The sequence below is a fragment of the Corynebacterium sp. CMW7794 genome (genome assembly GCF_001563605.1).
Taxonomy (GTDB): domain Bacteria; phylum Actinomycetota; class Actinomycetes; order Mycobacteriales; family Mycobacteriaceae; genus Corynebacterium; species Corynebacterium phoceense.
Map to the genome: position 1 here is coordinate 1 of NZ_KQ961711.1, position 54,906 is coordinate 54,906.

Below are 54,906 nucleotides of genomic sequence, written 5' to 3' on the forward strand. Positions count from 1 at the left end.
ACGGGCGCAAGGCCGATGGTGATTCGTATACCCGCGATGCCGAGGGCAACTACTGGTACGTCACCCCGTACGGCAAGCGCCTACTCTGCACCGTGGACTAACAGCCGAAAGGAAACCCCAGCCAAGGCTGGGGTCATTCGGCATGCCTTCGTGCGGGATGGAGGAAACGACCGAGGTTAATGAAATGGGTATTCATTTATGCAGGTCGGGGGTAAAAATGCGATCTTTGCAGTCTGGATGTGCTATGTCACTCATCGCGTAGGTTTCGTGTTAGGTCACAGTTTTGCGGAATTTGCAGCGGGGTAGGGGGGCTCGCGCACGCGGGCGAGATTTCTAGTCTGGGTGACGTCATCGACCCGTAGTAAAGGAGTACATAATGAGTGATACATTCACTGCCGCTGTCGTCGAAGAATTCGGACCTACCCTGAATATCCGCGAGGCGGATCTTCCGGAACCGGGTCGCAACCAAGCACTTGTGCGTAACCTTGCGTCGGGCATCTGCCACACGGACGTCCACGCCGCGGAAGGCGACTGGCCTGTGAAGCCGGAGCCACCGTTCATCCCGGGGCACGAGGGCGTGGGCGAAGTGGTCAAGCTGGGGCCGGGCGAGCACACCGTCGAGGTAGGCGACATTGTGGGCAACGTCTGGCTGTGGTCCGCGTGTGGTGTGTGCGAGAAGTGCCGCACCGGCTGGGAAACGCTGTGTGACGAGGCGGAGTATGGTGGCTACACTGTGGACGGCTCGTTCGGCGAGTACATGCTCGTGGACACCCGCTACTGCGCGCGCATCCCGGAAGGCTCGGACCCGATCGAGGTCGCGCCGATTCTTTGCGCTGGCGTCACGGTCTACAAGGGCCTCAAGGTCTCAGAGACACGCCCGGGCCAGTTCATGGTCATCTCCGGCATCGGTGGACTGGGGCACATCGCGGTGCAATACGCCGTCGCCATGGGCATGCGCGTCATCGCGGTGGATATCTCAGAAGAGAAGCTAGCGCTGGCGAAGAAGCACGGCGCCGAGTACACCGTCAACGCCAAGGAAGCGGACCCGGCCGAGGCCGTTACTGAGTACACCAAGGGCGGCGCCCACGGCGTGCTCGTCACGGCCGTTCACCCGCAGGCGTTCGGCCAGGCCATCGGCATGGCGCGCAAGGGCGGCACCATCGTCTTCAACGGCCTGCCGCCGGGAGAGTTCCCCGCGCCCATCTTCGACATTGTCTTCAAGGGCCTCACCATCCGCGGCTCGCTCGTGGGTACACGCCAGGATCTCGAGGAGGCGCTCGACTTCTACGCCCGTGGAATGATTAAGCCGACGGTCGAGGAGGTCAAGCTCGACGACGTCAACGAGGTCTTCGAGGGACTTATCAAGGGCGGCATCGAAGGCCGCCGCGTCATTCGCTATTAGGGCGGAGTCCGCGCCGCACGCACGCGGCGCGGACGCATCTAGGCCGTGGCCTCGAAGAGCCCGCGGCCCCACCAATCGTTGTCATCTGCAAGCCCCGGCGGGCAGGCGAAGATGGCAGACGACTCGTAGCGCACGTACTCATTCATCTTGTCCGACTTCGCGAGCTTCTTTTGAATGGGGATAAACCGCTCGGCAGGGGAGTTGACGATCGCGATGAAGAACAACCCCGCGTCCATATGCCCGAAGTCGTCGATGCCATCCGTGAAGTTATACGCACGCCGTAGCATGCGCGCCCCGCCATTTTCCTGGTGGCTCGCTAGCCGCGCATGCGCCGTAAGCGGAATGACCGGGCCCGACGTACCGACATACTCGTCGAGCGGCAGCTCGTCGAACTCGTTCTCACGGCCGAGCGGCGCGCCTGAGCTCTTGACGCGACCAAACGTCTCCTCCTGGTCGGAGAGCACCTGCCGGTCCCAATTCTCCAGCAGCATACGAATGCGTCGCGTGATGAGGAACGTGCCGCCGTCGAGCCACGAGTTCGTGCCGGAGACCCAGATATGTTCGTCCGCCAGGTCGGTGTCCTCGGCCTTGATATTGTTCGTGCCGTCTTTAAACCCGAAGAGGTTGCGCGGCGTTTGTTGCTCGCGAGTCGTCGTCGACGCATGCCCGAAGCCAAGCTGCGACCACTTGTACTCCACGACGCCGCGGCCAGCGCGCGCGAGGTTCCGGATGGCATGCACGGCGACCTGCGGGTTGTCCGAGCATGCCTGGATGGCAATATCGCCGCCGCAGAGCTTGCCGATGAGCTGGTCTCCCGCAAACTTTGGCAAATCCTCCAGCTCGGCCGGACGTGCGGAGGCAAAGCCAAAGCGCTCGTCAAAGAGCGAGGGGCCAAAGCCGATGGTGAGCGTGAGGTTCGCCGGCTCCAGGTCGTAGGCCTCGCCGGTATCCTGCGGGACAGAGTGCTGGCCGACCTCGGAGATATCCTCATCGACAGCGGTCTGGCCCCGCGTCATGCGCCGCGCCATGGCGGTCCACGTGCGCAGGAGCTCCTCGAGTTCCGCGCGGTCTTTTGATACGACGTTGAACGCCGCGAAGTGGAGACGGTCCTGCTGCGCCGTGACGATGCCGGCCTGGTGCGGGCCGTTGAACTTTACGATAGCTGCGGCGGCCGTGACTCCATCCCGGCCGGAACTATCGGAGCATGCTGTGACCGTCCCCGCGGCGAGTAGACCGGCCCCGCCGAAGAGCGCGCGACGGCTAAAAGAACGACTCATGGCTAGCTCGCTACGACTTCCTGGACGGTGGAGACTTTTTCGGTGAGGACATCGAGGGCATCGGAAAGCTTGCGGCGTTCGTCTTGAGAGACCTTGTCGTAGGAGACGAAGCCATCGCCCTCGCGGTACGTGTCGAGCAGCGTCTGGACGGCGTCGAAACGCTCGTTGATGTCGGTGAGCAGCTGTGGGTCGCGCTCGTTGAGCGCCTTCTCCAGCGACGCGATGGCCGCGCGGGAGCCGTCGAGGTTTGCCTGGAAGTCGTAAAGGTCGGTATGGGAGAAGATGTCTTCTTCGCCGGTGATCTTGGACGTGGCGATCTCGTCGAGCAGGCCCTGAGCGCCGGACGCGATCTGGACGGGCGCGAGCGTGTAGTCGTCCGCGGCCACGCCGTCGACGAGCTCCGCGATGTCCTGTTTGAGCTGGGCGGCGTCCGCCTTGGTCTCGTCCGTGATCTTCTTGTTTACCCAAAGATCCTTTTCGATCTTGTGGAAGCCGGACCAGGTGTCGCCCTCCTGGATGTCGGCCTCGCGCAGGTCGATGCGCGGGTCGAGGTCGTTCGGGAAGGACTCCGCCACGGGTTCGATGCGCTCGTATGGGGTGCGTGCGAGCGGGAAAAGTTCCTTCGCGGTGTCGATATCGTCGGACTCGATGGCGGCGACGAACTCGTCGACCTGCCCCTGCAGCGCGGTGGTCTGCGAGCGGACGTAGGAGATGTACCCGTCGACGGCCTGGGTGAGGACCTCGTCGGTGGAGGCTTCCACGGCCTCGCCGGTCACCTTCAGCGTTTGGGAGAAGCCGTCGCCGACCATTCCCGGCTTACACGTGAGTGTGTAGTCACCCGGGTCCGTTATTTGGACGACGAGCTTGCGGGTGGCGCCTGGGCCGATGTTTTCGACCTCGCCGACGACGCGGCCGCCGGAGGTGTAGACGTAGAACTCCGTGGTCTTCTCACCGTTATTGGTGACTTCGAAGGTCGAGGTGCCGGTGGTGGCCTCGGCGCCGGAGACGGTGCAGGCGTCGTCCGTGGCGGCGACCGTGAAGTTGGTGGATTGCGATTCGTCGACTTTGTCCGCGCAGGCGGTGAGCGATCCCAACGCGAGGCCGGCGACAAGTACAGAGACAGTGCGGTTCATGAGTAGTTAGGCTTTCTTAGTCGGTCGGAGAAACAGGTACAGAGCGATAACGAGGTAGACGGCCCAGCCCACCATGGACAGCGTGGTGGGAGCGGGGACGAGGTTGAAGATGCCCTCGATAAACGTCGCGAGCGCGGTGCCCGGGGCGATGATGTGCGAGACGTCGAAGGCGAGTGTGTGCAGGCCCGGCAGCAGGCCGGCCTCCTGGAGGTCCGTAAGGCCGTAGCGCAGGATGCCTGCGGCGACGATGACGAGCAGGATGCCTGTGACGCGGAAGAACGTGCGCAAGTTGATGCGGATCGCGCCGAAGTACATGGCCACGGCCACCGCGACGGCGATGGCGATGCCTAGCGAGAGGCCAAGCGCTGGCGTGGCCGAGGAACCGTAGGCAAAGGTGTCGAAGACGAGCAGCGCGGTTTCGATGCCCTCGCGGACGACGGCCATAAACGCCAGAACAAAGACAGAGCCGGGGCCGACGGCGATGGCGTGTTCGAGCTTGCCTTCGAGCTCAGCCTTCATATTCTTCGAGGCGCCGTGCATCCACAGCAGCATGTAGCTCACCAGGGCCACGGCGACGAGGCTGCCGATGCCCCCAATAATCTCCTGGCCCACCGTGGTCAGCGTCTTGGTGCCGTAGTAAATGATGGCGAAGACGGCGAGCGTCACGGCGATGGCAGCGGCGACGCCGGCCTAGACCCAGCGCATCTGCTTCGAGTGTCCGGACTTGGTGAGGTAGGCGGCGAGGATGGTGACGACCATGGCGGCCTCGAGGCCCTCGCGCAGGCCGATGAGGAGGTTGGCGAATAACATGGCGTCCTTCCTGAGCAGGTGGGGTGACGGCGGGTCGCGCCGCTTTTATTATCCGACTCAGGTTAGGCTTGACATAATAAAACGGGCGTGATGTGTGACGGCATGCAAAAGGGGCAGCTCACGTAAGGTGAGGCTACCCCAATTTGTGTTAAGCCGCGGTTGCGGCGTGAAGTGCGGAATGTGCTGGTTAGAGCGTGAGACTGCCGTTGACGAGGCCCCACACGGCGGCGATGGCGCCGACGAAGACGAGGGCGACGACGAACCACTCGAAGCCGTTGAAGACGCGCTCCTTCTTGGCTAGGCGCGTGCCGACGTAGGGGATGAGACCCGGGATGACGGCGAGCGCGCCGAGGAGGACGTAGACGAGGTCGGCGGCGTAGATGAGCCACAACGAGTAGATGAAGGCGACGAGGCCAATGGCGAGGTGGTGGCGGTTCTCGCGCGGGGAAACCTCGGGGCCTGAAAGGTCGAATTTGTCGCTGGGGCGCGTGAAACCGCGGCCGCGGGAGGCTAGCAGCACGAGGTAGAGCGCGGAGAAGATGTACGGCAGGAGGTACATGATGGTGGCGAGCTGGACCATCGCGTTATACGAGGTCTCGTTCAAGTAGAACACGACGACGAAGATTTGGATGGCGATGGTCGAGATGAGCTGCGCGACCCACGGGGCACCCGCGATGTTCACGGTGCCGATGCGGCGGGGGAGCAGGCCGTCGACGGCCATGAGCACGATGGGCTCGGCGCAGAGCATCTGCCAGGAGACGTAGGCGCCGAGGACGGACAAGCACAGGCCGAGCGAGATGAGCGCGCCGCCCCAGTGGCCGACGACGGCGGTGAGCACGGAGGCCATTGAATTATCCGGGAGCGCGGCGAGCTCGGCCTGGCTTAGCACGCCGAAGGAGAGCGTGGAGACGGAGACAAGGAGCGCGAGTACGGAGACAAAACCGATGACGGTGGCGCGGCCGACGTCGCGGCGGGTGCGTGCCTGCTTGGAGTAGACCGAAGCACCCTCGACGCCGATGAAGACCCAGACGGTGAACAACATGATGCCCTGGATCTGCTCGAAGAGCGGCGTGCCGGAGTCCTCGCCCCAGAAGTCGAAGGTGAACTTGTCCCAGCTAAAGCCGAGGAACGCGACGAGCACGACGAACGCCAGGATGGGTACGAGCTTGGCCACGGACGTCACCATATTCATAAATGCGGCCTGCTTGATGCCGCGGGCGAGCACCGCGAAGATCGTCCACGACAGCGCGGAGACCGCGATGGCCGAGGCTAAGCGGTGGTCCGCGTCGAAGAACGGCACGTAGTGCCCGATCGTGTTAAAGAACAATGTGGCGTAGCCGACCTGCGCCATGACCGAGCCTAGCCAGTAGCCCCAGCCCGAGGTAAAACCGATAAAGTCGCCCAAGCCCGCGCGCACGTAGGAATAGACGCCCGAGTCGAGCGCTGGCTTGCGCTGCGCCAGGATCTGGAAGACGAAAGCGACGGAGAGCATGCCCACGCCTGCGATGAGCCAGCCGATGAGCATGGCGCCCGGGCCTGCGACCGACGCGATGTTCTGTGGGAGAGAGAAGATGCCCGCGCCGACGGTGGAACCGATGATGAGCGCGACGAGAGTCCAGATGGTGACGGAGTGGGTGCGCGCGCCCGAGCCGTCTGCCGCGGCGGCGCCCGTAAGGGCTGCTGCACCTGTGGAAGGGTTGTTCATCTGTATAAAATTACAGACTTGACGCGGCGGGTGAAAACCGTTGTGAGAAACTAGGAGCTATGACTGTTCTGTTGCTCGATGAACGCTGGCCCGACCTTATCCCCATGGAGGCGCTCGCGCGGGTGACCCAGCCGGTGACGTATACCGGCGAGTTGCCCGTCAAGGTGCGCTGGAACTTCGGGGATCTCGTCACGAAAATCGACCCTACGGGCGTCGGCACCATCGTGACCACGAACGCCGCGGACCCCGCCGTCGCCGTCCGTATCAGCGCCGGCGAGGAGATTATCGAGGCCGCCTCGCGCCACGAGCCGGTCTACGAGGCTCAACGCATCATGTCCGCCGCGCGCTCGCGCGGCGAGTGGGAGATGGGCCAAACCCATCGCTCGCTCCTGCCGTACCTCGCCGAGGAGACGCGGGAGTTTGCTGCGGCGGTGGAGGAGGGGGCATCGGAAAGCGAGCTGTGCACAGAGCTCGGAGACGTGCTGCTGCAGGTGCTTTTCCATGCGGAAATCGCCGCGCGCCGCGGCGCCTTTGATTTTGGCGACGTTGCCACGAGCTTCGTGCGAAAAATGCGCAGCCGCGCGCCCTACTTGTTCGACGGCTCGACCGGCGTCGTGTCGGTCGAGCGCCAAGACGAGCTGTGGGCGCGCGGCAAGGCGAGCGAAGGTTAAGCCTTCGAGGACAGGCTCTCGACGAACGGGAGGACCGTCTCGAGCTGCGAGGACAGGCCGAAGCTGCCCGGTGCGTCAGCCTTGACGATGCCGCAGGCCTGCGCGCGCTGCGCGGTCTGGGTGGAGTACTTCACGGCCGCAAGCGCCAGCGCCGGGTTGGTCGTGCCCTCGACCTTGCCCAGGCCCTGCAGGCCCTTGGCGAGCTGGCTCTGCGTGGTGGTCTCCGTGAGGAGCTCGCCCTCGGTGGCGGAGTCGATGCCCTGGAGTACGGTCTTCAGCGTGCCGCAATCGACGGTGTTGATGACGCCGGACGCGATGGCGTCGGCGCCGAGCAGAGTGCCGAGGTCGAGCTGTGCGGCGGACGCGGACGGGGCGATGGTGAGGGACAGGGCGGCCGCAGCGGCGGCGACGGTGGCGCGAAGCTTCATGAAAATTCCTTAGAACGGTGAGGGAAGAACAACAACACGGTAGAGAACAAAGTTCCGCGCCCACCTTAGTCGTGAATGTGACAAAAGTAAACAGTTGAGACTTAATTGTCATAATCTAGGCGTCGGGCGGGGCAACGCGGCGCAGGTGCGGGGGAGCGCTAGGATTGTCCGTCATGACTGATTGGGTAAAGCGCGCGGGCGGCTGTGGATGTGCTGCGGTCCTCGCCGTCTTCCTTGTCGTCTCTCTCGTCGCGTGGCTCATGTCGTATTTCCATGTGCCGTCTCCCACGCGCACGCTTCAGCCTGTCGATGCCGTCGTCCCGCCGGCTGCGCCCGAGCCCGTCGCGCTCATCGACGTCCACGCGCCCGGCCGCACCGCGGACGAGCTGCGCGAGTGGTCCGCCCCGCTCGCCGCGTCCACGGACGTCTCGGGGCAGGCCCTGCGCGCCTACGGCAACGCGGAACTCATCGCCCGCGACGCCTGGCCCGAATGTCACCTGCAGTGGAACACCCTCGCAGGCCTTGGCTGGGTCGAAACCCGCCACGGCACCTACGGTGGCAGCTGGCTTAAGCCGTCGAACCTCGACGCCACCGGCCGCCCCGACCCGAAGATTGTGGGCATTCCGCTCGACGGCACGAATAACACGGTGCGCATCGAGGACACTGACGGCGGCCTCCTCGACGGCGACACGGAATTTGACCGCGCCGTGGGCCCTCTCCAGTTCATTCCCAGCACGTGGGAACACTTCGGCCTCGACGCGGACGGCGACGGCGTCGCCGACCCACAGCAGATTGATGACGCCGCGCTGAGCGCCGCCAATCTGCTCTGCGATAACGACCGCGATCTCGCCGTGGAAGAGGATTGGCTCGAGGCCATCTACGCCTATAACAACTCACGCGACTACGTCACCCGCGTTGCCAAGGCTGCGAACTCCTACGCCGTGCCGCAGCCGGCAAACTCCTAAAACAAACCTTGCCAACGCCCGCCCGGATGCCCGCGCGGTCTCTCGTCGGGCAAAGGTGGGAAATGCCACACTTTCGGGCGTAATCGGGCACTCTGGCATGGTTTGCCCAGCTGAATCGGGCTGTGGCGGCGCTGTGTGAGCCGCCCATGTCTACTGTTCGGACTGTGACCTTGCTGATTTTTCTGGCCAGCCCCGCCACAGATCGCAAAAATCTGGAACAATTATGGGCGGAATAAAAAACTTCCTCGTTTCAGGCTGGAGCGCATAGAACGTAACGCGCACTGCCGGGCTGATTCGAACCCTTTCAGACCACACACAATGTTTACAGGAGTGAGCACATAATGGCTGGCATCATGCACGTATTTGGCCGTGAAATTCTGGATTCCCGCGGCAACCCGACCGTTGAGGCTGAGGTTTTCCTTGAGGACGGTGCACACGGCGTCGCCGGCGTGCCGTCCGGTGCGTCCACCGGTGTCCACGAGGCCCACGAGCTGCGTGATGGTGGCGACCGCTACCTGGGCAAGGGCGTTCTCAACGCTGTCCACAACATCAACGAGGAAATCGTCGATGAAATCGCCGGTATGGAAGCTGATGATCAGCGCCTCGTCGACGCCAAGCTCATCGAGCTCGACGGCACGGAGAACAAGTCCCGCCTCGGCGCCAACGCCATCCTCGGCGTGTCCATCGCCGTTGCGAAGGCTGCCGCTGAGTCCGCTGGCCTGCCGCTCTACCGCTACATCGGTGGACCGAACGCCCACCTCTTGCCGGTTCCGATGATGAATATCGTTAACGGTGGCGCCCACGCCGACTCGGGCGTTGACGTCCAGGAGTTCATGATTGCCCCGATCGGTGCCGAGTCCTTCTCTGAGGCTCTGCGCATGGGCGCTGAGGTGTACCACTCTCTGAAGTCCGTTATTAAGTCCAAGGGCCTGTCCACCGGCCTCGGTGACGAGGGCGGCTTCGCCCCGGAGGCAGAGTCCACCAAGGCGGCTCTCGACCTTATCGTCGAGGCCATCAAGAAGGCTGGCCTGGAGCCGGGCAAGGACATCGCCCTGGCTCTTGACGTTGCCTCCTCCGAGTTCTACAAGGACGGCAAGTACCACTTCGAGGGCGGCGAGCACACCGCTGAGGAGATGGCCAAGGTCTACGAGGACCTCATCGCGAACTACCCGATCGTCTCCATTGAGGACCCGCTGCAGGAGGATGACTGGGAGGGCTACACCAAGCTCACCGCCGCCATCGGCGACAAGGTTCAGATCGTCGGCGACGACTTCTTCGTCACCAACCCGGCCCGCCTGGCCGAGGGCATCGAGAAGAAGGCCGCCAACGCCCTCCTCGTCAAGGTTAACCAGATCGGTACCCTCACCGAGACCTTCGACGCTGTCGAAATGGCTCACCGCGCCGGCTACCGCACCATGATGTCCCACCGTTCCGGTGAGACCGAGGACACCACCATCGCTGACCTCGCTGTCGCCCTCAACTGCGGCCAGATCAAGACCGGTGCCCCGGCTCGTTCCGAGCGCGTGGCCAAGTACAACCAGCTGCTGCGCATCGAGCAGGAGCTTGGCGATGCCGCCGTCTACGCCGGCCGCTCCGCCTTCCCGCGCTTCCAGGCTTAAAGCCTCGCGTCGCGCCCACCGCGTGGCATGCGCACAGCGCCTAGCGCGCTGACAACTATCCCGCCGTCTATTTCGGACGGCGGGATTTTTGCGTGCGGACTCGCGCCGCGCCCGGAGATCTGCACGGCGGCGGGCTAGGATGGGAAGTCCTATGGCACCCAGCTCGAAGAAGAAGTCGCGGACGACCGTCCCCGTTGCCTCTCGCGACGCGGACCGTCGTGCAGCTGCGCGCGCCGCCGTGAAAGACCGGGCGGAGGCGCGCACGCGCCTCGACATCCTGGGCTGGGGCATTCTGGTTCTCGCACTCATCATCGTGCTCGTCGCGGTGGCCATGCCGCTCAACAACTATTACCAGGGCCGCGCGGAGATTGCGCGCCTCAACGAGGCCATCGCTGCGAAGAGCGCGGAGAAGGAACGTCTCCTCACCGAGATCGACAAGTACCGCTCGGAGTCGTATATCGAGCAGGAAGCCCGCCGCCGCCTGGGCGTGGTGAAGCCAGGGGAGACCGCGTACCGCATCCTCGATCCTAAGATGACGCACGACTCCGCCGTGACGACGGATAAAACGCAGGTTGAGGACTCCCGCGACTGGTACACGGTCCTGTGGGACTCCTTCGCCGAGCCGCCCGTGGACAACGGCGCCGTCTCCGACAGCCCGAACGCCGCAGAAACCGGCGAGTCCGGCGAAATCTCCGAGGCCGTGTCCGAGGCCGTCTCGGAGCAGCAAGGTCCCGCCGACGCAGAAGGCGCGCACGCTCCCGCGGGCCCTGAAGGCGCGCAGGCCCCCGCCGAACCCGCCGCCCAGTAGTCGGAGCGACGCGGCCGCGGGGCGGTAGACGGCCGCGTTCTTCGCCTCCGCGCGCGGTGTGCGACAATATGGGGCATGACCGCGCAAGAAAACGACGCCGCCCAGCTGGCGGCCGATCTCGAGATCGTCAAGGAGCAGCTTGGCCGCTCGGCCCGCGGCGTGCTCGCCATCGCGTACCGTACTCCGGACGGCCAGCCCGCCGTTGTGAAGACCGCGCCGCGCCTGCCCGATGGCACGCCGTTTCCCACGCTGTATTACCTCACGGACCCGCGGCTCACGGCTGAGGCCTCGCGCCTCGAGGTCGCCCACGTCATGAAATGGATGGAATCCCGCCTCGCCGAGGACGAGGAGCTCGCTGCGGACTATCAGCGCGCCCACGAGCACTTCCTGGCTGAGCGCAACGCCATCGAGGACCTCGGCACGCAGTTCTCCGGCGGCGGCATGCCGGACCGCGTCAAGTGCCTCCACGTGCTCATTGCCTATGCGCTTGCCGAGGGCCCGCAACACTTCCGCCTGGGCACCGAGGCCGTCGCCATGGCCGCCGAGTACAAGGATCTGCGCGGCACCGCCATTCCGCAGGACTGGCCGACGGTCGAGGAACTGGGCATCGACATGGCCCAATTCGACGTGCCCAACGCCTAGAACACGGCACGATTACACACACACCGTATCTGCAAGGAGATTCCCATGACCCGTGTGGCAGCCGTCGACTGCGGCACAAATTCCATCCGTCTACTTATCTCGGACGTGCAGCCGGATGGCACCATTCGTGATATCACGCGTCTCATGGAGATCGTGCGCCTAGGCGAGGGCGTCGACGCCACAGGTGAGTTCGCCCCGGCCGCGCTAGAGCGCACCCGCGCGGCGCTCGAGAAGTACGTCAAGCAGATGAAGTTTGAGAAGGTCGAGCGCGTGCGCATGGTCGCCACCTCCGCCTCGCGCGATGCAAGCAACCGCGAGGAGTTCTTCTCCATGACTGCGGAGCTGCTTGGCGAGATTCAGCCCGGTGCACGCGCCGAGGTCATCTCCGGCGACGAGGAGGCGAAGCTCTCCTTTACCGGCGCGGTCGCGGACTTGGGCCGCGATGAGGCACCCTACTGCGTTATCGACGTGGGCGGCGGATCCACCGAGTTTGTGGTCGGCACCGCGGACGGCGAGCTGCTTGGCTCGCATTCGGCGCAAATGGGCTCGGTGCGTCTCACGGAGCGCATCATGCGTTCAGACCCGGCCACGGAGACGGAGCTGGAGATCGCCCGCGACTACGTCGCCGAGCGCATGGAGGATGTCCTCAAGATTGTGCCGCTCGACCAGGCGCGCACCTTCGTCGGCTGCGCTGGCACGTTCACCACGATGTCGGCGCTGGCTCAGGGCCTAGAACGCTACGACTCCGATGCCATTCATGGCTCCGTCCTGCGCTTCGATGCCCTGCGCGTGCTCATTGACCAGATTCTGATCGAGACCAGTGCCTCGCTCGTGCTCAACCCGGTCATTCACCCGGGCCGCGCGGACGTCATCGGCGGCGGCAGCATGGTCGTCCAGGGCATCATCGACGCCGTGGAGAAGGTCACCGAGGCCCGCTCCTTCGTCATCAGCGAGAAGGACATCCTGGACGGCATCATTGCAGGTCTCGCTGCCGAGCTTGCCGATGCCCCCACCTCCTAAAGGCCCGCACCTCCCACCGGGTGGCGCCTAAGGCCGCCCCAATTTTTAGTGCCCGTGGCGAGTGCAATAAGCTAAAGGCACCGAAGGCCCCCATAGCCCAATCGGCAGAGGCAGTTGACTTAAAATCAATTCAGTCAGGGTTCGAGTCCCTGTGGGGGCACCACACAGCACACAGCCAGGATTTTCCTGCGGCCCTGTGCGCATAATTCGGGGGAAATTCCATCAAGAGGCGATAGCTTTACTCGCATGAGTACTTCACCCATGTATGAGGGCGGGCCGCTGGCTCGCCCCAACGACGACGTCGAGGATCAGGGCCTGACCTTTGACATTCAGACCATCCTTACCCGGCGCCGTCTCCTGGGCGTGCTGGGTGTCGGCGCGGGCTCGGCCGCGTTGGCTGCCTGCGCGCCCGGCGGCCAGTCGGCTCCCAGCTCGACTGCGGCCGCGACGACGAGTGCGACGGCGAGCGAGGGGGGCATCGGAAAGCGTGGAGCTTAATACGGAGACGGCTGGGCCGTACCCAGGCGACGGCTCGAACGGTCCGGACGTGCTGGAGGAATCCGGCATTGAACGCCGCGACCTCACGTCTTCGATCGAGGGCGGCGGGAGTATCACGGGCACGCCCATGACGCTCACGATGAACCTCATCGACATCTCCAATAACAATGCGCCGCTCACTGGCACTGCAGTCCGCAGGGCGAGTACTCAATGTATTCGGACGGCGTGACAGGCGAGCCGTGGCTGCGTGGCGTGCAGGTCACCTTCGACTCGCTCGTGCCGGGCTGTTACACGGGGCGCTGGCCGCACATTCACTTTGAGGTCTTTACCTCCATCGGTGGCATTAAGGATGCGACGAATAACGTGTTCACCTCGCAAATCGTGGTGCCGGAAGACGTGGCGCGTGCTGTCTATGAACAGAGTGAGTACAACGGCTCGACGCGCAACCTCGACAGAATCACGCTGGAGACAGACAACGTGTTCTCCGATGGCTGGGACGCGCAGACGCCGACGGTGACGGGGTCTGTGGCCGACGGGTACGCGGTGAGCATCGACGTTCCCGTCGACCCCACCACGAAGGCCCAGGTCGCGGCGGTGCCCATGCCGGGCCAGGGCGGACCTGGGGGCGAGCCGCCGGAGGGCAGCCCGGGCGCGGCGCAGGCGAATGAGTCCGCGTAAGAAACCCCAACGCGCGGGCGGGAACTTCCGCGCGACTTCATGCGTTAAATAGAGGAGAAGAACAAAAACTCTGTGAAAGGACAGTGACTTCCGTGCGCTCTAGCAACCCGGTCATGAACTCTCTGACCAGCTCCAGCCAGGACAGCTACTCTGCAAACCCGTACGCTGGCAGCTCTTTTGACGGCAACCACTACGCACAGCAGGGCTCTGCTGAGCGTCCCATGACCGTTGATGACGTGGTGACGAAGACCGGCATTACCCTCGCCGTCATCATCGTCGGCGCCATTGTCAACTTCGGCATCGCGATCTTTGTGAGCCCAGGTCTGGCCTCGCTGCTCACGCTCGTGGGTGCGCTGGGTGGCTTTGTGACGGTCCTCGTGGCCACGTTCGGTAAGAAGTGGGGCTCTGCGGCCACCACGCTTATCTACGCCGTCTTTGAGGGCCTGTTCGTGGGCGGGTTCTCCTTCATGTTCACCAACGTGACGGTCGGCGGCGCGTCCGCTGCCTCGCTCATCGGCCAGGCGGTGCTCGGTACCGTGGGCGTGTTCATTGGCATGCTCTTCGTCTACAAGACGGGAGCGGTGCGCGTGACGCCGAAGTTCAACAAGATCATGCTGGGCGCGCTCGTGGGTGTGGCTGTGCTGGCGCTGGGCAACCTGTTGCTCGCGCTGTTTACCGGCTTCAGCCCGCTGCGTGACGGCGGCCCGTTGGCGATTATCTTCTCGCTCGTGTGCATCGTCCTCGGCGCGCTGTCCTTCCTCACGGACTTCGACCAAGCAGACCGTCTCATCCGCGCGCAGGCTCCGGCTCGCAACGCCTGGGGCGTGGCGCTGGGGCTCGCCGTGACGCTGGTCTGGCTCTACACGGAGATTCTCCGTCTGCTGAGCTACTTCCAGAATCGCTAAAAGCTTCTAAAACACAGTGCCCGCGGTGACTAGGTCACCGCGGGCACTGTCGTATTTCGTGGGTTTTGAACAGGCCCTATAGCAGCTTCATGGGTAGTACCTGTATGTTGGCTTAATTGCACTTTGGTTATTTGGGGTAGGCGGGGGTAGCCGCTTCAGGCGTTGTGGCGCGCGCGTCTACACGGTTGGCATTGTGGCTTCCAACGCATATCCTGCGGACTTTAATTGCTCTTTACTTTTGCGTTTAAAAGTCTTTATCCGGTTCGGTATTTCTTAATTCTGAGAATTAAGCCGTGAGGGGGAATTCGCCAAATATATTGGGCACAATTGTCCGTGGGGGACACGCTCAGGGCGGTGGTACCTGCGGGGGAGGTGCCACCGCCCGGCGCGGCGGGGGCACTGCTACTCGGGGGTGGTGCCACTGCCGCGTGGCCGTCCTGAGGGGAGGGCGGGCACGCGAAAGCCCGGCCGCACTACGGTGCGGCCGGGCTTTGAGCGTTAGCGTGCTTACTGAGCCGGCTGCTGAATGGTAGCGGCAGTGGCAGCGGCGCCCTCGACGCCTTCCTCAGCGGTGGCAGCAGAGCCCTCGACCGGGGTGGCCTCGCCCGCAATGGTGGCGGCCGGGGTTGTGACCGTGGTTGCGGTGTTGTCTGCAGACTTCTCTGCGGTGACGTTCGGTGCCTGGGTCACGGCGTTGGTGACCTTGACCTCAGAGTCCTTCTCGTGAGCCGGGTGGCATGCAGCAAGAGAGACAGCGGCGGCCACGAGAGCCACAGAAGCAGTGAATTTCTTCATGATGAACAATCCTTGGGTGATGAGAGAAATTAAGCCCCGCGCGGGGTAGCGGCCTTGGCAGAGTCGTACGGAGCGGCGGACTCGATGGTCACCGAGATGGTCTTGCCATTGGGGGCGGTGTATTCACGGGTCTCGCCCTCGTGCGCGCCGAGGATGGCGGCGCCCAACGGGGACTGCTCGGAGTAGGTCTCCAGGTCCTGGTTGTCCGAGGCGGCAGCGCGGGTACCGATGAGGAAGGTTTCCTTATCTTCTTCGTCACCGTTGTAGTAGACGTGGACAACGGTGCCGACGTTGGCGACGCCTTCCTCGATACCGGAACGCTCGGTGGTGGAGTTCGCGAGGACCTCGGAGATCTGCTTGATGCGGGCCTCTTCCTGGTCCTGCATCTCACGCGCGGCGTCGTAGCCGGCGTTCTCTTTGAGGTCGCCTTCCTCGCGGCGCTCGTTGATTTCCGCAGCAACGACCGGACGGTGGTCGATAAGAGCCTGCAGCTCCTCTTCGAGCTTGGCCTTGGTTTCCGGAGTGATGTATTGCTTCTGGTGCTCAGCCATGCGGCGACCTTCCCTTAAAGATGGATTGTGAGGTGTGCTGGTGCAACCAGCATAAGGGCCCAGCCGCAACGAGCGGCCAGACCATGTGTGACTCAAAATTTTAGCACAGCGATATGCCCACGTCGGCCATGGTGTGGTTAGCGGTTTGGAGAAAGTGCGTGCGCGGGGCGCGGTCTAGGACTCGACGTTGTACTGTGGGTTCTCCGTGTCGAGGTACGGCGGGACAAGGCTGGAGCAACCGTAGACGCCGCCAGCGACGGCGCGGGCGTTGGTGGGCACGTCGACGGAGACACGGATCGACTCCTTGCCGTCGGGAGCAAGGGCGATTTCGCGGCGGCCGACCTCGACCTTCTCGTAGTCGTAGGCGACGAGAATGCAGTAGGCGGCTTCCTCAGGACGCGAGCGCGTGATGTCAGCCCACACGCGCGTGGTGTCATCGCTGATGATCTGCTGGGTGACCATGGAGATTTCAGCGTTCGTCTGCTCGCGCGACTGGAAGTAACGGAAGCCGTAGAAGATCGTGGCAATGATGACGGCGACGAAGACCAGCGCGATGGCTTTGCTCGTGATGTTGAAGGAGTCTTCGCGGGATTCATGGTTGGTACGTTCCGCGTAGCGGGCGGAACGGCGCGACTGGCCGCCATCAGATGTGCTCATGGAGACCTAGTTTAGCCGGTGTTCGCGTGTGCCAGAAAGTGGCTTAAACTGTGTAGGGTTACAAGCTTGAAGCGATGAGAAACGATAGTAGGGATTACCGATGAGCGGATTGCGCCTCATGGCCATTCACGCGCACCCGGATGATGAGTCGTCCAAGGGTGCAGCGACGACCGCAAAGTATGCTGCAGAGGGCAACGACGTCCTTGTTCTTACCTGCACCGGCGGCGAGCGCGGCGACATTATCAATCCGGCGATGGACAAGCCGGGCATTGTGGAAAACATGGCTGAAGTGCGCCACGAAGAAATGGCACGCGCCGCCGCGGCCTTGGGCGTGCAGCACCAGTGGCTGGGCTACGTCGACTCCGGCTTGCCGGAGGGCACCCCGGAAGAAATTGAGAACCTGCTGCCCGAGGGCTGCTTTGCCAAGCTCGGCGATGACAACGCGGCGCAGGCGATGGTCAAGGCCATTCGTGACTTTCGCCCGCACGTCATCGTCACCTATGACGAAAACGGCGGCTACCCGCACCCGGACCACCTCATGGTTCACCGCGCGTCCATGATCGCGTGGGAGAAAGCCGGCGACGCGGACTACCACCCGGAGCTGGGCCAGCCGTGGGAGCCGCTCAAGCTCTACTACACGCACGGCTTCGTCTTCCAGCGCATGAAGCTCTTCCACGACGAGCTGCTGGCAGCGGGCAAGCCGAGTCCGTACGCGCCGATGATGGCCCGCTGGGACACGACGTTCGGCGACATCATGTCCCGTGTCACCACGCAGGTCGAGTGTGGTGATTACTTCGAGCAGCGCGAGGCGGCGCTGCGCGCCCACGCGACGCAGATCGATCCGGCCGGCGCGTTCCTTATTACGCCGGCGGCGGACCAGCGCCGCCTGTGGCCCACGGAGGAATTCGAACTCGCGCGCACCCGCGTAGCGACGGATCTTCCGGAGACCGATCTATTTGCGGGCATCCAAGAAAAAGAGGAAGCTTAAGCCATGACCATTGTTAGTACTCTCGCCGCTGCTACGTCCTCCATGCAGCCGACGCTGTACGTGCTCGCGCAGTCGACCGCGTCAGATGGCCCGATGGGCCCTGAGTTTGGCAAGGCCTCGCCCATTGGCCTGCTCGTCCTCGCGCTCATGGGTGTCGCCGTGCTGACCGCTGGCTGGTTCTTCCATCGCCGCTACTCGCGGTTCCGCCGCCGCCAGCTCTTCGCGCAAGATCACGGCATTGATCCTTTCGATCAGGAGGCTCTCGATGCCGCGATGAAGGACGCCGGCATTTACGACAACAGCAAGAAGTTCATCTTCTAGTCTCGTGCCTACACACCCGCGGGATGGCCTCGTGCCGCTCGCGGGTTTCTCATGTCGCGGGTGCGGTGTCCCGTCTCATGGGGGATAGGCTCACCCCCGTATGCTACGGTAAGCGGTATGTTCGTTCACCGATTTTATTTTGGCAAGGCTCCGGGTATGACCCGCGCGCTTGCCACGTTGTCGGCATAACGCACACCTTTTAAGCCCGGAGCCTTGAAGCAGCCCTCACGATGAGGAGCTGCTTTTTGTTTGCCGCTCCGAGGCTTGGAAGCTTGCGGGGCGGCGGCTCATCCCGAACCACAGAAAGTTTCCCGCGATGTCCGCACCCGTCTCCCTGTCCCACCCGGCCTCGACGTCCAACCGCCGTGTCCGCGCCTTCCATGAGCTGCCCACGCCGGCCGAGCTCCAAGCAGAACATCCGCTCACCCCGGAGCAAATGGCCGCCGTCGAGCGTGACCGCCAGGAGATCGCGGAGGTCTTCGACGGCGAAGATGACCGCCTCGTCGTGGTCGTTGGTCCCTGCTCTATCCATGACCCGGTAGCGGCGATGGACTACGCCAACCGTCTGGCGCCGCTCGCCCGCGCGCTGTCGGACGACCTCAAGGTGGTCATGCGCGTGTACTTCGAAAAACCGCGCACGACGGTGGGCTGGAAGGGCCTGATCAACGACCCGCACCTAGACCAGAGCTTCGACATTCCGGGTGGCCTGCGCCTGGCCCGCAAGATCCTCACCGACGTTGTCAACCTGGGGCTGCCCGCCGCATGCGAGTTCCTGGAGCCGAACTCCCCGCAGTACTACGCGGACGCCGTCGCCTGGGGCGCCATCGGCGCGCGTACGACGGAGTCCCAAGTTCACCGCCAGCTCGCCTCCGGCATGTCCATGCCCATTGGCTTCAAGAACGGCACAGACGGCAACGTCCAGGTCGCCATCGACGCGGTGGGCGCCGCCAGCAAGCCGCACTTCTTCTTCGGCACCTCGGATGACGGCGCCCCGTCCGTCGTGGAGACGGACGGCAACCGCCACTGCCACATCATCCTGCGCGGCGGGACGAGCGGACCGAACTTTGAGGCGGCATCGGTAAGCGCCGCGGTGGAGACGCTGGGGGAGGATGCGCGGCTGATGATTGATGCCTCGCACGCGAACTCCGGCAAGGATCACGTGCGCCAGGCTGAGGTCGCGCGCGACATCGCGGCGCAGGTCGCGGCCGGCAACGAGCACATCGCGGGCATTATGCTCGAGTCCTTCCTCGTGGACGGCGCGCAGAAGCTGGGCGATGACCCGAGCGAGCTCACCTACGGCCAGTCGATCACGGATAAGTGCATGGACTTCGACGTCACTGTGGATTTGCTGGCAGAACTGGCCTCGGCGGTTCGCGCGCGGCGTGCGGGGCGCTAGACTAGACACCGTGAAATTTGAGCCACGACTGCCCGCGCTGCCGAAGGTCCTCTACCCGTTGTACGAGGCCCGGCTTCTGCGTGATCTCAAGGGCGTTCCGCAGCCCAAGCACGTGGCGATTATGGCGGACGGCAACCGTCGCTGGGCGCGCGAGGCTGGCTTCGACGATGTGAGCCACGGCCACCGCGTGGGTGCTGCGAAGATCGGCGAGATGATCGGCTGGTGCGCCGACACCGAGGTCGAGGTCGTCACCATTTATCTGCTCTCCACGGAGAACCTCAAGCGCTCTGCGGAGGAAGTAGACCTGCTCTTCGACATTATTTCCGATGTCATCGAACACCTCTCCAGCATGGAGCTAGACTGCCAGGTCCGCCTCGTCGGCCACCTCGATCTGCTGCCCGAGGTGGTGTCCTCGCGTATGCAGGCGGCGGCGGGGCCGACGAAGGACAACCAGGGCATCATCGTCAACGTCGCCGTGGGCTACGGCGGACGCCAGGAGATCGTGGACGCCGTCCAGAACCTCATCCGCGCCGAGGCTGCCGCTGGCACCTCCGCGACGGAGATGGCCTCGCGCATTACTGCGGAGTCCATCACGTCGCACCTGTACACGAAGGGGCTGCCGGACCCGGACCTCGTGATCCGTACCTCTGGCGAACAACGCCTGTCCGGCTTCCTCCTGTGGCAGTCCGCGTATTCAGAAATCTGGTTCACGGATACGTACTGGCCGGCGTTCCGCAAGATCGACTTCCTGCGCGCGCTGCGCGACTATTCCCATCGTTCCCGGCGGTTTGGCAAGTGACGACGGTCTTTTACACCAGCGTCTACGGCGCGACCCGCGAGTATGCGATGGAGCTGGGGCGGCTTCTCGATGCCTCCGTGGTGGACTTCGCCGACGCCTCGCTTGCCCCGTCCGACGGACCCGTGATCGTGGCTTCTTACGTCCACGGACCTAGCATCCCGGCCGCGTCCTTTATCAAGGACCACGACTTTGGCACGCGTCCCGTCGCCGCGGTGGCCGTGGGCATGACGCTGCTCGAAGCCGCGCGCGAGAAGGACCAGCTCGCCGGCATGGTCCCAGACGTTGCGCGTTTTTACCTGCCTGGGCGCATGAACTACTCGGAGCTGTCCGCCGCGCACCGCACGGTGATGATGGGCGTTATCTCCGCGCTCAAGCTCAAGCCGCGCAAGTCGGACAATGAGCATGCGATGATCGACGCCTACGACCAAGACGTCGATCGCGTGGACTTTGCAGAGCTGGCGCCCATCGTGGAGTGGGCTCGCGCGCACGGCGCTTAAAGTTTGCGCATGCGTACGCGCTCGACGTGGTGATTCTCGCCCTTGCGCAGCACCAGTGAGGCGCGCACGCGCGTGGGCAAAATATTCTCCACCAAGTTGGGCAGGTTGATGGACTGCCAGATTTCACGCGCCTGCGTATACGCGCGTGTGTCATCCAAGTCGGCATAGTGGGAGAAGTGCGCGCCGGGCTGGCGGAAGGCGGTCTGGCGCAGCTTGAGGAAGCGCTCGATGTACCACTTCTCGACAATCGAGGTGCGGGCGTCGACGTAGACGGAGAAATCCACGAGGTCAGAGACCATGAGCGTGGGGCCAGTCTGAAGGACGTTGAGGCCCTCCAGGATGAGGATGTCGGGCTGCGCGATGATCTGCTTCTCACCCGGCACGATGTCGTAATTGATGTGGGAGTAGACGGGGGCTTCGACCTTCGGGCGGCCGGACTTTACCTCGGTGACAAAACGCATGAGCGCGCGGCGGTCATAGGACTCGGGGAAGCCCTTGCGGCTCATGAGCCCGCGTTCCTTCAGCGTGGCAGTGGGGTAGAGGAATCCATCCGTGGTGACGAGGTCGACTTTGGGGTGGGACTCCCAACGCTGCAGCAGTACCTGCAGTAGACGCGCCGTGGTGGACTTGCCCACAGCCACGGAGCCGGCGACGGCGATGACGAACGGGACGTGATTAGGTGGGTTGCCCAGGAAGTGGTCCGTGGCCGTCGTGAGCTTCTGGCGGGCGGAGACCTGCATGTGGATAAGGCGGGAGAGCGGCAGGTAGATGTCTGCGACTTCGTGAAGGTCAATGTTTTCGCCGATGCCGGAGAGCTCCTCGACCTCGGTGGCCGTGAGCACTTGCGGCATGGAGTTGCGCAGTGCCCGCCACGCTTCGCGGTCGAAGTCGAGGTACGGGCTGGGATCGGTAAAGCGCGCCATGGCGTCCATTGTCGCACCTGTCCGGCGTGGAGCGGCGAATGACCCCGGGTTGGGCTCAAACGATTTCCGCGAGGTTCGGGTGTTTCCCGGCTGTGAGCTGCTCTATGATGATAGGCAGCGTGCCCGGGTCAAGCCCCCGCGCCGCCCTGCAGGACTTTCAGACACGATACGTAAGGGACGTTAATGACTGCTAATAATGATGTGCGTTACCAGGAGATGCGCGAGCTCGACCCGGAGGTCTTCCAGGCCATCGGCGGCGAAATCTCCCGTCAGCGCGACACCCTTGAAATGATTGCCTCGGAGAACTTCGTGCCGCGCGCCGTGCTGCAGGCACAAGGCTCCGTGCTCACCAACAAGTACGCGGAGGGCTACCCGGGCCGCCGCTACTACGGTGGCTGCGAGAACGTCGACATCATCGAGGACCTGGCCATTGCCCGCGCCAAGGAGCTCTTCGGCGCCGAGTTCGCCAACGTCCAGCCGCACTCCGGTGCGCAGGCCAACGCAGCAGTGCTCTCCGCCTTGGCCGAGCCGGGTGACAAGATCATGGGCCTGTCCCTGGCCCACGGCGGTCACCTCACCCACGGCATGAAGCTCAACTTCTCCGGCAAGCTTTACGATGTCGCCGCGTACGAGGTCGACGCTGAGACCATGCGCATCGACATGGACAAGGTCCGCGAACAGGCCCTGGCTGAGAAGCCCAAGGTCATCATCGCCGGCTGGTCCGCCTACCCGCGCACCCTCGACTTCGCCGCGTTCCGTGAGATCGCGGACGAGGTCGGCGCCAAGCTGTGGGTCGACATGGCCCACTTTGCCGGCCTCGTTGCCGCTGGCCTGCACCCGTCCCCGGTTCCCTACGCTGACGTCGTGTCCACCACCGTTCACAAGACCCTGGGCGGCCCGCGCTCCGGCATGATTCTTGCCAAGGAAGAGCTTGGCAAGAAGATCAACTCCAACGTTTTCCCGGGCCAGCAGGGCGGCCCGCTCATGCACGTCATCGCTGCCAAGGCCATCGCGCTGAAGATCGCTGCGTCTGAGGACTTTAAGGACCGCCAAGCCCGCACCCTCGAGGGAGCGAAGCTTCTCGCCGAGCGCCTCACCGCCGAGGACACCAAGGCCGCTGGCGTCGACGTCCTCACGGGCGGAACCGACGTCCACCTCGTGCTTGCGGATCTGCGCAACTCGGAGCTCGACGGCCAGCAGGCCGAGGACCTCCTCCACGAGGTCGGCATCACCGTCAACCGCAACGCCGTCCCGAACGACCCGCGTCCGCCGATGGTCACCTCTGGCCTGCGCATCGGCACCCCGGCCCTGGCTACCCGCGGCTTGGATTCCGCCGCCTTCACCGAGGTCGCGGACATCATCGGTACCGCCCTGGCCGCCGGCCAGAAGGCCGACGTCGCTGCTCTGCGCGCCCGCGTGGAGAAGGTCGCCAAGGACTTCCCGCTCTACGAGGGCCTCGAGGACTGGAAGCTGGTCTAAGCGGTCTACAATAGCGGGCCATGCGCCTGCTTATCGTCGACAACCACGACTCCTTCACCTTCAACCTGGTGGAGTACGTGCGACGAGTCACCAACACCGAGCCCACGGTGGTGCCCAATGACACCCCGTGGGCTTCGGTCGATCTTGCGGCTGCCGATGCCGTCCTCATCTCACCCGGTCCCGGTACCCCAGCCAACCCGGCGGACCTGGGCATCACCGCCGATGTCCTGCGCGAGTTCGATGGCCCGATCCTCGGCGTATGCCTGGGCCTGCAAGCCATGGTGCACCTCGCCGGCGGCACGGTCGGACCAGCTCCGCGCCCTGCCCACGGCGAGGAAGCCCTCGTCGCCCACGACGGCACGGGTCTCTTCCGCGGTCTGCCTAATCCGCTGCCCGTCGTGCGCTACCACTCGCTCGCGGCCACTGAGGTTCCGGAGCGCTTTACTGTGACGGCAACGCTCACCGACGCTACGGCTGTCGAAGACGGCATGGTGATGGGCATAGCAGCTACCGAACGCCCCCGCTGGGCCGTCCAATTCCACCCCGAGTCCGTCTGCGCAGAAGCTGGCGAGGCGCTCATCGCGAATTTCCTGGAGCTCGCCCGCGCGCACTACGCGTCCGAGTTTTTCGCCGTGCGCACCCTCGATCACGCCATCGACCCGGCGGCCGTCGCGGCGCAGCTCACCGGCAACCGCTTCTGGCTCGCCGAGGGCGAATTCAGCATCCTCGGCGACGACTCCGGCCCGCGCGCCCGGCATCTGTCCTTCGACGTCACCCGCGACGACGTCTTCGCCGAGCTTTCCGCCGAACTCGCTGCCCACCGCCTGCCTGACCGCGTGGGCCCGCCGATACCCGGCTGCGGTTTCGCGCTCGGCTGGGTGGGCTACTTCGGCTACGAGGTGGGAGAGCAGGTCCTGCCTGCTCTCCGCGGCCGCCTGCCCCACGCGCCCGGCCCGGACGCCGAGTTCGTCTTCACTGACCGCGCCGTCGTCATCGACCATGCCCGCGGCGTGACCCATTGTGTGAGCCTGCGTGGCGACACTGACTGGGACGTGGCGACCGCGGACGCGCCCGCCGCCATGCGACATCCGGTCACCGCGCGGCTCGTCCACGACGAGGCCGACTACCTCGCGCTCATCGACCGCGCCCAGGCGGCCATGGCGCGCGGCGAGTCCTACGAGGTCTGCCTCACCAACCGCCTTGAACTCCCGACGGCCCCCGAGCCGCTCGGTGCGTATCTCAACCTGCGCGCGGATAACCCGACGCCGCGCGGCGGCTTTATCGACTTCGCAGGCAACGCGCTGCTGTCCACGAGCCCCGAGCTTTTCCTCGCCGTCGACGCGAATGGCCGCGTGACCTCGAAGCCCATCAAGGGCACGCGACCCCGCTCCGATGATCCTGCCGAAGACGCCCGACTCAAGTCCGAACTCGCCGGCGCGAAGGAACGCTCCGAGCTGCTCATGGTCGTCGACATGGTCCGCCACGATCTCTCGCGCGTCTGCGAACGCGTTGCCGTGCCCGCGCCGTTTATCGTGGAAAGCTACGCCACGGTCCACCAGCTGCTCTGCGTCATCGAAGGCCACCTGCGCGCCGCGGCCGCCACGCGACCTGCCGCTACCGCAGTCGATGTCCTCCGCGTCGCGTTCCCCGGCGGCTCCATGACGGGCGCGCCCAAGCTGCGCACGATGGAGATCATCGCCGCGCTTGAGGACACGTGGCGCGGCGTGTACTCCGGCGCCTACGGCTACCTCGGCCTGAACGGCGCGGCGGACTTCTCGATGACCATCCGCGGCCTCGTCATCCCCGGCCTCGACGCTCGCGCCGCGGGCGCACCGGCTGCGTATTACGGCATGGGCGGCGCCGTGCTCCACGTGAGCGACCCCCAGGCTGAGTGGGAGGAAACCCTCGTGAAGACGCGGCCGCTGCGCGCCCTGGGAGTGGAGCTCTAATGCGCGTCGATTCTTTCCTCGTCCGCGACGGCCGCGCCATCCGCCCCGACCTGCATCGCGCCCGCTTCGGCGCTGGCTATCCGTCCCTCGACGCGGTGCCGTGCACCGGCGAGTGGTTCCCCCGCATCACCGACGCTGGCGTCGACGTCCGCCCCGCGCCGCCGCTGCGCCGCACGACCACGCTGTGGATCCCGGGGAGCGAGGACCCACGCACCGCGCCGCGCGTCAAGGGGCCTGACTTGCCAATGCTCGGCGAGTTGCGCGCGCAGGCCCGCGAACATGGCGCCGACGACGCCCTGCTCCGCGCAAACGGTCACGCGCTCGAGGCCGCCAACGCCGCGCTCCTCGTCTTTGACGGCCGTGACTGGATCCAGGCTCCCGAATCTCAGACCCTCGCCTCGACCACAGTCACCGCCGTCGTTGAGGCCGGACTCCTGCCCGCGCCTCGCCGACGTGCCATCCCGCTCGCCGAATTAAAGAAATCTCCGGCTCTCGTCGCGAGCGCCCTCCACGGTTTGACGCCCGTCGTCGCGTGGGTCCACGACGGCCAGACGACCCCCGCGCCCGCCGTCGAGCTCGACGCCGCCGCTCTCAACGCAGCCCTGTGGCAGTACGCCGAGCGCCTCTAAGCACGAAAGCCATGTCCCAACAGCAATAAGCGCTGGTCGCGAAAAATCCGCGTCATGGCGCGACCTGCGCTTATTGCCAACGGGACAGTGCCTTCGTGAAGGAGACACGAAAAATCGCCGCGCCCGCAGGCAACGGCGATGGGAAACGGGACTAGTCTTCGTCGGTTTCTGTGGCGCGGTGCGCAACCGACGGACCCACGGCGGTGCCGGGAGCAGGCCGCTCGGCAGCGGGGGCATCGGCAGCACCGGCGCGCTGCTCAGCATGCTGCTTGCGCGCGGCGGTGAGCCACTCAGGTGCCTCATCGAGCAGGGCCTTGATCTCGGCCGTGGTGAGCGGGTGGTCCATGTCGTTCTTCTTCATGGCGTTGACGGAAATGCCCAGCTTCTGCGCCACGACAGGACGCGGGTGCGGGCCCTCCTGGCGTAGCGTGACAAGCCACTGGGGCGGGTTGTCCTGGAGCTCGCGCAGTTGCGCATGCGTGACGGCGCCGTTCTGGAATTCTTCCGGGGTGGCCGGAAGGTAAATACCGAGCTTCTTCGCCGCGGTCTGCGGGCGCATGGCAGTTCCCGACGGCTGGCTGGTTGGTTGAGTCATGGCTCCCACCGTAGCACCCCGTAAGCTGGGGAACATGCTGCGTCTTAGTTTTGCCACCGGCACGGAGCCAGGGAAATGGTTCACCCGCTACCGTGAGTACACCTCGCATGAGCTCGCCACGGCGGATGCCGATGACGCCCTCGCGGACGTCCTCGCCGGCTCCGCGGACCTCGCACTCGCGCGCGTGCCGGAAGCTGGGGATCCCCGCATCGATGACACGTTCCACATGGTGCGCCTCTATGACGAGGCCCCAGGCATCGCGGTGCCGAAGGACCATATCCTCGCGGAGATGGGGGAGACGGTCAACCCCGCGGATGTCGCGGATGAGATTGTCAACTACCGGATTCCGGACACTGGCGTCGTGGACGTGCAGGCTGTGCGCGACGCGCTTCAGATCGTCGCGGCCAACGTCGGCATTGTCGTCGCCCCGCGCCCGCTGCTCAAGGTGCTCTCCAAGCGTCAGGTCGTGCCCCTCGCGCTTGCCGATGCCCCCTCCGCCCCCTCGCCCCGCACCTTCATCGCCCTTGTGTGGCGCAAGGAGGACGACGGCGAAGTCATTCAGGACTTCGTTGGAATCGCCCGTGGGCGTACGCCGAACTCGTCGCGCACGGACACGAAGAAAAAGTCTGCGCGCGCAAAATCTTTGGCGAAGCAAGCGCGCCGGACAGGTGCCGTTAAAGGCAAGAAATCGGTATCCAAGCAAACGTTATCAAAACGAAAGAAAGGCTCTCAGCGGGGCAAACGGCGGTAAAACTCCGTCAGCGGGGGCACATTTGGTTGAGAGTATCTTGAGGATTTGCTGAACGTGCGATTAGGGTCGATGGCAGACGCCGTTGCTTATAGAAACGGGTCCAAACATAAAGATTCCTAATGAAAGGTCATTTCTTCATGAACACTATCGCTCGTCGCGTTGCTGCTGGTATCGCTACTGCTTCCCTCGCTATCGGCCTGGTCGCCTGTGGCTCGGACGCTGAGGATGCCGCGAATACCGCAAAGGATACCGCAGGCTCTGCCGCTAACGAGGCTACTGCCGCGGCTGGCTCCGCGGTTGATAACGCCAAGGATTCTATGAAGGATTCCGAGTCCGCTGGCGCCTCCGAGGGCGCCGAGCCGAGCGGTGCTGAGGGCTCCGAGTCTGAGGGCGCTGGCTCTGAGGGCGCTGCCGATGGGGAGAAGACCACCATCAACACCGCCGCCGGCGAGTTCGAGATCCCGGCCGCCTTCGCCTCCGCGCTGGAGAGCAAGGCTTCCGAGTGGGGCATGTCCATGGACGACATCCAGAACATCACCAACTCTGATGCTGGCTCTGTCGCCACCTTCGCCAAGGATAAGCTGTTGGCCTTTAACAACGAGTCTGGCGAGTCCGTCCCGGTTATCGGCAAGATTGCCGAGACCTTCGAGTCCGAGGGCGGCCTGGAGTCCCTGGGTCTGCCGGAGTCTCCGGAGCAGGCCGTCTCTGACGGCGAAGGCTGGGTCCAGGAGTTCACCAACGCCACCGTGAAGTGGGTTAAGGGCGAAAGTGGCGAGTTCGCGGCCGATATTCAGAAGAAGTAGCCGTGCACGGTCGCGACGACCGCTGATATGCACACCGGCGCCGACTCGAATGAGTCGGCGCTTGTGGCGTCTTGGGGGTGTGCTTCGGTGGCGGTTGGGGCGCGTGAGATAGATGTGCGCGGATGCGCACGGGCGGGTGAAAGGTCACGCGCTGTTCACTTACAACGCTGTAATTTGTAACCTTGCTTGCTTACGGTGGGGGACAACCGGTTCGGTGACGCGGTTATCGGGCCGGCGAGCACCACGCGAAGCGACGCCGTGGGTCACCTGCGGCGAGCGTGACCACAACCTAGGAAAGCCCATAAAGTCATGTTCCATAGCGATATCGCTACAACAGCCACCTTGAGCACCGAAGATAGTGACGCCAGCGGCGTCGAGTCTGCCTTTGCCACCACGCAGCGCACCAAGACCTATGTCGTCGACACCTCCGTTTTGTTGTCCGATCCCTGGGCACTGCGGAAGTTCGCCGAGCACGACGTCGTGCTGCCAGTCGTCGTCATTTCCGAGCTGGAAGGCAAGCGCCACCACCCCGAGCTGGGATGGTTCGCACGCCAGGCCCTGCGCATGCTCGAAGACCTGCGCCAGACCTACGAACGCCTCGACGAGCCGGTGCCTGTCAATACTGACGGCGGCACCGTGCGCGTCGAACTTAATCATCAGGATCAGTCCCTGCTGCCGGCAGCGTTCCGTGGCACGGAGGGCGACCATCGGATCCTTGCGTGCGCGCTCAACCTCGCGCACGAAGGCAAGGACACGACACTGGTGACTAAGGACGTGCCGCTGCGTGTCAAAGCGGGCGCCGTGGGACTCGACGCCGATGAGTACCACGCCCAGGACGTCGTGCTCACCGGCTACACCGGTATGGCGACGGCGCAGGTGGCGCCGGAGGATATCGATGCTCTCTTTGCCGAAGGCTCGATTCTTCTCGATGACGTGGACACGGACGACGGCACGCCGGTGGCGGACCTGCCCGTGCATTGCGGCGTGCGGCTCAACGCGGCGGGGCAATCCGCGCTCGGCCGCGTGACTGCGGACGGTGCGGTGCAGCTCGTGCGCGGCGACGTCGGTGCCTTCGGCCTGCAGGGACGCAGCGCGGAACAGCGCGTGGCGCTCGACATTCTTGCGGATCCCAACGTCGGTATCGTCTCGCTAGGCGGTCGTGCAGGCACCGGCAAGTCTGCGCTTGCGCTGTGCGCCGGCCTCGAAGCGGTCCTGGAACGCAATGAGCATCGTCGCATCGTCGTCTTCCGCCCAATGTATGCGGTCGGCGGCCAGTCGCTCGGCTACCTGCCGGGCACCGAAAGCGAGAAGATGAACCCGTGGAGCCAGGCCGTTTACGACACTCTCGAGGGTTTGGTCTCCGACAACGTCATCGAGGAAGTCCAGGACCGTGAGCTCCTCGAGGTCCTGCCGCTCACGCACATTCGTGGTCGCAGCCTCCACGACAGCTTCGTCATCGTCGACGAGGCCCAATCGCTGGAGCGTAACGTGCTGCTCACCGTGCTCTCCCGCCTTGGCCGCGGTTCCCGCGTCGTGCTCACGCACGACGTCGCGCAGCGCGATAACCTGCGCGTGGGCCGCCACGACGGCGTCCAGGCAGTCATCGAAAAGCTCAAGGGCCATGAGCTTTTTGCCCACGTCACCCTGCAGCGCTCGGAGCGCTCGGCCATCGCCGAGCTCGTGACCGACTTGCTCGAGGACGGCCGCTAAGCAACGGTTCTGACTTCTCGTGTGGGCGGTGGAGCGGCTAGGGTGGAAATCCTAGCCGCGCACTGCTGCCAGGCCGTGCGCTCGTTGACCCAAGGGAGTTCTTGCACATGCGTTTGAAGAAGCTCATCGCCGTACCTGTCGCCGCCGCACTGCTCGCCACCCCCGTTGCGAACGCCGCCCAGCCGAATACCTCGAGCAACGCCGGGATCGAAGTACCGCAGTCCTCCAAGGGCAAGGACGCGTCCTCGCAGAACGTGCCCTTCGACGTCGCGATTGGATTCGCGGTGGCGCTTGGCTTCGTGGCCATCGCCGATATCTTCTTCAACGCCATCAATACGCCCCAGTACCACACGCTGTTTAGGGCATCCTCCTAAAACCGAGGGTGAACGTAACTGTGCATGGCGCGGAAGTCTGCGGAATAATGGATTGCCATGACAGAAAACGACACCACACGTAGCAAGGATTTCGTGCTGCGCCCGTTCCGTATCGAGGACTATCCGCAGATGCGGGCCATCTACGAGCATGGACTCGAGACGGGTCACGCGACGTACGAGACCAAGGCTCTCACGCTGGAACAGTTCCAGCGTTCCAAGATCGCGGCGAGCGTGTTCGTTGCGGTGGAAGCGGATGATGACTCGAAGATCCTCGGTTGGGTCTCTGCCGCTCCTATCTCCTCGCGCAGCGTCTTCCACGGCGTGGTCGAAGACTCCATCTACATTCACCCGGACGCCCGCGGCCGCGGCATCGCTGGCGCGCTGCTCGACAAGCTCATCGAGGTCTGTCAGCAGCTCCACAAGTGGGCCATCCACGCGTGGATCTTCCCGGAGAACGAAGGCTCCGCAGGCCTGCACATTTCGCGCGGTTTCCAAAAGGTGGGCACGTACTCCCACTTGGCGAAGATGACCTACGGCGAGCTCGCGGGCCAGTGGCGTGACACAGCAGTCTATGAGCTGCTCCTGCCCAAGCCGGGGGAGAAGCCGGCCTCTTAAGGGGGTATCGGAAAGCAAGCAAAAGGCCGCCTGCAGCAGTGCTGCAGGCGGCCTTCGTGCGAAAGGATAGCGCAGAGATTTAAGAGATGGTTTCCTTGAGGTGCTCCTCGCGCAGGGGGAGGACGAGGACGAGCGCCAGGATGGCCATCGGAACCATAAGCAGGATAACCGGGGTGAGGCCATCGTTGTAGGCGGAGAGGATGACGTGCTGGATGGTCTCCGGCATCTGCGCCACGAGACCCGGGGTGAGGTGCGAGGAGCCAGAGCCCTGCTCAGCGAATTGCTTGGCGTACTCGGCGCCGGCGGGGCCCATCTCCTTGATGGCGGCCGGCATGTTGGCGGCAAGCTCGTTCTTCATGTTGTGAATGAACAGCGAACCCACGAGGGACGCACCCACGGCGGAGCCGATCTGGCGGAAGAAGTTGTTTGCCGCGGTAGCGGTGCCGACCAGTGCGATGGGGAAAGAGTTCTGCACGATGAGGACGAGGACCTGCTGGACGAAGCCGAGGCCGATGCCGAAGACGAGGAACTCGAAGCCGAGCGTGACAAGGGTCGTCTCGACGGAGAGGCGGGACATCCAGTACAGGGCACCCGCGGTAATCACGAGGCCGATGATGGGATAGACCTTGTAGTGGCCGGTGCGGGCGATGATGAAGCCGACGACGGTGGAGGTCACGATGAGGCCGACCATCATCGGGATCATCATGAGACCAGCCTTGGTCGGGGTGAGCGTGTGGACCATCTGGAGGTAGGTCGGCATGTAGCCGAGGACGCCGAACATTGCCAGACCCAGCACGGTGCCGGCAAGGGTGGTGAGCACCATGTTGCGGTTCTTGAACAGGTGCACCGGGATAAGCGGTTCCTTGGCCTTCGTCTCGACGAGAACGGTGATGATGGCACCCACGATAACCACGGCGGCCAGGCCGAGGATGATCGGATCCGACCACTCGTATTCGGTGCCGCCCCACGTGGTCATGAGGATGAGCGAGGCGGTCGTAAGCGCGATGAAGGTGGCGCCGAGCCAGTCGAAGCGTTTCATGGAGGTATCGCCCACGCGCAGGTGGAGGACGAGAGTACAGACGATCATGGCGAGGATACCCAGCGGGATGTTCATCCACAGGCCCCAGCGCCAGCCCGGGCCGTCCGTGAACCAGCCACCGAGGACCGGGCCGAGGACGGAGGACAGGCCGAAGACGCCGCCCATGATGCCCATGAACTTGCCGCGCTCACGGGAGGAGGTGACCTCGGCGATAATCGACTGGGAGGAGATCATCATGAAGCCGGCGCCGAAGCCCTGCACGGCGCGGCCGGCGATGAGCAGGCCCATGGCATGGGCGAAGCCGCCCATCGCGGAGCCGATGACGAACACGGCGATGCCGCCGATGTAGAGCCACTTGCGGCCCATCATGTCGCCCAGCTTGCCGGAGATCGGCATGGCGATGGTCATGGTGACGAGGAAGGCCGAGATGACCCAGCTCATGTGGTCGACGCCGCCGAGCTCGCCCACGATGGTGGGCAGCGCGGTGGAGAAGATCATCTGGCCCAGGGAGCTCATCAACATGGTGAGGACCAGGGCAGAGAAAATCAGGCCGAGGTTATTAGCCCGGGCCTCGCCTTCAGCCGGGGCAACCGGTTCGGTAGTAGCTACCATTGGATTCCTTTCGCGTATTCAGTAAAGAGATGCAGCGCGCCGTGGAGGCGGTCTGCGAGGGGCTCAGTGCAATCGATATCCGGTCCGGCAAGAGCGAGCCACAGGGCCTCGCGAAGGAAAGACGCGATGATCATGGCTTCCGTCGCCGGGGAGGAGTCCGGCAGGCGCTGGAGCTCCGGCTCGGCGGTGAGACGTTGCTCGATGAGCTGCTTAATTTCGTGGGCCTTCTCACGCTTGCGCATCATGGACGCCATGGCGGCCTCGGGTTGCGTTGCGATGCGCTGACGGCGCTCCGCGACGACGGTTCCGTGATGATGGCCGACCATGTGTGCGTCGACGACGTGGAGCGCGAGGGTGAGGACGTTGTCCGTGGGCTCGGTGAGGAAACGCTGTCGAACGTCTTCCGTGAATTCCTTGCTGGGCCCGCCGAGCACGGCGGAGTCCTTGGAATCGAAATAATTGAAAAATGTGCGCCGAGAAATCCCCGCTGCTTCGCAAATCTCTTCCACCGTGACGTCGTTGAAGCCGCGCTCGTCCACCAGCTTGGTGGCGGCGTCCTCAATGGCATCGCGGGTGGCGAGCCGTTTTTGTTCGCGTAACGTTAGTTCTTCTTGCACAGAGTGCAACTTTACACGCGGTGCAAACTTGCACCAAGTGCACAGTGGGTGATTTTCGCGAACTGACGGGTTTGAGAGAGACCTGGCTCATAGGGCAGACGGTGCTGGGATGATTTTTGGGCCGACGAAGCGCTGAGAATCCGCGCGGGGAAGGCGCTTTGGCGGCGAAAAAGTACTCCGCCGCCGCCGTCGGGGGCCGGCGAAGCTGGCATGGCAAAAGCCCCAGCAGGAAAGAAACCTGCTGGGGCGTGGGGCGAAGGCGGCTTAGAAGTTGTCGCGGTCGCGGTTGGTCATGGTGAGAACGTTCAGCTTCTCGTCGAGCTGCTCCTCAGTGAGGTTCTCGCCGTCGACGAAGCCGAGGTCGATGACGGCCTCGCGCACGGTGATGTGCTCGTGGAGGGCATGCTTGGCAGCCTTGGCAGCGTTCTCATAGCCGATGTTGCCGTTGAGCGGCGTGACAATCGACGTGGAGGACTCGGCAAACTTCTTCATGCGCGGTTCGTTGGCGGTGATGCCGTCGACGCACTTCTCAGCGAAGACGCGGGAGATGTTGGCGAGCAGGCGGGCAGACTCGAGGACGTTGCGCGCCATCATCGGGATGTAGACGTTGAGCTCGAACTGGCCGGAGGCGCCACCGAAGGCGACGGCAGCGTCGTTGCCGATGACCTGAGCGGCGACCTGGGTAGCGGACTCGACCAGGACCGGGTTGACCTTGCCCGGCATGATGGAGGAACCTGGCTGCAGATCCTTGAGGTGGATCTCGGCGAGGCCGGTGAGCGGGCCGGAACCCATGAGGCGGATGTCGTTGGCGATCTTGTTGAGGGAGACGGCCACGGTGCGCATGGCGCCGGAGAACTCGACGAGTCCGTCGCGGGCAGCTTGAGCTTCGAAGTGGTTCTCGGCCTCCTTGAGCTGCTCGATGCCGGTGAGTTTCTTCAGCTCCTCGGTGACTTTGGCACCGAAGTCAGCGGCGGTGTTGAGGCCAGTACCGGTGGCGGTGCCGCCGATGGCGAGCTCGCCCAGGCGGGGGAGGACGGCCTCGACGCGCTCGATGCCGAGCTCGATCTGGCGAGCGTAGCCGCCGAATTCCTGGCCGAGGGTGACCGGGGTGGCGTCCATCATGTGCGTGCGGCCGGACTTCACGACGTCAGCGAATTCCTTGGCCTTGGCGAGCAGCGACTCGTGGAGGACCTTGAGGCCCGGGATGAGGTCGTTGACGGCGGCCTCAGTCGCTGCGACGTGGGTGGCGGTCGGGAACGTGTCGTTGGAGGACTGGCCCATGTTGACGTGGTCGTTCGGGTGAATCTCGACGCCGTTGTTGTGAGCGATAGACGCGATGACCTCGTTGGTGTTCATGTTGGACGAGGTGCCGGAACCGGTCTGGAAGACGTCGATGGGGAAAGCATCGTCGTGCTTGTTCTCACCAATTTCCTTGGCGGCGGCGATAATCGCGTCGGCCTTCTCGGCGTCGAGCTTGCCGGTGTCCTTGTTGACCTGTGCGCACGCAGCCTTGAGCAGGCCGAGGGCGCGGATCTGGGCAGCCTCGAGGCCGCGGCCGGAGATGGGGAAGTTATCCACTGCGCGCTGGGTCTGGGCGCGCCACAGCGCGTCAACCGGGACCTTTACTTCGCCCATGGTGTCGTGTTCGATGCGGTACTCAGTCATGAATGTTCCACCTTTTTGTCTTCAACGTGATTCGGAGTGCAGGCTCTTCAGCGCCCGCGGACAAGTCACACTTGCTAGCAACCAGTATGCACAAACACATCACGGTGCGGGGCACAGCGGTGTGTGACGAGCCTTACTAATGAGGAAAAGCCGCGCCGCCGGTGCCCACGTGGGGCCGCAAGCGCGGCGAGGGAAAACTACTTGGTCTTCGGGTCGGAGTAATCGACCACCGAGTATTCCTGCAGCTTGGCCAGCTTGTGCTGGGAGTCGATGTAACGGATGGTGCCGGACTTCGAGCGCATGACCAGGGAGCGCGTGGTGGCGCCGTTGGCACGGTAGGACACACCGCGGAGCATGTCGCCGTTGGTGACGCCGGTGGCTGCGAAGTAGCAGTTATCGGAGGAGACCAGGTCGTTGGTGCCGAGGACGCGGTCGAGATCGTGGCCGGCCTTGCGTGCCTTCTCCGCCTCAGCCTCGTCCTTCGGGGCGAGCTTGCCCTGGATTTCGCCGCCCATGCACTTCATGGCGCAGGCGGTGATGATGCCCTCCGGGGTGCCGCCGGTGCCCATCATCATGTCGATGGAGTTGGTGTCCTGGCAGGTCGCGATGGCACCGGCGACGTCGCCGTCCATGATGAGGCGCACCTTGGCGCCGGCGTCGCGGATTTCCTGGATGAGTTCCTTGTGGCGCGGGCGGTCGAGGACCACGACGGTGACCTCGGACGGGCGGATGCCCTTGGCCTTGGCGACGGCCTCCACGTTCTCCTTGACGGAGGCGTTGATGTCGATAACGCCCACGGCGTCCGGGCCCACGGCGATCTTCTTCATGTAGAACACGGCGGACGGGTCGAACATCGTGCCGCGCTCGGCGGCAGCGATGACGGAAATCGCGTTAGGGCGGCCCTCGGCCATGAGGCGGGTGCCGTCGACCGGGTCGACCGCGATGTCCATGGCGATGCCCTCGCCGGTGCCGACTTCCTCGCCGTTGAAGAGCATGGGAGCCTCGTCCTTTTCGCCTTCACCGATGACGACGATGCCGTTCATGGCGACGGTGTTGATGAGCTTGCGCATGGCGTCCACGGCGGCGCCGTCGCCCTCGTTCTTCATGCCGCGGCCGACCCAGCGGCCCGACGCCAGCGCGGCGGCCTCGGTGACGCGCACCAGCTCCATAGCGAGGTTGCGGTCGGGCATGTACGAAGTGTTATCCGACATGAAAAGGATGCTCCTTGGAAATAAAAATGCGGAAGTAAACGGACCTCCTTATATTGTTGCACTTTTCTTCCAGATCTACGTCCGAATCGGGCCCCCGAATGTGGGAACGTGTACACCCGTTCCGCGATAGTGCCTGTTCAACAGGCCCACAGGAAGCGCACAGGGGATTGGTCGCTGGCGCGGGGCCTCCCGCGAGCCTGCTGCTAGCTCGGCGCGGCACAGTAGGGACCATGATGATTGCGAAAGTCCTAGCCCCTGTCCTCGCTGTGAGCGTCGCTCTGGGCGCCGTCGTTGTTGAGCACGAGAAGCCGCGGGGCGAGACGGTGGGCGAAGCCGTTGCCGCGCGCGTCGCCGCGGCTCATGAGGACTGCTCGCCCGCGCGAGAACGCTTTAGGCAATGCCCCGACGGCATGCCATACTAGGTAGCCGTGGCAGCTGAAGATAAACCCAAAATCTTTGAAGGCGGCAAGGACATGGTCCTGTCGCTCGGCGTCGTCGTCATCATGATGTTGGTCGTCGTGGGCGCGACGGGCCTGTGCACCGTCAACCCGGAAGAGACAAATTACGCGCGCGAAAACCCCGTGGACGCGCAGTCTTTCCTTGACTTAGAGTCGCGCACGACGGAAACGGCCCTGCGTCTGCCGCAGGTGCCCGAAGGCTGGACCCCCAACTCCGCGCGCCGCTCGAGCGTCGCGGGCGAGACCGCCGCCATCGTTGGCTGGGTCACCGCCGAGGAGGGTTTCATCCAGGCTGCGCAGACAGCCGTGCCGCTTGACGATGCCCTTAAAAATTACGATGGCGCATACCGCGCCGACCGCAGCTCCCGCACCGTCGATGGTACCGACGTGCAGGTCTTCGCGTCTGAGGACGCGGACGTCCGCCCGCTGTGGGGCTTTGACTTGGGCGACGAGCGCGTCATTCTCACCGGATCGGCGAGCGATGACGACTATGAGGCGCTGGTGCGCGCGTTCGTCGCGGCGCAACCCCTCCCCAATTAATCCGCGTTCCGCGCTAGCGGAACGCGCCAGCGGACCGCTCTAGCGGGCGAAGCCTGCTAGCGGAACGTGACCGCGGTGAGCTCGGGGGAGAAGACCGCGGAGACACCGGGGGCATCGGCAAGCTCGGTGAGACCGTTGAGCTTGTCGCGGCCGAGGTAGACGTCGACCTTTTCGCGCGTGGTACCCGGGGTGACAGTAATCGACTCGACCTTGCCGTCGGCGAAAGCCACGGCGATGGAGCCCTTGAAGTACGTGACCTCGTCGCCGGAGTCCGTGTGCGGGGTACCGAAGAATTCCTCGACGAGGGAGCGCGGGTCACCAAAGAGGATCGAGCCGGCCGAGCCGGATTTAGACACAAAATCGACGCGGTCGCCGGGGTAGCCGTAAATCTGCATTACTCTGCCGCCTCTGCGGTCTGATCGCCCTGGTCGGCGCGGTGGAGCGCGGCCTCCACGCGCTGGGAGGCGCCGTCGAGGTGGGCCTCGCAGGCCTTGGCGAGCGCCTCGCCGCGCTCCCAGAACTTGAGCGATTCGTCGAGGCCCATCTGGCCGAGCTCGAGGATTTTGACGGTCTCGATGAGCTCGTTGCGGGCCTCTTCGTAGCTGAGCTGCTCGACGGGCGGGAAGGCGTCCTGGCCCGGCTGGCCGGTGCCAAAGGTGTTCTCGGACATGGTGCTCCTTAAATATGCGTTCGTGGGGGAGTTTAGTCTGCCGGCTGAGCGGCCATCGCGGCGGCGGTAATCGAGCCGTCGCCGACGCGGATGCGCAGCTGACTGCCGGGCGGGGACTGCTGGTAGGACGTGACCACCTCGGGACCCGAGCCGTCGCGCGGAACGACCTGGACTACGGCGTAGCCGCGGGCGAGCGTGGCGGAGGGACCGAGCGCGGAGACCTGCGCGCGCAGGGCCGCGACCTGCTTCTGCTCAGTGCTGAGCACGTACTGGATGTCGCGGCGAATGAGGGCGAGGTTGCGGTCGAGTTCGTCGCGGCGGTCGTTGATGGGCTTCATGGGATCGGCGAGCACGGGCCGCGAGCGGATGGCGGCGAGGTTGCGGCGCTCGCGCTCAACCCAGCCGCGCAGGGCGCCGGACATGCGGGCGCGGGCTTCGGCGATGAGCGCGTGCTCCTCGGCGGCGTCAGGGACGACGCGTTTGGCGGCATCGGTAGGCGTCGCTGCGCGCACGTCCGCAACGTTGTCGAGGATGGGGGAGTCCGGCTCGTGGCCGATGGCGGAGACTACGGGCGTCTGCGCCGCGACGACGGCGCGCTGGAGGGCCGCTTCAGAGAAGGGGAGCAGGTCTTCGACGGCGCCGCCGCCGCGGGCGATGATGATAACGTCGACTTGCGGGTCCGCGTCGAGGATCTGCAGCGCGCGGATGACGGAGCTGACCGCCTCGGTGCCCTGGACCGCGGCGTTTTCCACGCGGAACTGGACGTGCGGCCAGCGGCCCTGGGCCACGGCGAGGACGTCGCGCTCCGCATGGGAGCCGCGCGAGGTAATCAGACCGACCTTGTGCGGCAGATAGGGCAGTGGTTTTTTGCGGCCGGGATCGAAGAGTCCCTCACTGGCGAGCTGCTGGCGGAGCATCTCGATGCGCGCCAGGAGGTCGCCCAAGCCGACCTGCCGTATGTCGTCGACCATGATGGAAAACTCGCCGCGGCCCTCGTAGAAGTTGGGCTTGCCGTGGATGATGACGCGGTCGCCCTCTTTGGGGCGCGGCTGCATGGCGCCGAACTGGCGGGAGGGCACGCGCAAGGCAATGGACTTGTCTTGGTTGACGTCGCGGAGCACGAGGAACGCGAAGGCCCACTGAGGCTTGTAATTGACCTGGGCAAGCTGGCCCTCGATCCACAGGTAGCCGAGCTTATCAATCCACCCCTTGACGGAGTGGTTGACCATGGCGACGGACCATGGAGACTCGGGCGAAGACGCGGCATGCGCCATAGAGTGACCTACCTTAATGTACGAAGAAATTACAGGCGTGTTCACCCAGTCTATTGTTTTTGTCCGATCGTCGGTACTCTGGGCTTTATGAGTGAAGCTGGCAAGAATGTTCTCCTGGCGGCGCCGCGCGGCTACTGCGCTGGCGTGGATCGCGCAGTCGAGACGGTAGAAAAGGCGCTGGAGAAGTACGGCGCCCCCATTTACGTGCGCAAGCAGATTGTTCACAACCGTTACGTCGTCGAGTCTTTGGCCGAGCGCGGCGTCATCTTCGTCGACGAGGCTTCCGAGGCCCCCGAGGGCGCCCACCTTGTTTTCTCCGCCCATGGCATTGCGCCCACCGTGCGCGCCGAGGCGAAGAACCGCAACCAGATCACGCTCGATGCCACATGCCCGCTTGTGACGAAGGTGCACAAGGAAGCCCAGCGCTTCCACCGCGACGGTTACCACATCCTCCTCGTCGGCCACGAGGGGCACGAAGAGGTCGAGGGCACCGCAGGTGAGGCGCCGGAGGTTACTCACCTCGTCGACGGCCTCGACGGTGTCGCGGCTCTGCCGGACTGGCTACAGGACGAAAAGCTTATTTGGCTGTCCCAGACCACGCTGTCTGTCGACGAGACCATGGTCATCGTCAACGCCCTGCGCGAGCGCTTCCCACACCTGGAGAACCCGCCGTCAGACGATATTTGCTACGCCACGCAGAACCGCCAAGGTTCCGTCAAGGCCATCGCGCCGAAGTGCGACCTTATGATCGTGGTGGGCTCCAAGAACTCTTCGAACTCCGTGCGCCTCGTTGAGGTCGCGCTCGAAGCTGGCTCCAAGGATGCCCACCTCGTGGACTTCGCCAAGGAGATCCAGGAGGAGTGGCTCGACGGCGTGACCACCGTGGGCGTTACCTGTGGCGCCTCCGTGCCGGAGCTGCTCGTGCGCGAGGTCCTCGAATTCCTCGACGAGCGCGGCTACAGCGACGTCGAGCAGGTGACCACGAGCACCGAGACCATTACTTTTGCCTTGCCGCGTGACTTGCGGCCAGCACGCGTGAAGTAAGTCTTTCGCGTTGCGTCCCCGGTCCGTGCGGACCGGGGTTTTGTGTATGCGGCGCTGTACGCAGGAGCTCTGCAGAGCTCGCAGAGGGCGGTTACGGTGGATCCTCGTAAGCATTCGATAGTCATGAAGGAGTTAGACAATGACGGATCTGTCCACAAAGACAATTGCCTTTATCGCGACGAACGATTTTGAGGATTCCGAGCTCACCTCGCCGGCGGACGCCGTGCGCGAGGCGGGAGCGACCGTGAAGATTCTTGCCCCGGAGAAGGGCCAGATTAGCGGCAAAAAGGGTACCTCCATCGACGTAGACGCCACGACGGCTGAGGCCCGTGGCGAGCGTTTGATGGCATCGTGCTGCCCGGCGGCACCGGCAATGCGGATGCGCTGCGTCTCGATGAGGCAGCCGTGGAGATCGTGAAGAAGCACGTCGAGGCAGGCCGCCCGCTGGGCGTTATCTGCCACGGCGGCTGGATTCTTACCGACGCGGACGTGCTCAAGGGCCGTACGCTGACGTCGTTCCCGTCGCTCAAGACGGACCTGCGCAACGCGGGTGCGACCTGGGTCGACGAGGAAGTCCACGTTGATGAGGGCCTTGTGTCCTCTCGTACGCCGGACGACCTGCCCGCCTTCAACGCGAAGATCGTCGAAGAGTTTGCTGAGGGCAAGCACTAAGACGTTCTTACAGAAGTCCCCCGGTACGACGCTTGCATGAATTGGGCGTCGCGCCGGGGGATTGTTCTGTCTGCGCGGTGGCGTTTAGTCCTCGCCGTAGAGGTCCTCGTCGAGGCGGCTGGCGCGGCGCGCGGGACGCTTGGAGGCTGCGGGTGAATCTGAGGGGGCATCGGTAGCCGGGGCCGATTGCGCAGGGAACGTGGCGGTGCCGTCGCCTGCACGGCGATTCGGATCGGGGCGCACCGGAGCGTCCTCTTTCGACGTAGACGTCTTCGCAGCCTGAGCCTCGGCTGCGGCCTGAGCCTCAGCGAGCTCGCGTTCGCGGGCCTCGCGGCGGGCACGCGCACGGGCGACGCGCTCAGCCTGCTCGCGCTCGAGAGCATCGCGCGCCGGGAGTCCCTGCTCGATGCGTTCTCGGGCGGCGCGCTCCGCGGCCTGTTCGCGGCGGCGCGCGTCGCGGTCCCGCTCGCCGGTGCGAACGCGACGGGTGGAGGCGGTCTCCGATTGATTGCGGGCTTTGAGCTCCGCCACCGTGAGCGTGCCGGAGCGCTGGCGGGCGCGGGTGCTTGCGACACGATTGCGGCGCTCGGCCTCCGCGGTGGCGCGGCGGGTAGCAGCCTCAGACTCGCGGGTTGACGAGGCGTTGCGACCAGCGAGCCACAGGCGCACGACGGCGATAAGAGCCCCGGCTAGGACAAGGATGAGCAGCGCGGGAAAACGTTCAACGAAAGGATAGGCGCCAGTAAACAGCGTGGTACGCGAGAACAACGAGGCAGTATCGCTGCTTCTATACGCAGTCAGCCAGCCGGTGAGCAACACCATGACCGCGAAGATCACGGGGATAGACAAGACCGTAATGAGCAAGCCGCGTGGGTTGACCACGAGGACGGCCGCGAGGACGCCGAGTGCGAAGCATGCTGTAAAGGCCCAGCTAAAGCCGCTCATGGCGACCGTAATAATGAGGCCAAGAAGGAGCCCGCCAGCGATAATCGCCGGCCCGGACCACACTGGCATGCCGGACCGCGGCGCGTATCCGGAGGGACGGCGGGTGGCGGTGGAGGCATTGGCATGTGACACGAACGGCAATTTTACCTTTTCTTTACCCAGAAAGAGGGATTGAGCGAGGTGAGTTTCCGCATATCGAGCCCGCGTTGTCACCCCGAAACGAGACGCGCGGGCCGTCGTCGGTTAGTGCCGTGGCGGCGGGCCCACGACGGTGAGGTCGAGTTCGGCTTGCGCCGTGCCACAATCCTTCCGCTGGGAACCACGGCTCGGTGCCTTCTTCTTGCACGGCGAAAATCCGAGGGCGCGTTCATATACTCGAAGAGTTTCTCACAGAGAGGTGTCGTGAGAATGCCGAGCATGTGCGTGTTGTGTGCGTGGAAGGAGAACGAGTGGATCGTGCCGGCGCGGGCGTTGAGATAGTCGCTGCGGTGTAGCCACACGTCCGGGCCGTTGGCGTGGATGCGGATTTCGCCGTCTGTCGACGGAAAGATGTAGAACATCGGTGGGGAACGGGGGTAAAAATCGTTCGCTTTACGAACTTCGGTGCAGGTTATGAACGATGCGTTACAGTGCGTGCATGACCAATTCGACATCGCACCGAGGAGAGGGCGCTTCCGGTTCGGCCCACCGTGCTGCGGGCGACGAGGTTGCTGATCCCAGCGGAACACGGTGGCAGCGCGCGGCTATTCACCTAGGCGGATTTGTGGGTCCCTTTGTCGGCCAGTCTACTTCCGTCGTCTTGCCGGAGTTTTCGCGTTCGTTTGGGATTTCAGTCTCCCTCGCCGCGCTGACCATTACGGCGTACACCTTTCCGTTTGCGGTTGCGATGTTGTTTTCTGGCCGACTGGTGCGCGGGTTTTCACCGTCCAAGGTCGTGCTTGTCGCATTCGCTGTTATTTGTGCGGGCGCCGTAGGTCTGATGCTGGCGCCTACATGGTGGATATTCCTCACGATCTTCGTCATCATGGCGATTGCCAATGCCTTCACGACTCCAGTCCTGCAAGGCATTGTGAAACGGATTACTCCTGACCATGAGCTGGGCACCGCGTTGGGGACGTTTACTGCGATGCAATCGTTGGGCGTGTTCTCGGCTCCGCTGCTGGCCGGTGCCGCCGCGCTCATTTCTTGGCGGCTGACCTATCTGGTCGTTATCGCCTCCGTGGTCTTCATCTTCTTGGTACGGGTGCCCATGCTCACGCCCGCGCCGCGCCGGGTGGCTGGTGACAACGAGCGGGTGCAATGGGGATATATGTCCGTCCACATGCTCACCTTCCTGATTCTGGGCGCCGGTGTGGTGGGCATGCCGTTTGCCGTGTCCTTGCTCGCTGCGGAGCGCTTTGATCTCGGCTCGGCCGGCCGCGGCGCCGTCGTGATGTGCGGCGGTTTGGCAGCGTTTATTTTCTCCCGATTCATTGGTCGCGCGGTCGAAGCCCTGGGCGTGTCCCGGTCGCTCGCGCTGGGACTGGGGAGCGTCATCGCGGGACTGTTGTGCGTGCCACTGTCCTCGCACCCGATCGTCATTGCGGTTGCCTGGGCGCTGGCGCTCGTGGGCATGCAAGCGGTACAGATCATCATCAACATGCTCGTGCTGCGCTCGCCCGGTGGCACGGAACTCCTGTCGACCGTGTTGGCCTTCCGTTTCTTCGGCGCGGCGCTGGCTCCTGTCGTCATGATGCCCGTGTTTACCGCCAGCCATTATGCTGCCTTCTGGATTCCTGCCGCAGGCGCGGTCATTGCCTTAGGCCTGCAGCTCGCAGTCGCGCGTCGTGCTGCTGCGCGGCGTGCATCCTAAAAGCCGCCTTCCTCCGGTAGAGGCTCCTGCGCGTAACGCGGCCACGTATCGACGCGCTCGAGTTCGGTGGGGAGCCGGTCCGTGCGCGCCGGGATGTCCATCTCGCCGAGCTTGCGGGCGGTGACCATGACGCGGGAGTCGACGGAGCCGAGCGTCGCGTTGAAGGCGTCGATGGCGCGCTCGAGGCCGCGACCCACCTTATTGAAGTGTTCGCCCATGGTGTTAAGGCGCGAGTAGAGCTCGCGGCCTAGGCGCTGCACCTCGCGCGCCTTGTCCGAGATGTCTTCCTGCCGCCAGCCCAGCGCGACGGTGCGCAGCAGGGCGAAGAGCGTGGTGGGGGTTGCGATGACGATATTGCGCTCGAAGGCGAACTCGAGGAGGTCCGGGTCGACGCTCAGCGCGGCGTCGAGGAAAGGATCGGCGGGGACGAAGAGTACCACGAACTCGGGCGTGGGCTGGAAGGCCTCGATGTACTCGCGGCCGGACAGCGCCGCGACGTGGCTGCGCATGAGATGGGCGTGGCGGCGCAGGAAAGCGGCGTGCTCCTCGGGGTCTGTGGCCTCGAGCGCGTCAAGATACGAGCTGAAAGGAACCTTGGCATCAAGGACGATCTGACGCCCACCGGCCAAGCGGATGACGAGATCGGGGCGCACGCGCTGGCCGTCGAGGGTGGCGGTGACCTGCGAGTCGAAGTCGACGTGCTTGACCATGCCGCCGAGCTCTACGACGCGCTCGAGTTGGATCTCGCCCCACCGGCCGCGAACGTTGGGGGAGCGCAGCGCTGTGACGAGTTTGTCTGTGCGGTCATTGAGCCGCGCCGAGGTACGCGTGATGGCCTGCACCTGGCTGGTGAGCGACGCGAATTCGGCGGCGCGACCAGCCTCGAGCTCCTGGAGTTGGAGGCCCAGGCGATCCATGGCCTTCTCAAGCGGGACGACCTGGCGGTCGAGTGAATCTGCGAGGCCTTCGCGCACTCCGGCGGTGAGTTCGCGGGTGGCATCGGCAGGCAAAGCAGGCGCGGGGGACTGGCCCACGCGGTAGGCGTGTGCGAGCCAGCCCAGCACGGCGCCAAGAACAAGGCCAAGAATCAAATACAGGATGGAGCTCATGGAGCCCCACCCTGCCAGACGGTGTCGACATGGTCGTTTAGGAACGCCGGAACTTTTCGAAAGTTTTATCGAGAATGTCGCGGGCCTTGTCGAGCTGCGGACGAATACGCGGGCGCTCGGCCGGGTGTGGCGCGGCGTCGACGTCCATGGTGGTGGGGTCGGTGCCATCAGCTGCAGCGTCGCGACCTGCGGCCTCGCCAGCGAACTCGTTGTCGCGCAGGGTGACGCGTTTCAAGCGGCCCTCGTCTTCGGTGTAGCGACCGATGAGCTCGCCTGCGACGGTCTCGAAGCGGATGTCCTCGGCGTGGATCTCGCCCGACTGCAGCTTGAGGACCTCAAGGACGTAGCGCCAGCACACCGCGAACACGGCGACGACGGGCACGGCGAGGAAGGCGCCCACGAGACCAAAGAGCGCGGAGCCGACGGTGACGGAGATGAGCACGACGACGGGGTGGAGGTTCATGGCGCGGGCCTGGAGCCAGGGGCTCAACACATTGCCCTCGAGCTGCTGGACGACGAGGACGATGATGAGCACGATGACGGCCTTGGTGAGTCCCAGGGAGACGAGCGTGATGGTCACGGACAGCGCGCCAGCGACGATGGCGCCGACGAAGGGGATGAAGCCGGCGCAGAACGTGATAATCGCCAGCGCCATGGCGAGCGGCACGTTGAGGATGATAAGTCCTAGACCGATGAAGACGGCGTCGATGGCAGAGACGAGCGCTTGTGCGCGGACGAAGCCGCCCAGTGTATTCCAGGCGCGGGTGAGCAGCTCGGTGAGGTGCCAGCCCGCGCGGCGGCCGGTGGCCTCGCGCAGCCAGCCCAAGAATTTGTGGCCGTCCTTGAGGAAGAAGAAAGTAAGGACGAGGACGACGAGGAGGGTGACCACGATGGAGGTCACGGTGCCGATGCCGGAGAAGACGCTGCCCGCGATGGAACCCGCGCGGGATTGAATCCATGTGGCGGCCTCGTCGATATAGCGGCCCAGCTCGTCGTTATCAAGCTCGAGCGGCGGACCCTGGACCCACAGCTGCAGGCGCTGGATGCCCTCGACGGTCTGTAAGTACAGCGTCTGGGATTGCCGCGCGAAGTTCGGCGCGACAAACGCGATGATGCCGCCCACGATTCCAAAGAACAGCAGGATGGAGGCGAACGCGGCGAGCCCGCTGGGCAGCCCGACCTTGCGCATCCCACCCGACAGCGGCGCGAGCACCGTACAAATAATGAGCGCCAGCAGAACCGGCAGGACGCCCTGCCAGAAGTTGCCCAGCATGCGCGCGGCCGCATAGATAAATGCGCCGATGATAAACAGGCGCAGCGCCCACATCGAGACGTTGCGCACCATGTCGGCCACGACAACGGAGCGGTCGACTTGGTCTCCCGGCGGGTGCGGAGAGACGCCGCTCAGGCGGGCGGCATCGGCAGCCTCACTCGGCTTGGCGGAAAGCCCCAGGGCCTCGGGGTGGGCGCTGGGGTCTGTCGGGGACGCGTCGGGCTGATCAAAACTCACCCCACCATCTTGCCTTAAACTTTTTCCGGTGCGTTAGGATTGGCCCCGTGAGTCTTACACTTGGAATCGTCGGCCTGCCCAACGTGGGCAAGTCCACGCTATTTAACGCCCTGACCCGTTCCGATATCTTGGCCGCGAATTACCCGTTCGCCACCATCGAGCCCAACGTCGGCCTCGTGGAGCTGCCAGATAAGCGCCTCGACCGCTTGGCTGAGATGTTCAACTCGGAGCGCATTTTGCCCGCGACCGTGTCCTTCGTGGATATCGCCGGCATCGTCGAGGGCGCCTCCAAGGGCGAGGGCATGGGCAACGCCTTCCTCGCCAATATCCGCGAAGCCGACGCCATCTGTCAGGTCGTTCGCGCGTTCTCCGATGACAATGTCATCCACGTCGACGGAAAGGTCGACCCGGCGCACGATATCTCGATCATCAATACCGAGCTCATCCTCGCTGACCTGCAGACCATCGAGAAGGCCCTGCCGCGCCTGGAGAAGGAAGCCCGCAAGGATAAGGAGAAGGCCGTCGAAGTCGAGGAGACCAAGAAGGCTCAGGCCGTCCTCGAGGATGACCGCACCCTCTTCGCCGCCGCGAAGAACGGCGAGCTCGATCTCGCGCCGCTGCGCGACCTCCATCTCATGACTGCTAAGCCCTTCCTGTACGTCTTCAACTCGGACGAGGCCGTGCTTACCGATGCCGCCAAGCGCGCCGAGCTCGCAGAGCTCGTCGCCCCGGCGGAGTGCGTCTTCCTCGACGCCCAGACCGAGACCGAGCTGCTCGAACTGCCCGAGGATGAGGCCATGGAGCTCCTCGAGTCCGTGGGTCAGACCGAGCCAGGCCTGGCCACGCTCGCCAAGGCTGGTTTTGAGACGCTTGGCCTGCAGACCTACCTCACCGCCGGTGAGAAGGAAGCGCGCGCCTGGACGATTAAGAAGGGCTCCGCCGCCCCGCAGGCCGCTGGCGTTATCCACACCGACTTCGAGAAGAAGTTCATCAAGGCGGAAATCGTCTCCTTCGACGACCTCGACGAGGCTGGCTCCATGGCCGAGGCCCGCGCTCACGGCAAGGTCCGCCAGGAAGGCAAGGACTACATCATGCAAGACGGCGACGTCTGCGACTTCAAGATCGGCGGCTAGACTCACCCACCGCCACAGCCCGAGTCTGCTCGCACACTATGCTCACCGGTGGCGACCACGAGTCGGAGCTCGTCAACGCTTCACCGGCTTTTCACGACAACGAAGCCCTCCAGATCGCGCGATCGGGAGGGCTTCGTTGTCGTGAAATCCCGCTTAGAGTCGCAACGTCTTCATCACATGCATGCCCGTCGTAATGAGCGTGCGGAAGCGCTCGGGCGGCAGGAGCGTCGAGGGCGCGAGCGGGTGGAGACGTTGCGCGGCGACCGTCCGCTCGTTGGACCACAGGCGTAGGCCGGTCTCGCCGTGGCGGTGGCCGAGGCCGGATTCCTTGACGCCGCCGCCCGGCGCGGCGATGGAGCCGTAGGCCGCCGCGAAGCCTTCGTTGATATTAACCATGCCGGCTTCCACCCGGCTGGCCACGTTCCAGGCGTGGCGCTCGGATCCGGACCACACGGAGGCCGCCAAGCCATACGACGTGTCGTTGGCGCGTGCGATGGCCTCCTCGTCCGAGTTCACCTTATAGAGGGAAAGCACGGGGCCGAAGGTCTCGGCAGCGTAGCACTCCATGTCTTCCGTGACACCCTCGAGGATGGTCGGCTCGAAGAAGAACGGACCGAGCTCCGGGCGGGCCTTGCCGCCGTACACGACAGTTGCGCCCTTGGATACCGCGTCGTCGACGTGGCGTTGGACAGTCTCGAGCTGCCTTGCCGAGGTGAGCGTGCCGATGGTCGCCGCGTCAGTGAACGACGCACCGAGCACCTCGCGGTCGAGCGCTTGCTGCAGTTCGGCGACGAGCTCGTCGTAGACATCGGCATGGACGTAGGCGCGCTCGACAGACATACACAGCTGTCCTGAGGAGGAAAAAGCCGTGCGGACGAGGGCAGGGGCGGTGGAGGAAGCGGGGGCATCGGTAAGCACGAGCGCGGGATTCTTACCGCCCAGCTCGAGTATGGCGGGAATGAGGCGCTCTGCAGCCTGGGTGGCGAGCTGCTTGCCCACCTTCGTCGAGCCGGTAAAGGAGAGGCCGTCCACGAGAGGCACGAGCGCGTCGCCGACCTCGGCGCCGCGGCCCGGCACGAGTTGCCACGCACCCGCGGGCAGGCCCGCGGCGATGGCGAGGCGGCGCAGGTAGATGGCCGTGAGCGTGGTCTGAGAGTCCGGCTTGTGAACCACGGCGTTACCCGCGGCGAGCGCGGCGAGGACGTCGCCGACGCCGAGGGAGAGCGGATAATTCCACGGGGAAATGAGCCCAACGACGCCGAGCGGGTAATACTGCGTGCGCGTCGTGGTGAGCACAGGCAAGGCGCCGCGGTGGCGCTCGTCGCGCAAGGCGTGGGCGGCGCGCTGACCATAGAAGCGCGCGCAATTGTAGAGGTCCATGACCTCGTCATAGGCGTGGGCGCGGGCCTTGCCGTTTTCGGCCTGGATGAGGTCAAGGACGGTGTCCTCGTTTTCGCGCAAAGCCTCGTGGAGGCGGAAGAACACGCGGCGGCGCTCGGCGAAGCTCGTGTTGCCCCAGACCTTTTGTGCGGCGCGGGCGTCCGTGACTGCGGCCTCGACGTCGGGTGTGGTCGCGGTGGGGAAAGTAAAGAGTTCCTCGCCGGTCCAGGGGGCTACCGCGATGTGCGCGGGGCCGGTGCCGCGCACGTCGCCAGCCGGTGCGGAGTCGAGGATCGAGCGCAGGCGAGCGGCGAGTTCAGCGGGAAGCGAGGGCGAGCGAAAGGTTTTCATAAATTCCCATACTAGCGATTACTAGTGTGACTATCCTTGCACTATGACAGTCACTGAGATGCGGTTCACACAAGCGCTGCGCGCGGCCGTGGACCAGCGGCGCGGGGACGAGCGTCGCGCCGCTGGGCGCGGTGGACGTCGACGCCTTTGAAAACAACGCACGCGCCATGGTCGCCCGCGCCGGCGGGCTGCCCATTCGCGTGGCCTCCAAGTCGCTGCGCAGTGTCGAGGCCCTGCGTAATGCGCTGTCCTTCGACCTCGTCGCGGAGGAAGTCGGCGGCGACATCGACGAGATCCTTGAGAACTGGGAGACCCACGCCCGCAGTGCGGATCACTTTGAGTGCTTTTGGTTCCCGCATACCGACCGCGCGCAGATCAAGCGCAATACGCGCCTAGCGCCCGATGCCGCGCACGAGGTGGGCCCGCGTCCGAAGCGGAAGGAATTCCTCGACGAGGAACTCGTGGGCAACGGCGCCTTCGCTGCGGCCCTGGCGGTCGGGCGCGCCGTGCCCGCGTCGATCCCTTACGCCAACCGCATCGCGACCGCAGCGCTCTCGCACAACCGCTACCGCGGCACGAACCACGGCGTGTTCGTCTCGCCGCGTCGCGTGCGCTTCCACGAGATGGAGTACGCCGTGCCGCTGGCTGACGGCCCCGCGGTCGTCCGCGAGATCCGATCGCTAATCGACCGCCGCGGCTGGCGCATCGGCTTCCCGCTCGAGCTGCGCACCACGGCCGCGGACGACGTTGCGCTGTCCACGTCTACCGGCCGCGAGTCCATGTACATCGCCACGCACGTGCCGCAGTTCGTGGAACCGCAGCCCATCTTCGCCGAGATCGAACCGCTCCTGCGCGTCGCCGGCGGGCGCCCGCACTGGGGCAAGATGCACACCCTTGGCCGCGCGGACCTAGCAGAGCTTTATCCGCGCTTCGACGAGTTCTGTGCGCTGCGCGAACAGATGGATCCGCAGTGGCGCTTCGGCTCAAATTATTTGAAGAAACTCTTCGGCTAATTGAACTTTCGGTCTCAATTGACACCCCAGCGCACGGCTGGTTTTATGGCTGTGCAGAAGGGGAGTAGTTCCGCGTCGGCACCTGGGGTTTAACAGGGTCGGCGCTGGCTGGTCGACATACTGGCGCCGCGCGCCCGGCCACCCAGCCAGGTTCCACCTGGTGAACGAGACCTTCGGTATTCACCGTCCGTTTCCTACCCGGCTGAACCGAAGGGACTCGTTACTATGTCCGCCGTTGATCGTTCCGAACAAACCGCCCTCGAGCGGTTTATGAAGCTGTCTATCGCCGCCGCCGTCGCGACGATCCTGCTGAAGACCCTTGCCGCGTGGCTCACCGGTTCCGTGGGTTTTCTTTCCGATGCCCTCGAATCCATCGTCAACCTCGTCGCAGCCATCGCAGGCTTCATTGCGCTGCGCGTCGCCGTCAAGCCCGCGGACAAGGACCACCATTTCGGCCACGGCAAGGCCGAGTATGTCTCCGCGCTGCTTGAAGGCGCGCTCATCTTTGTTGCCGCCGGCATGATTCTCTGGTCCGCCGCCAACCGCCTCATTCATCTTCAGCCGCTCGAGCAACCTGGCCTGGGCCTTCTTTTGTCCACCGCCGCTTCCGTGCTCAACCTCGTGGTCGGCTTGGCGCTCCTGCGCGCCGGTAAGACTTATCGCTCCGCGACCCTCGATGCGGACGGCAAACACCTGCTTACCGACGTGTGGACTTCCGTCGGCGTCCTCGTGGGCATCGCTGCCGTGTGGCTCACCGGTTGGCTCTGGCTCGACCCCGTCATCGCGCTCGCCGTGGGTATCAACATCATGTGGACCGGGTACCAGCTCCTGCGCGACTCCCTTTCGGGCCTGCTCTCTGAATCCCTGCCCGTCGAGGAAAACGCCGCCCTCGACGAGCTCCTCGCGCGCGTTGCCCCCGCTCATGGCCTCACGATTACCCAACGCCGCACCGTGGCCTTCGGCCGCCAGCGCTTCATCTATCTCACCGCCGACGTCGACCCCACGTGGACCGTCCTCGCCTCCCACCAAGCTGCCGATGCCCTCGAAGACGACGTGGACGGTCTCTTCCCAGGCGCAGAGGTCTTCATCCACTTGGAGCCTGCCGGCGTCGAGCACCGCCGCATGCTCCACATGCGCTAGCTCGCCGCGCTACAACCCGCGGCGTAAAACTCGCCCTCGTCGCCCACGGACTGGTAGCCAATCCGTTCATACACGCGGTTCGAGACGGGATTTGCTCGGTCCGTATAGAGCGTCGCGACCTCGCCGTCGTCGAGGATGTCCTGCGTGAGCGTTGCCACGACCCACGCCGCGTAGCCTTGTCCGCGCTCGGCCGCGGGCGTAAACACCGGCCCAATGCGCTTGAGACCCAGGCCTGTGTCGTTCACGGCCGTGTAGTGGACTGGCTGCCCGTCGACCTCCCACAGCCAATGACCGCCGCGCGCGAGACGCTCCGCCACGTCCGCCGCGTTGAAGAAAGCGGCATACCGCTTCTCACATGGCTTACGCCCCGCCTGTTCTTCTGAGTCGTGTACGAATTGCCGGCGCCAGTCGACGATGAGGTCCACGTCGTCCGGAGTCGCCGCACGCAGTTCGCCCGCCGGGCACGCGGGCCAGACCACCTCGTCGAAAAAGTGCAGGCGCGAATGCATCTCCAGCCGCGCGCCGGGGCCGGCGAGCGCCTTGGCTGTCTCAAAGTGGCCGATGCACCCCGGCAGCTTCTCACCCCGCTCGGACAGCGCGTCCTGCAACGCGGCAAGCGCCGCGGGGCGAAGCTTCTGGACATAGGCGGGGTGGGGCGGCGTCGGCTTTGTGCGCATCGCCACGCCTACGATGTCGTCGCCGTCAGTAATCGTCGCGAACCAATACGGCTGGTCCTCGAGCTTCGGCTTATTCGCTTGGGTGGCAAGCACGCTTGTCTCGCGCAGATGCTCCTTCAGATACTCGCTAGCGGCCGCACGAAACTCGGCCGGTTCCTCATAAAAGTTACGTTCATAGCCACCCAGGCTACAAGTAAGGTGACTCACATTTTGAGCCCCATGTGTGGCGGTGCGCGCGACTCGCCCCCGCATGGGGGTAAGAGTGTTTCCTAAGAGGAATATTTGTCACTACATCTTTAGTTTACGGGAGAAACTTTTGGGGTAGCCGTGTGGATTCTCGAATGTTTCGCCCGTTATCCCGTGTCTCTGCCCTGTGGGGAGAGAAAAATGATGTGCATGTCATATATATACTTATCCTGTTGCAGGCGGGTGAGGGGAACCTTAACCTAGGTCACGTCGCGCCGCCGCGTTCGAGCGGTGCACCCACATCCGTACACTCTCGAGGAGAACTGCATGAAGCTTCGCCGTCTTGCCACCGCCGCTGCTGCCGCTGTGGCCGGCGCCACGCTCTCCGGAGCGCTCGTCGCCCCGCTCGCTGGTGCTGCAACCCAGACCGAGTCCTACCCGGAGACCCCGGCTGTCAACGCCAAGCTCCCCATCGTCCACACCAGCCATGGCTCGGACCACATCAAGGCGAACGTGCTCAACGCGCGCCCCATCTGCAACCCGTGGGAAGACACCCGCACCGTGGTCTACAAGGTGACTGACACGTTCATGCCGGTGGGCACCATCTCCACCACGAACCAGACGGAGAAGGACATTCCGCTCCAGCAGAACTTGTCCAAGTCGCAGTCCATTCAGGTTTCCGTCAACGGCGACCGCACCCAGACGACCTCCATCAACGGTAGCCACACCCAGGATGGCACGACCGCGGGCGTTTCTTTCTCCATCGCCAAGTCGCTCGGTGCGTCCGCGTCCTACTCCCTGTCCTGGGAGGCTGGCCAGTCCATCGGCCCGTACGACGTTCCGCCGAACCACACCGGTGAGGCCACCTACGGCTTCCGCGTTCTCGACATGACCGGAACGCAGCAGTACTGCAAGCCCAACGGCACCTGGTCCACCCCGACCTTCTGGTCCGCGCTGCAGCCTGTGAAGAACGAGGTCCGCGTCAAGCTCTACGACGACATCGCGGATTCCTACGCCCCGAACAAGGACGCGCAGAACACCACCCCGGTCGTTGAGGAAGAAGCCAAGGACCCGGAGGCCGACGCTGAGGTCGTGAAGAACAACGAGGTCCCGGTTGAGGGCGAGGTCGCCACCGAGGCCGAGGGCAAGGCCGAGGAAGAGGCTGATAAGAAGCAGGCCGAGGAGCAGCACAAGCTCGACCTCCAGCCGTACTTCACGACGTCCGGTGCGAAGTCCGACGGCTTCGCAGGCACCGTCGCGCTGCGCCTGAAGAATGTCGGCACCGACCGTTACTACGGCGAGTTCCCGGCAACCCAGTTCCGCGTGGATGTTAAGACCGCCGAGGGCCCGGAGGGCGTTGACCGCCTTATCACCCCGCGTTCCTCCAACGGCGCGCACATTCGCGACCTGGGCTTCGATGAGAAGACCTCCACTCGTTCCTTCGAGGTCACGCTGGCTAACCCGATTAACGCCGGCGACTCCGTCCGCGTGGCCAACCTCGACTTCGGCGACGGCAACACCTCTGAGGGCCGTCTCCACAACTACATCGAGGTCACCCAGATCTCCCGCATCGACGGCGACGATTCCGAGTACAACGACCAGAACGTCGACTCCCGCGGCGCCACCCTGTCGGATACCGGCAAGGAGCTGAAGGGCACCTTCTAAAATGAGGGCATGCGAATAGTCGTCACCGCCTTCGATCCCTTCGGCGGGCAGCGCGTCAACCCCGCGCAGCTCGCCGTGGCCGAACTTCCGTCCCGCATTGCCGGGGCGGATGTCGTGCGTTTTACCGTCCCTACTCGCTTCGGTGCCCCATTACCAGACCTCAAGCGTGCCGATGCCGTCCTCTGTGTCGGCCAGGCCGGAGGCCGCGCCCAGCTCACGCCGGAGCGCGTGGCTATCAATATCGACGACGCGTCGATTCCAGACAACGCGGGTAACCAGCCCACGGGCACGCCCATCGTCGAGAATGGACCCGCAGCATATTTCGCGACGCTGCCGGTCAAAGCCATGGTCGCCGCCATTCGCGACGCTGGCTTGCCCGCAGCGCTGTCGAATACCGCGGGCACCTTCGTGTGCAACCACCTCATGTACCGCATGCTGCACGCGACCGCCGGCACCGCGACCCGCGCCGGATTCATCCACGTGCCCTACGCGCCGGAACAAGGCGAGCCGTCGCTGCCCGTCGCGGACATCACGCGCGGGCTCGTCGCCGCCATCGAAGCCATCGTCGCCCATCCGGACGGCGATCTCGTGTCGGCGGAGGGAGCGACGCACTAATGGCCCGCATCGTCGCCGCACCCAAGCTCAGCCCGCTACACCTTGCCCCGGCCTTTGCCGCGTTCCTCGGCGCGACAGTCGACTAGCTCTGACTCGCTCCCGCTGATAGCACTTCAGGACATATAAGGGGCATCCGCGGCGCGGATCAGGGGCCTTATATGTCCTGGAGGGATTTTTACGGGGCGCCAGCGCGGGTTAGGGCAGGCGCTTGGTCCACGCCTCGGTCGCATACTTCGTGTCGACGAGATCACGTGCCGCCGCGAGATCGGCCTCTGTGAGTTCCGTAGGACGTGCGCCGTAGCGGGTGGCGAATTCCTGGGCCATCGTCGCGATGATCTCCTCGCGCGGCACGCCGGTCTGGCGGCGCAGCGGGTCAACGCGCTTCTTCGCCGACGCCAGGCCCTTGGACGCGACCTTCACCTTGCCGATGCGCAAGACGTCCATCATCTTGTCCGCGTCAATGTCGTAGCTCATCGTCGTGTGGTGAAGCACCGCGCCGCGGCGACGCTTCTGGGCCGCGCCGCCGATCTTGCCGCCGTCCGAGGTGATGTCATTGATGGGCACGTACCACGCGTTGACGCCATGCTTGGCCAGCGCCGCGAGGACCCACTGATCGAGATAGGCGTAAGAATCCTCATACGAGTAGCCCGCGACGAGAGACTCGGGAGCGTAGATGGAGTACGTGATGCAGTTGCCGCCCTCCATGAACATCGCACCGCCGCCGGACATGCGACGCACCGGCGTAATCCCGTGCTTGTCCACGCCCGCCTGGTCGAGCTCATTGGAGTAGGACTGGTAGCTGCCGAACACGACGGCGCGGTCGTCCCACTCCCAGAAGCGCAGCGTCGGGCCGCGCTGGCCGGTGGCCACCTGGTCGAGCAACAGCTCGTCGAGCGCGACGTTGACCGGCGTGGGCAGCACGCCCGGCTGCAGGATTTCCCACTCGTGGTCCGTGAAATCCGTGCCGTCGGACAGCGCGCGCTGCACCGTCACCGCAAGATCGTGCGTGCTAAACCCGTGCAGGGCCACCGGCTCCTCAATGCGCGCCAAGGCGGCGTCGAGACGGCCCTGAATATCCGCGGTCGCCTCGCCGCGGTGCGTGCCCACGAGCGCCGGCGCGAGCGCCTCGTAGGCG

Annotated in this window: 54 protein-coding genes, 1 tRNA gene and 3 pseudogenes (1 of these 58 only partly in view); 35 read left to right on the forward strand and 23 right to left on the reverse strand. The window is 64.5% G+C overall.

Translation table 11 applies throughout. The features are described from left to right. Positions 1 to 376 precede the first annotated feature (376 nt). A complete protein-coding gene (locus HMPREF3227_RS01155) occupies positions 377 to 1,402 on the forward strand; it encodes a zinc-dependent alcohol dehydrogenase (RefSeq protein ID WP_066491396.1) in 1,026 nt (341 codons plus the stop codon). A 38-nt stretch (positions 1,403 to 1,440) separates the two neighbouring features. Here the strand turns inward: HMPREF3227_RS01155 and efeB are convergent, their stop codons facing one another. From efeB to HMPREF3227_RS01175, 4 genes and pseudogenes are all read right to left on the reverse strand, one after another. Continuing rightward, entirely contained in the window at positions 1,441 to 2,679 is a 1,239-nt protein-coding gene (gene efeB, locus HMPREF3227_RS01160; protein ID WP_066509571.1) for an iron uptake transporter deferrochelatase/peroxidase subunit, read from the reverse strand. Positions 2,680 to 2,681: 2 nt separating this feature from the next. Next, entirely contained in the window at positions 2,682 to 3,812 is a 1,131-nt protein-coding gene (gene efeO / locus HMPREF3227_RS01165) for an iron uptake system protein EfeO (protein WP_066491389.1), read from the reverse strand. A gap of 6 nt (positions 3,813 to 3,818) precedes the next feature. Beyond that, positions 3,819 to 4,622: pseudogene (gene efeU / locus HMPREF3227_RS01170) on the reverse strand (iron uptake transporter permease EfeU). A gap of 187 nt (positions 4,623 to 4,809) precedes the next feature. Beyond that, entirely contained in the window at positions 4,810 to 6,327 is a 1,518-nt protein-coding gene (locus HMPREF3227_RS01175) for an amino acid permease (protein WP_082750208.1), read from the reverse strand. Positions 6,328 to 6,386: 59 nt separating this feature from the next. Between HMPREF3227_RS01175 and HMPREF3227_RS01180 the strand changes: the two genes are divergently transcribed. Further along, on the forward strand, positions 6,387 to 6,998 hold the full coding sequence (locus HMPREF3227_RS01180; protein ID WP_066491380.1) for a MazG nucleotide pyrophosphohydrolase domain-containing protein: 612 nt from the start codon (positions 6,387 to 6,389) through the stop codon (positions 6,996 to 6,998). Here the strand turns inward: HMPREF3227_RS01180 and HMPREF3227_RS01185 are convergent. After that, positions 6,995 to 7,426 carry a hypothetical protein gene (locus HMPREF3227_RS01185; RefSeq protein WP_066491372.1) on the reverse strand — a complete coding sequence of 144 codons (432 nt, stop codon included), beginning with the start codon at positions 7,424 to 7,426 and terminating at the stop codon, positions 6,995 to 6,997. The two genes, HMPREF3227_RS01180 and HMPREF3227_RS01185, sit on opposite strands and share 4 nt — an antisense overlap. A 173-nt stretch (positions 7,427 to 7,599) precedes the next feature. Between HMPREF3227_RS01185 and HMPREF3227_RS01190 the strand changes: the two genes are divergently transcribed. The 10 genes from HMPREF3227_RS01190 to HMPREF3227_RS01225 all read left to right on the forward strand — a co-directional run bounded on the left by HMPREF3227_RS01190 (position 7,600) and on the right by HMPREF3227_RS01225 (position 14,561). Then, positions 7,600 to 8,391 carry a lytic transglycosylase domain-containing protein gene (locus HMPREF3227_RS01190; protein WP_066509574.1) on the forward strand — a complete coding sequence of 264 codons (792 nt, stop codon included), beginning with the start codon at positions 7,600 to 7,602 and terminating at the stop codon, positions 8,389 to 8,391. Positions 8,392 to 8,732: 341 nt separating this feature from the next. Further along, a complete protein-coding gene (gene eno, locus HMPREF3227_RS01195) occupies positions 8,733 to 10,010 on the forward strand; it encodes a phosphopyruvate hydratase (protein WP_066491368.1) in 1,278 nt (425 codons plus the stop codon). Between the two features lie 151 nt (positions 10,011 to 10,161). After that, entirely contained in the window at positions 10,162 to 10,818 is a 657-nt protein-coding gene (locus HMPREF3227_RS01200; RefSeq protein ID WP_070539418.1) for an FtsB family cell division protein, read from the forward strand. 75 nt (positions 10,819 to 10,893) lie between these two features. Next, positions 10,894 to 11,460, forward strand: a complete 567-nt coding sequence (locus HMPREF3227_RS01205; RefSeq protein WP_066509577.1) for a DUF501 domain-containing protein — start codon at positions 10,894 to 10,896, stop codon at positions 11,458 to 11,460. A 45-nt stretch (positions 11,461 to 11,505) separates the two neighbouring features. Then, positions 11,506 to 12,480 (forward strand): Ppx/GppA phosphatase family protein, encoded by a 975-nt coding sequence (locus HMPREF3227_RS01210; RefSeq protein WP_066491363.1) that lies wholly within the window; start codon positions 11,506 to 11,508, stop codon positions 12,478 to 12,480. An 86-nt stretch (positions 12,481 to 12,566) separates the two neighbouring features. Next, a tRNA-Leu gene (locus HMPREF3227_RS01215) sits at positions 12,567 to 12,643 on the forward strand. A gap of 83 nt (positions 12,644 to 12,726) precedes the next feature. Beyond that, the gene (locus tag HMPREF3227_RS13945) at positions 12,727 to 12,978 is read left to right on the forward strand and encodes a hypothetical protein (RefSeq protein WP_369814845.1); all 252 of its coding nucleotides are present in this window, start codon (positions 12,727 to 12,729) and stop codon (positions 12,976 to 12,978) included. Further along, positions 12,968 to 13,207, forward strand: a complete 240-nt coding sequence (locus tag HMPREF3227_RS13950) for a hypothetical protein (RefSeq protein WP_066491358.1) — start codon at positions 12,968 to 12,970, stop codon at positions 13,205 to 13,207. Before HMPREF3227_RS13945 ends, HMPREF3227_RS13950 begins: the two co-directional genes overlap by 11 nt. Then, positions 13,189 to 13,656 (forward strand): peptidase associated/transthyretin-like domain-containing protein, encoded by a 468-nt coding sequence (locus HMPREF3227_RS13955; protein WP_329601859.1) that lies wholly within the window; start codon positions 13,189 to 13,191, stop codon positions 13,654 to 13,656. The genes HMPREF3227_RS13950 and HMPREF3227_RS13955 overlap by 19 nt, the downstream gene beginning before the upstream one ends. A 92-nt stretch (positions 13,657 to 13,748) precedes the next feature. Then, complete coding sequence (locus tag HMPREF3227_RS01225) at positions 13,749 to 14,561, forward strand: Bax inhibitor-1/YccA family protein (protein WP_066491425.1); 813 nt, start codon at positions 13,749 to 13,751, stop codon at positions 14,559 to 14,561. Positions 14,562 to 15,068: 507 nt separating this feature from the next. Here HMPREF3227_RS01225 and HMPREF3227_RS01230 read toward each other — a convergent pair. The 3 genes from HMPREF3227_RS01230 to HMPREF3227_RS01240 form a co-directional block, all read right to left on the reverse strand. Next, positions 15,069 to 15,356: a hypothetical protein gene (locus HMPREF3227_RS01230; protein ID WP_066491347.1), complete on the reverse strand. Its 288-nt coding sequence runs from the start codon at positions 15,354 to 15,356 to the stop codon at positions 15,069 to 15,071. Positions 15,357 to 15,385: 29 nt separating this feature from the next. Continuing rightward, entirely contained in the window at positions 15,386 to 15,907 is a 522-nt protein-coding gene (gene greA, locus HMPREF3227_RS01235; RefSeq protein WP_066491344.1) for a transcription elongation factor GreA, read from the reverse strand. Positions 15,908 to 16,081: 174 nt separating this feature from the next. After that, positions 16,082 to 16,564, reverse strand: a complete 483-nt coding sequence (locus tag HMPREF3227_RS01240) for a DUF4307 domain-containing protein (protein ID WP_066491338.1) — start codon at positions 16,562 to 16,564, stop codon at positions 16,082 to 16,084. 100 nt (positions 16,565 to 16,664) lie between these two features. Here HMPREF3227_RS01240 and mca point away from each other — a divergent pair, with 100 nt between their 5' ends. The 5 genes from mca (at position 16,665) to HMPREF3227_RS01265 (ending at position 20,565) form a co-directional block, all read left to right on the forward strand. Further along, positions 16,665 to 17,552, forward strand: coding sequence for a mycothiol conjugate amidase Mca (gene mca, locus HMPREF3227_RS01245; protein ID WP_066491334.1), 888 nt, complete (start codon positions 16,665 to 16,667; stop codon positions 17,550 to 17,552). 3 nt (positions 17,553 to 17,555) lie between these two features. Continuing rightward, a complete protein-coding gene (locus tag HMPREF3227_RS01250; protein ID WP_066491326.1) occupies positions 17,556 to 17,873 on the forward strand; it encodes a hypothetical protein in 318 nt (105 codons plus the stop codon). Positions 17,874 to 18,189: 316 nt separating this feature from the next. Continuing rightward, positions 18,190 to 19,269 carry a 3-deoxy-7-phosphoheptulonate synthase gene (locus HMPREF3227_RS01255; protein WP_066491323.1) on the forward strand — a complete coding sequence of 360 codons (1,080 nt, stop codon included), beginning with the start codon at positions 18,190 to 18,192 and terminating at the stop codon, positions 19,267 to 19,269. Between the two features lie 28 nt (positions 19,270 to 19,297). After that, positions 19,298 to 20,068, forward strand: coding sequence for an isoprenyl transferase (locus HMPREF3227_RS01260; protein WP_066509612.1), 771 nt, complete (start codon positions 19,298 to 19,300; stop codon positions 20,066 to 20,068). Beyond that, positions 20,065 to 20,565 carry a flavodoxin domain-containing protein gene (locus HMPREF3227_RS01265; RefSeq protein ID WP_066509583.1) on the forward strand — a complete coding sequence of 167 codons (501 nt, stop codon included), beginning with the start codon at positions 20,065 to 20,067 and terminating at the stop codon, positions 20,563 to 20,565. The genes HMPREF3227_RS01260 and HMPREF3227_RS01265 overlap by 4 nt, the downstream gene beginning before the upstream one ends. Here the strand turns inward: HMPREF3227_RS01265 and coaA are convergent. Beyond that, complete coding sequence (gene coaA / locus HMPREF3227_RS01270; protein WP_066491416.1) at positions 20,562 to 21,488, reverse strand: type I pantothenate kinase; 927 nt, start codon at positions 21,486 to 21,488, stop codon at positions 20,562 to 20,564. The two genes, HMPREF3227_RS01265 and coaA, sit on opposite strands and share 4 nt — an antisense overlap. Before the next feature lie 183 nt (positions 21,489 to 21,671). Here coaA and glyA point away from each other — a divergent pair, with 183 nt between their 5' ends. Genes glyA through HMPREF3227_RS01285 form a run of 3 tightly spaced genes read left to right on the forward strand, consistent with a single transcriptional unit; the run spans position 21,672 to position 25,545 of the window. Next, positions 21,672 to 22,967, forward strand: a complete 1,296-nt coding sequence (gene glyA, locus HMPREF3227_RS01275; protein WP_066491318.1) for a serine hydroxymethyltransferase — start codon at positions 21,672 to 21,674, stop codon at positions 22,965 to 22,967. A 20-nt stretch (positions 22,968 to 22,987) separates the two neighbouring features. Next, positions 22,988 to 24,916 carry a chorismate-binding protein gene (locus HMPREF3227_RS01280; RefSeq protein ID WP_066509587.1) on the forward strand — a complete coding sequence of 643 codons (1,929 nt, stop codon included), beginning with the start codon at positions 22,988 to 22,990 and terminating at the stop codon, positions 24,914 to 24,916. Continuing rightward, complete coding sequence (locus HMPREF3227_RS01285; RefSeq protein WP_066491312.1) at positions 24,916 to 25,545, forward strand: aminotransferase class IV; 630 nt, start codon at positions 24,916 to 24,918, stop codon at positions 25,543 to 25,545. The genes HMPREF3227_RS01280 and HMPREF3227_RS01285 overlap by 1 nt, the downstream gene beginning before the upstream one ends. Before the next feature lie 241 nt (positions 25,546 to 25,786). On the opposite strand, the pseudogene HMPREF3227_RS01290 reads toward HMPREF3227_RS01285, so the two are convergent. Continuing rightward, positions 25,787 to 26,140: pseudogene (locus tag HMPREF3227_RS01290) on the reverse strand (DUF5997 family protein); the annotation flags it as partial. Between the two features lie 34 nt (positions 26,141 to 26,174). On the opposite strand from HMPREF3227_RS01290, the gene HMPREF3227_RS01295 reads away from it, so the two are divergent. The 5 genes from HMPREF3227_RS01295 (at position 26,175) to HMPREF3227_RS01315 (ending at position 30,393) form a co-directional block, all read left to right on the forward strand. Next, positions 26,175 to 26,891 (forward strand): LysR family transcriptional regulator substrate-binding protein, encoded by a 717-nt coding sequence (locus HMPREF3227_RS01295; protein ID WP_066509589.1) that lies wholly within the window; start codon positions 26,175 to 26,177, stop codon positions 26,889 to 26,891. 137 nt (positions 26,892 to 27,028) lie between these two features. Then, the gene (locus HMPREF3227_RS01300) at positions 27,029 to 27,694 is read left to right on the forward strand and encodes a hypothetical protein (RefSeq protein ID WP_066509615.1); all 666 of its coding nucleotides are present in this window, start codon (positions 27,029 to 27,031) and stop codon (positions 27,692 to 27,694) included. A 342-nt stretch (positions 27,695 to 28,036) separates the two neighbouring features. Then, positions 28,037 to 29,404 (forward strand): PhoH family protein, encoded by a 1,368-nt coding sequence (locus HMPREF3227_RS01305; RefSeq protein ID WP_066509618.1) that lies wholly within the window; start codon positions 28,037 to 28,039, stop codon positions 29,402 to 29,404. Between the two features lie 107 nt (positions 29,405 to 29,511). Then, the gene (locus HMPREF3227_RS01310; protein WP_066491300.1) at positions 29,512 to 29,778 is read left to right on the forward strand and encodes a hypothetical protein; all 267 of its coding nucleotides are present in this window, start codon (positions 29,512 to 29,514) and stop codon (positions 29,776 to 29,778) included. 57 nt (positions 29,779 to 29,835) lie between these two features. Beyond that, complete coding sequence (locus tag HMPREF3227_RS01315; protein ID WP_066491297.1) at positions 29,836 to 30,393, forward strand: GNAT family N-acetyltransferase; 558 nt, start codon at positions 29,836 to 29,838, stop codon at positions 30,391 to 30,393. A 79-nt stretch (positions 30,394 to 30,472) separates the two neighbouring features. On the opposite strand, the gene HMPREF3227_RS01320 is transcribed toward HMPREF3227_RS01315, so the two are convergent. From HMPREF3227_RS01320 to glpX, 4 genes are all read right to left on the reverse strand, one after another. Next, positions 30,473 to 32,044, reverse strand: coding sequence for an MDR family MFS transporter (locus HMPREF3227_RS01320; protein WP_066491294.1), 1,572 nt, complete (start codon positions 32,042 to 32,044; stop codon positions 30,473 to 30,475). Then, positions 32,038 to 32,661, reverse strand: coding sequence for a TetR family transcriptional regulator (locus HMPREF3227_RS01325; RefSeq protein WP_066509591.1), 624 nt, complete (start codon positions 32,659 to 32,661; stop codon positions 32,038 to 32,040). Before HMPREF3227_RS01325 ends, HMPREF3227_RS01320 begins: the two co-directional genes overlap by 7 nt. A 264-nt stretch (positions 32,662 to 32,925) precedes the next feature. Further along, the gene (locus HMPREF3227_RS01330; RefSeq protein WP_066491291.1) at positions 32,926 to 34,326 is read right to left on the reverse strand and encodes a class II fumarate hydratase; all 1,401 of its coding nucleotides are present in this window, start codon (positions 34,324 to 34,326) and stop codon (positions 32,926 to 32,928) included. 197 nt (positions 34,327 to 34,523) lie between these two features. Then, positions 34,524 to 35,537 (reverse strand): class II fructose-bisphosphatase, encoded by a 1,014-nt coding sequence (gene glpX / locus HMPREF3227_RS01335; RefSeq protein ID WP_066491288.1) that lies wholly within the window; start codon positions 35,535 to 35,537, stop codon positions 34,524 to 34,526. Positions 35,538 to 35,767: 230 nt separating this feature from the next. Between glpX and HMPREF3227_RS01340 the strand changes: the two genes are divergently transcribed. Then, entirely contained in the window at positions 35,768 to 35,959 is a 192-nt protein-coding gene (locus HMPREF3227_RS01340) for a hypothetical protein (RefSeq protein ID WP_066491285.1), read from the forward strand. Positions 35,960 to 35,965: 6 nt separating this feature from the next. Then, positions 35,966 to 36,535 carry a DUF4245 domain-containing protein gene (locus HMPREF3227_RS01345; protein WP_066491283.1) on the forward strand — a complete coding sequence of 190 codons (570 nt, stop codon included), beginning with the start codon at positions 35,966 to 35,968 and terminating at the stop codon, positions 36,533 to 36,535. Positions 36,536 to 36,591: 56 nt separating this feature from the next. On the opposite strand, the gene HMPREF3227_RS01350 is transcribed toward HMPREF3227_RS01345, so the two are convergent. Genes HMPREF3227_RS01350 through xseA form a run of 3 tightly spaced genes read right to left on the reverse strand, consistent with a single transcriptional unit; the run spans position 36,592 to position 38,479 of the window. Continuing rightward, positions 36,592 to 36,930, reverse strand: coding sequence for a hypothetical protein (locus tag HMPREF3227_RS01350; RefSeq protein ID WP_066491281.1), 339 nt, complete (start codon positions 36,928 to 36,930; stop codon positions 36,592 to 36,594). Continuing rightward, positions 36,930 to 37,205, reverse strand: coding sequence for an exodeoxyribonuclease VII small subunit (locus HMPREF3227_RS01355; RefSeq protein WP_066491279.1), 276 nt, complete (start codon positions 37,203 to 37,205; stop codon positions 36,930 to 36,932). The genes HMPREF3227_RS01350 and HMPREF3227_RS01355 overlap by 1 nt, the downstream gene beginning before the upstream one ends. Positions 37,206 to 37,237: 32 nt before the next feature. Then, on the reverse strand, positions 37,238 to 38,479 hold the full coding sequence (gene xseA, locus HMPREF3227_RS01360; protein ID WP_066509595.1) for an exodeoxyribonuclease VII large subunit: 1,242 nt from the start codon (positions 38,477 to 38,479) through the stop codon (positions 37,238 to 37,240). Between the two features lie 87 nt (positions 38,480 to 38,566). Between xseA and HMPREF3227_RS01365 the strand changes: the two genes are divergently transcribed. Together HMPREF3227_RS01365 and HMPREF3227_RS01370 are read left to right on the forward strand one after the other, a co-directional pair. Beyond that, the gene (locus HMPREF3227_RS01365; protein ID WP_066491269.1) at positions 38,567 to 39,523 is read left to right on the forward strand and encodes a 4-hydroxy-3-methylbut-2-enyl diphosphate reductase; all 957 of its coding nucleotides are present in this window, start codon (positions 38,567 to 38,569) and stop codon (positions 39,521 to 39,523) included. A gap of 139 nt (positions 39,524 to 39,662) precedes the next feature. Next, positions 39,663 to 40,195, forward strand: a pseudogene (locus HMPREF3227_RS01370) (type 1 glutamine amidotransferase domain-containing protein). Positions 40,196 to 40,279: 84 nt separating this feature from the next. Here HMPREF3227_RS01370 and HMPREF3227_RS01375 read toward each other — a convergent pair. After that, on the reverse strand, positions 40,280 to 41,272 hold the full coding sequence (locus HMPREF3227_RS01375; RefSeq protein WP_141629167.1) for a DUF6542 domain-containing protein: 993 nt from the start codon (positions 41,270 to 41,272) through the stop codon (positions 40,280 to 40,282). A 505-nt stretch (positions 41,273 to 41,777) separates the two neighbouring features. Between HMPREF3227_RS01375 and HMPREF3227_RS01380 the strand changes: the two genes are divergently transcribed. Continuing rightward, a complete protein-coding gene (locus tag HMPREF3227_RS01380) occupies positions 41,778 to 42,992 on the forward strand; it encodes an MFS transporter (RefSeq protein WP_197429490.1) in 1,215 nt (404 codons plus the stop codon). On the opposite strand, the gene HMPREF3227_RS01385 is transcribed toward HMPREF3227_RS01380, so the two are convergent. Both HMPREF3227_RS01385 and HMPREF3227_RS01390 read right to left on the reverse strand, forming a co-directional pair. Beyond that, a complete protein-coding gene (locus tag HMPREF3227_RS01385) occupies positions 42,989 to 44,101 on the reverse strand; it encodes a DNA recombination protein RmuC (protein WP_066488626.1) in 1,113 nt (370 codons plus the stop codon). The genes HMPREF3227_RS01380 and HMPREF3227_RS01385 overlap by 4 nt on opposite strands. A 37-nt stretch (positions 44,102 to 44,138) precedes the next feature. Beyond that, the gene (locus HMPREF3227_RS01390) at positions 44,139 to 45,611 is read right to left on the reverse strand and encodes an AI-2E family transporter (RefSeq protein WP_066488636.1); all 1,473 of its coding nucleotides are present in this window, start codon (positions 45,609 to 45,611) and stop codon (positions 44,139 to 44,141) included. Between the two features lie 47 nt (positions 45,612 to 45,658). Between HMPREF3227_RS01390 and ychF the strand changes: the two genes are divergently transcribed. Continuing rightward, positions 45,659 to 46,744, forward strand: a complete 1,086-nt coding sequence (gene ychF / locus HMPREF3227_RS01395) for a redox-regulated ATPase YchF (protein ID WP_066488637.1) — start codon at positions 45,659 to 45,661, stop codon at positions 46,742 to 46,744. A gap of 153 nt (positions 46,745 to 46,897) precedes the next feature. Here ychF and HMPREF3227_RS01400 read toward each other — a convergent pair whose 3' ends face one another. Then, positions 46,898 to 48,475: a succinic semialdehyde dehydrogenase gene (locus tag HMPREF3227_RS01400; RefSeq protein ID WP_066509601.1), complete on the reverse strand. Its 1,578-nt coding sequence runs from the start codon at positions 48,473 to 48,475 to the stop codon at positions 46,898 to 46,900. Positions 48,476 to 48,606: 131 nt separating this feature from the next. On the opposite strand from HMPREF3227_RS01400, the gene HMPREF3227_RS01405 reads away from it, so the two are divergent. Beyond that, entirely contained in the window at positions 48,607 to 49,488 is an 882-nt protein-coding gene (locus HMPREF3227_RS01405; RefSeq protein WP_066488645.1) for a D-arabinono-1,4-lactone oxidase, read from the forward strand. 225 nt (positions 49,489 to 49,713) lie between these two features. Beyond that, positions 49,714 to 50,628, forward strand: coding sequence for a cation diffusion facilitator family transporter (locus tag HMPREF3227_RS01410; protein WP_066509603.1), 915 nt, complete (start codon positions 49,714 to 49,716; stop codon positions 50,626 to 50,628). Here HMPREF3227_RS01410 and HMPREF3227_RS01415 read toward each other — a convergent pair. Continuing rightward, positions 50,625 to 51,512, reverse strand: a complete 888-nt coding sequence (locus HMPREF3227_RS01415; protein WP_197429491.1) for a GNAT family N-acetyltransferase — start codon at positions 51,510 to 51,512, stop codon at positions 50,625 to 50,627. The genes HMPREF3227_RS01410 and HMPREF3227_RS01415 overlap by 4 nt on opposite strands. 306 nt (positions 51,513 to 51,818) lie before the next feature. Between HMPREF3227_RS01415 and HMPREF3227_RS01420 the strand changes: the two genes are divergently transcribed. Next, positions 51,819 to 53,156, forward strand: a complete 1,338-nt coding sequence (locus HMPREF3227_RS01420; RefSeq protein ID WP_066488658.1) for a hypothetical protein — start codon at positions 51,819 to 51,821, stop codon at positions 53,154 to 53,156. A 9-nt stretch (positions 53,157 to 53,165) separates the two neighbouring features. Next, complete coding sequence (gene pcp / locus HMPREF3227_RS01425) at positions 53,166 to 53,771, forward strand: pyroglutamyl-peptidase I (protein ID WP_066488662.1); 606 nt, start codon at positions 53,166 to 53,168, stop codon at positions 53,769 to 53,771. 195 nt (positions 53,772 to 53,966) lie between these two features. Here the strand turns inward: pcp and HMPREF3227_RS01430 are convergent, their stop codons facing one another. Further along, a protein-coding gene (locus tag HMPREF3227_RS01430) for a lipoate--protein ligase family protein (RefSeq protein ID WP_066488667.1) crosses the window boundary here: on the reverse strand, positions 53,967 to 54,906 show its 3' portion. 134 nt of this gene lie beyond the right edge of the window; only the last 940 of its 1,074 coding nucleotides appear in the window; its start codon lies off the right edge, out of view — the gene reads right to left on this strand; the stop codon is at positions 53,967 to 53,969.

Excerpts from the sequence above, each read along its gene's own strand:
- HMPREF3227_RS01155 (WP_066491396.1), top strand. The coding sequence starts at position 377 with ATGAGTGATACATTCACTGCCGCTGTCGTCGAAGAATTCGGACCTACC.
- efeB (WP_066509571.1), bottom strand. The coding sequence starts at position 2,679 with ATGAGTCGTTCTTTTAGCCGTCGCGCGCTCTTCGGCGGGGCCGGTCTA.
- efeO (WP_066491389.1), bottom strand. The coding sequence starts at position 3,812 with ATGAACCGCACTGTCTCTGTACTTGTCGCCGGCCTCGCGTTGGGATCG.
- HMPREF3227_RS01175 (WP_082750208.1), bottom strand. The coding sequence starts at position 6,327 with ATGAACAACCCTTCCACAGGTGCAGCAGCCCTTACGGGCGCCGCCGCG.
- HMPREF3227_RS01180 (WP_066491380.1), top strand. The coding sequence starts at position 6,387 with ATGACTGTTCTGTTGCTCGATGAACGCTGGCCCGACCTTATCCCCATG.
- HMPREF3227_RS01185 (WP_066491372.1), bottom strand. The coding sequence starts at position 7,426 with ATGAAGCTTCGCGCCACCGTCGCCGCCGCTGCGGCCGCCCTGTCCCTC.
- HMPREF3227_RS01190 (WP_066509574.1), top strand. The coding sequence starts at position 7,600 with ATGACTGATTGGGTAAAGCGCGCGGGCGGCTGTGGATGTGCTGCGGTC.
- eno (WP_066491368.1), top strand. The coding sequence starts at position 8,733 with ATGGCTGGCATCATGCACGTATTTGGCCGTGAAATTCTGGATTCCCGC.
- HMPREF3227_RS01200 (WP_070539418.1), top strand. The coding sequence starts at position 10,162 with ATGGCACCCAGCTCGAAGAAGAAGTCGCGGACGACCGTCCCCGTTGCC.
- HMPREF3227_RS01205 (WP_066509577.1), top strand. The coding sequence starts at position 10,894 with ATGACCGCGCAAGAAAACGACGCCGCCCAGCTGGCGGCCGATCTCGAG.
- HMPREF3227_RS01210 (WP_066491363.1), top strand. The coding sequence starts at position 11,506 with ATGACCCGTGTGGCAGCCGTCGACTGCGGCACAAATTCCATCCGTCTA.
- HMPREF3227_RS13945 (WP_369814845.1), top strand. The coding sequence starts at position 12,727 with ATGAGTACTTCACCCATGTATGAGGGCGGGCCGCTGGCTCGCCCCAAC.
- HMPREF3227_RS13955 (WP_329601859.1), top strand. The coding sequence starts at position 13,189 with ATGTATTCGGACGGCGTGACAGGCGAGCCGTGGCTGCGTGGCGTGCAG.
- HMPREF3227_RS01230 (WP_066491347.1), bottom strand. The coding sequence starts at position 15,356 with ATGAAGAAATTCACTGCTTCTGTGGCTCTCGTGGCCGCCGCTGTCTCT.
- greA (WP_066491344.1), bottom strand. The coding sequence starts at position 15,907 with ATGGCTGAGCACCAGAAGCAATACATCACTCCGGAAACCAAGGCCAAG.
- HMPREF3227_RS01240 (WP_066491338.1), bottom strand. The coding sequence starts at position 16,564 with ATGAGCACATCTGATGGCGGCCAGTCGCGCCGTTCCGCCCGCTACGCG.
- mca (WP_066491334.1), top strand. The coding sequence starts at position 16,665 with ATGAGCGGATTGCGCCTCATGGCCATTCACGCGCACCCGGATGATGAG.
- HMPREF3227_RS01250 (WP_066491326.1), top strand. The coding sequence starts at position 17,556 with ATGACCATTGTTAGTACTCTCGCCGCTGCTACGTCCTCCATGCAGCCG.
- HMPREF3227_RS01255 (WP_066491323.1), top strand. The coding sequence starts at position 18,190 with ATGTCCGCACCCGTCTCCCTGTCCCACCCGGCCTCGACGTCCAACCGC.
- coaA (WP_066491416.1), bottom strand. The coding sequence starts at position 21,488 with ATGGCGCGCTTTACCGATCCCAGCCCGTACCTCGACTTCGACCGCGAA.
- glyA (WP_066491318.1), top strand. The coding sequence starts at position 21,672 with ATGACTGCTAATAATGATGTGCGTTACCAGGAGATGCGCGAGCTCGAC.
- HMPREF3227_RS01280 (WP_066509587.1), top strand. The coding sequence starts at position 22,988 with ATGCGCCTGCTTATCGTCGACAACCACGACTCCTTCACCTTCAACCTG.
- HMPREF3227_RS01285 (WP_066491312.1), top strand. The coding sequence starts at position 24,916 with ATGCGCGTCGATTCTTTCCTCGTCCGCGACGGCCGCGCCATCCGCCCC.
- HMPREF3227_RS01295 (WP_066509589.1), top strand. The coding sequence starts at position 26,175 with ATGCTGCGTCTTAGTTTTGCCACCGGCACGGAGCCAGGGAAATGGTTC.
- HMPREF3227_RS01300 (WP_066509615.1), top strand. The coding sequence starts at position 27,029 with ATGAACACTATCGCTCGTCGCGTTGCTGCTGGTATCGCTACTGCTTCC.
- HMPREF3227_RS01310 (WP_066491300.1), top strand. The coding sequence starts at position 29,512 with ATGCGTTTGAAGAAGCTCATCGCCGTACCTGTCGCCGCCGCACTGCTC.
- HMPREF3227_RS01315 (WP_066491297.1), top strand. The coding sequence starts at position 29,836 with ATGACAGAAAACGACACCACACGTAGCAAGGATTTCGTGCTGCGCCCG.
- HMPREF3227_RS01320 (WP_066491294.1), bottom strand. The coding sequence starts at position 32,044 with ATGGTAGCTACTACCGAACCGGTTGCCCCGGCTGAAGGCGAGGCCCGG.
- HMPREF3227_RS01330 (WP_066491291.1), bottom strand. The coding sequence starts at position 34,326 with ATGACTGAGTACCGCATCGAACACGACACCATGGGCGAAGTAAAGGTC.
- glpX (WP_066491288.1), bottom strand. The coding sequence starts at position 35,537 with ATGTCGGATAACACTTCGTACATGCCCGACCGCAACCTCGCTATGGAG.
- HMPREF3227_RS01340 (WP_066491285.1), top strand. The coding sequence starts at position 35,768 with ATGATGATTGCGAAAGTCCTAGCCCCTGTCCTCGCTGTGAGCGTCGCT.
- HMPREF3227_RS01350 (WP_066491281.1), bottom strand. The coding sequence starts at position 36,930 with ATGCAGATTTACGGCTACCCCGGCGACCGCGTCGATTTTGTGTCTAAA.
- HMPREF3227_RS01355 (WP_066491279.1), bottom strand. The coding sequence starts at position 37,205 with ATGTCCGAGAACACCTTTGGCACCGGCCAGCCGGGCCAGGACGCCTTC.
- xseA (WP_066509595.1), bottom strand. The coding sequence starts at position 38,479 with ATGGCGCATGCCGCGTCTTCGCCCGAGTCTCCATGGTCCGTCGCCATG.
- HMPREF3227_RS01365 (WP_066491269.1), top strand. The coding sequence starts at position 38,567 with ATGAGTGAAGCTGGCAAGAATGTTCTCCTGGCGGCGCCGCGCGGCTAC.
- HMPREF3227_RS01380 (WP_197429490.1), top strand. The coding sequence starts at position 41,778 with ATGACCAATTCGACATCGCACCGAGGAGAGGGCGCTTCCGGTTCGGCC.
- HMPREF3227_RS01385 (WP_066488626.1), bottom strand. The coding sequence starts at position 44,101 with ATGAGCTCCATCCTGTATTTGATTCTTGGCCTTGTTCTTGGCGCCGTG.
- HMPREF3227_RS01400 (WP_066509601.1), bottom strand. The coding sequence starts at position 48,475 with ATGAAAACCTTTCGCTCGCCCTCGCTTCCCGCTGAACTCGCCGCTCGC.
- HMPREF3227_RS01410 (WP_066509603.1), top strand. The coding sequence starts at position 49,714 with ATGTCCGCCGTTGATCGTTCCGAACAAACCGCCCTCGAGCGGTTTATG.
- HMPREF3227_RS01420 (WP_066488658.1), top strand. The coding sequence starts at position 51,819 with ATGAAGCTTCGCCGTCTTGCCACCGCCGCTGCTGCCGCTGTGGCCGGC.
- pcp (WP_066488662.1), top strand. The coding sequence starts at position 53,166 with ATGCGAATAGTCGTCACCGCCTTCGATCCCTTCGGCGGGCAGCGCGTC.